Source organism: Sphaerochaeta sp. UBA5849 (assembly GCA_002432715.1).
Lineage (GTDB): Bacteria > Spirochaetota > Spirochaetia > Sphaerochaetales > Sphaerochaetaceae > Sphaerochaeta.
The window spans coordinates 1-57,671 of sequence record DJGJ01000037.1; the positions used below are offsets into that span (position 1 = coordinate 1).

The window sequence follows — 57,671 nt, forward strand, 5'->3', positions numbered from 1 at the left end:
TTCGAGCAAGCACTGCCACCCAATCCCCTGTTCTGCCCCGACCGCGATTTCCGCCATGATTTTTTGAGTTTCATCAAAGCTATTGCAAAAGCTGCAACAACCTTCGTTACAAATCTCACCTTCCCCGAACAACCTCCCCAGTATCTCTATTCACATTGCACGATCACCTACAAGCAGCATCAGTACAGCGGATGCCTTTCGGAAGGCCGGAACAAACTATGTTTCAGTATCGAAGATATGGATGGCCTGCTTACGTATCTGCAATCACTGCCCTTGAGCACGGTGGAGCAATTTCCCCCGGCGTTGCAGGTGCTGTTGCTTACCCACAACTTCACCCTTGCCCTCTTGGAGAAACGAGCCCTCGTTCCCCAGATTTTGTCCATCAAAGCCGACACGTATTGCATCCGATGGATACCAACGATTTTCAATCCTGAGATTCGCTCGATTACGGACAGCATAGCGAAAGTGCTGGGTGGGCAGCCCATGATTTTCCTAGAAAAAACCGCACTTGCAAGAACAGAACAGATACTGCAGTTGGTCTCGCTCTTTGCAACAACCTACATGCGATTGTTGCTGCCGGAAGCAGACACATCCTATAGCGCAGAACATGCAAGCTTTTTCTCCAACACACCCTACCAACCCATGAAATTTTCCCAACGAGGCAACCCTTCAGCCATCAGCAATTGGTTGGGGAGACTGTTCCTTGGATCGGGCTCATACCATCCGGTGATATGCCTTACCGAGCAGAATCATGAGCAGTATTTGTGCGAGATACAAGTACAGCATGAGAGAGCCCTTCCCGTGTCGTTAAGCTCTTTCCTGGCTTCTTCGGAGGAGCCTTCAGCGCTTCTCAGAGATATAAGTCTGCTTGGAACGTACCTACCGGCAGTAGATGAAGCACTCCAAGGTTCCGGTTCCACTCTCGTGCAGGGAGATTCCTTTCTCCAAACCTGGTTTTCCGTTCTCCCGGTCCTTAAAACCTTGGGAGTGATACTCGTCATCCCCAAGACATTGAAAAAAGTACTCACTCCCACTCTTTCGATTCGTATAAGCAGTTCATCGATTGAACAAGTGAAGAGTCTGCTCTCCCTAAAACAATTGCTCAATCTCTCTTGGACGGTTTGTGCCGGCGAGGAGAGCTGTGACACAGAAACCCTCAAGCAGATGATGGAAGCAGGACGAAGATATGTCCGCTTCAGGGACCAATATATCCAACTTGATGAAAAGGAGATGAACAGGATCAGCAAGTCCATGGCAAAACAGCCGAACCTCTCGGCCATCGACCTGCTCAAGGCCCACCTGGCGGGAGAATATGCAGGGCAGCCTGTCATCACCGATGAGTCTGTCCGAACCATGTTCGCATCGTTGCTCCAAGTCGAGCATGCAACAGTCCCGCAAGGCCTCAATGCTGAGCTCAGACCCTATCAGATGAGGGGGTATCAGTGGTTGGTGCACAACCATCGTCTCGGATTGGGATCCATCCTGGCTGATGATATGGGTCTTGGGAAAACAATTCAGGTGATAAGTCTCCTTGTCTACTTGGCACAAGCGGGTATCATCACTGTGAAAAAACCGGCCCTAATCATCGTCCCCGCATCGCTCATCTCCAACTGGTTGCATGAAATCTCTCACTTTGCCCCCATTCTGACATCGTATGTCCATCATGGGGAGGGCCGCAGCGAGCCGGGACAGGCACTCATCCACATCACTACGTATGCAACACTGCGCAGGGATGTAGAAACCTTCTCCAAACGCAGGTTTTCAGTCCTGGTTCTGGATGAGGCTCAGAATATCAAAAACCGCCAGACAAGCCAAACCCAAGCTGTCAGCGCAATCAATAGCGACTGGTCCCTGGCGCTTACGGGCACGCCGGTAGAAAACCGTCTGGATGATTTCTACAGCATTCTTGATGTGGTTATGAAGGGCTACCTCGGCAGCCAATCAAGCTTCAGACAGCAGTTTTCCATCCCGATTGAACGATACCATGACACCACCGCACTACAGACCTTCAGAGCCATCACATCCCCCTTGATGCTTAGACGGATGAAAACCGACAAATCAATCATCAACGACCTGCCGGAAAAACTCGTAACCGACTGTTATGCCAATTTGACACTCGAGCAGAAAATCCTGTACCAACAAATTGTAGAACAGACCCAGCAACGGCTCGAACAGAAGGACGGCATAGCCCAAAAGGGAGCGATATTCGCTCTGTTGACCGCACTCAAGCAGGTCTGCTGCCATCCAGCCCTGTATGTTGAAGAAAGCAGCCATGAAAGCGAAGCTTCAGGCAAGACACAAATCCTGCTAGGTCTGCTCAGGTCCATTCTCTGTCGCTCGGAGAAGGTATTGATTTTCACCCAATATGCCCGGATGGGCTTTCTGCTTCAGGAAATCCTGAAGACCGAATTGAACATCGAAAGCCCTTTCCTCCACGGAGGATCCTCTCTCGCACAACGTAAAGCAATGGTGGATTCATTCCAAAACGACCCGAATACCGTTCTGATGATCCTTTCCATCCGTGCCGGTGGCACCGGGCTCAACCTGACGGCAGCAAGCCATGTAATTCATTACGACTTGTGGTGGAATCCTGCAGTGGAGAACCAAGCAACCGACCGTGCATTCCGTATTGGACAGGACAAGCAGGTGACCGTCCACCGTTTGATCACCGAAGGTACCTTTGAGGAGAAAATCAATGAGATGCTTCAGGATAAGGCAGCCTTGGTGGAAGATGTGGTGGCAAAGGGAGAGACATGGGTGACCGAACTATCGCCATCTGAATTGAAGTCGCTTATCACATTGCGCGAAGACCACGTACAGATATAAGCCGGCTCCCCTGAAGAAGCCGGCATACACGTACAAAAAGAGGACTCAGGGAAGGAAGACCTTCACCTTCTGCTCCGACCGAATCCTGTCACGACCTTCCTGCAAGTCGGACAGTTCTCCGGTAGCCCATGCCTGGACAACCAAGTTGCCCAAGGCGGTGGCTTCCACCGGCCCGGCGTACACCGTAAGGCCGGTCAACGTAGCGGTCCACTGGTCGAGAATCTCGTTCTTGCACCCTCCCCCGATGATGTACAAGGAGGTGAACTTGGTCTTGATGACCTCCTCCAAATCCTTGATCGCCTTCTGGTAGGCACGGGCAAGACCGCGGTAGATCGCCACCATGTACTCGCCTTTTGATGAGGGACGGGCCAGGTTGTGTTCATCACACCAACCATTGATCCGTTCGATCATCAGGTTGTCGTAGGTGTTCGGCTTGAGAAAGCGCCCGTCCGCCGGGTCGATATACCCCTGGTAGCCCTGGCAGAGCAACGTCTGCTCATCAAGGTCCTTCCAGCTGATCGGCTTTCCTTCCTCACGCTCCCAGTGCCTGACACACTCCTGCTGAATCCACATACCCATGATGTTCTTCAAAAACCGAACATTCCCGCTGGCTGCAATCTCATTGGTGAAGCCGCTTTCCAAGGCGGTTCGGTCGGTACGCGGGGCGGCAAGCTCCACTCCCAGAAGCGACCACGTCCCGCTGGAGATGTAAAGCGGTGTCTCGCCCTTGGCAGCCGGAACCGCAGCCACCGCACTTGCCGTGTCGTGGGCGGCGCTGGCGATGACCACCACGCCCTTGGAGGCACCGACTTCGTGAGCTACATCCTCGGTCAAGGGACCGAGAATGGTGCCGCTGTCCACTATCCGGCCAAACAGCGATCGGTCGAACTGCATGTCATCGATGATGTCCCAGGCCCAATCGCCGGTCCTCGGATCATAGAGCTGGGTCGTCGAAGCATGGGTCCGTTCGTTCTTCATGACAGAGCATAACCAATACGCCAGCAGGTCGGGCACCGACAGATAGTGGCGGGCGGCTTTCAGTGCATCAGGCCTGTCCTGCTGCATGGCGGCAAGCTGATACAAGGTGTTGAACGGCTGGAAGGCGATGCCTGTCCGTTCGTAGATGCGCATCCTGCCGCCGAGGCGGGAGGAAACCTTCTCGATCATGCCGTCGGTGCGGCTGTCACGATAGTGATAGCACAACGAAACCAGACCACCGGTCTCATCGGTGAGGACATAGTCGACGCCCCAGGTGTCGATGCCTATGGAGGTGATCTGGTTCGGGTACTGTGCGAAGGCTTTCTTCAACCCCGTCTTGATCTCACTGAACAGACTTTGGAGGTTCCAATAGAACGACCCAAGAATCTGGTCATTGTGGGTCTCAAACCGGTGTACCACCTCAAACTCTTTCAGGTCCCCAACCAGAACCCGACCATTTGAAGCTCCCAAGTCGATGGCAATATGCTTGTTCATCCTCACTCCTTGATGCGTTTGGTGTAATGCTCAAGCAGATAGGCCTCGGCCTCAGCCGACCACAGCCCGTTGTGCTTATCGACCAACTTGGCAAGTTCGGCGAAGACCGGGTTGGTCCTGCCAAGCTCGGCAAGTTCTGAGAGCGCCACCAAGGGGAAGTCCAGATGGGTGTACATCATTTTCTTGCCGCCGGGGATGTTGGGCAGGTTGATCACCGCCTCGGGTACTGCAGAAAGGCCTCCGATATGGGTGACCATGGCCGAGGGATTGATCAAGCCCTTCTCCATCAGCATCAACGATTCGCGCATATCATCGGTATTGCCGCCGCTGGTTCCCACGATGTGGGTGGAGGCATAGTGGACATTGTAAAAATTCAGGCTGGCTGTGAAATCGGTCTTGTTCGGACCTGCAAAGAAGTTCAGGCATCCATCCTTGCCAAGGATGGCGTCAGCCTGCTCGACCAGGGCCCTTACCGGTGCCATCACCAACACATCGTCATAGCCCTTTTTATCGGTAAGCTCCATCAACTTGGCAACCGGATCGCTGTATTCCTTGGTATTGAGATAGATCAGCTCAACTCCATTGGCCTTGGCATCCTCGACGCTGTACAGGCTTGCCGCCCGCTTGAGCCTGGCATCATCGATATCGGTGACCACCAGACGTCCGGGCTTGCGGTATGTGTTGTGCAGGGCATAGTCGATGGCCGAAAGTCCCATGGGACCGACGCCGGCCAGGATGGCAAGGTTGCCGCCTTCCACGATCCCCATCTGGTGGACATAGCTGCCGCCGGTGGTGTGATACATTGCATGGAAGGTGCCCACGACACAACTGACCGGCTCGGCAAGGCTTCCCAAAAAGAAGGCATCCCCGTCATAGGGAAGCAGGCAGTCGAGCTCCATCACCTGCTGAGGGATGATCACATAGGTTGCATCACCTCCGATGTAGCGGAAGGAGTAGCCCGGGGCATCGAGGGTCCCCTTGTAATTGAGAGCCGGCTGGATGGAGAATCGGGAGCCAACCTTGAACTTGGCCTGCCACTTTTTTCCTACTTCTACGATCTCGCCGCAGAACTCATGGCCGAGCATGATTGGATTCTTATCAATATCCTTGGGAATTCTCTTATGGTTGGGTCCCTGCTCGGCGGCCTTGTGGTCGCTCATGCAGATACTGTTCGTAATGACTTTTGCAAGTATCTCATCCTCTGCAATCGGAGGAAGTTCGAACTCTTCGAGCCTGAGATCATTGACTCCATAGAGTCGGATGGCACGTGTTTTCATGTCTGTCTCCTAATTCAGCATGACCTGGCCGCCGGTCACCGGGACCGCCTGGCCTGTCTCGTAGGTCTGTTCGACTATGTAGAGGATCGCCTTCATGACATCGTCGGTCCTGCAACCGCGATTCATCGGGACCTTCGATTCATAGAACCGTCTTACATCCATAACCGTCTTGGCCCCGGGGACCTTGCCGGCATTGAGGTATTGTACAAACAAGCCCTTCTCGGGGTCCGACCAAAGCGGACCGTCAAGGAAATTGCCCGGGCATACGGCATTCACCTTGATGTTGTCCTCGACCAATTCCAGGGCAAAGCTCTGTGTCAGGCCGATGGTGCCGAATTTCGCCCCTGCATACGCTCCGTTCTTGTTCGACCCTTGGAGGCCCGATTTGCTGGAGATGGCGATGATATCGGTGTAGTAGGCTTTGGAAGGAAGGTTCTGCAGAGCCATCTGCTGTGAAGCAAACTTGGTGCAAATGAAAAAGCCTGTATAATCTACGTTGGTGACGAACTGAAAGTCCTTCAGCGGCATCGACTTGACCGATCCTGCCCGAAGCACCCCGGCATTGGAGATGAACAGGTCCAGTCCTCCGGTCTGCCTGGCTACCTCGTCCATCATCTGTGCAACCGATGCCTCATCGGTCACATTCACCGTAATCGGCTTGGCTACCGTGATGCAGGCTTCATAGTTGAGCTCATCGGCGAGCTTCTTCGCCCCTTCTCCGTTCATGTCGGCGATATATACAAAGGCTCCCATCTCTACGAGTGAGCGCACCATGCCCTCGCCGAATCCTTGGGCACCACCGGTCACCAGGGCGATCTTGTCCCGCACCACATCAGCGCGGCTTTGGGAAGGTGCAAGGGTGGGAAGGGCGCTCACACCCTCTGCACGGGCGGCTTCGTCATAGTTGGTGCCCAGTCCGTATTGCAGATCCAGGCCCTCGATGGCGACAACCGCGGGATAGAGTCGGCGTTCTTCTGTATAGGCTGAAAGCAAGCGCTTCCAAAGAGAAGCAGTCTCTTCAACCGAAGAGCCTTCCTTCAGCGAAGGAAGAAGCAACGAAGGCTGCCTGCCGGTTGTTTGGTGCACAAACAGGCCTTTCTGACCATCAAAGGTCAATCCCCTGAGCAGTGGTGCAATTTCATTGGCCGGATTGGATGTAAACGTCGTCATGCCTTCTCCTGGAATTTCTCGATGATCGAGTAGGGGTTGGAACAATCCATCGACCGTCCCAACCGGGCGTAGTGCTCAAGCCTGGTTTGCAGGCTTTTCCCGGCAAGGGGGTTGTCCGGATGAAACAACCCCAGCTTTGCATCGACGCTGCAAAGTTTCTCATGGGCGACCAGAGCCCAGGCAGAGTCGATCAGGTGGCGTGCATTGGGCTCAAGCAGCTCGGGGCAATTCATGCTCTGCCGGCTGGAGTTGATGTCCACACCGCTGATCTCCATCAAGCCCCGCTCTTTGGCAAGGGCCTGCAGGCGCAGCATCTGCTCCGTCGTATTGCGCGGCGGCATATAGGTGACGGCAGGAAAGCCGATATCCACCAGCAAATCCATCAGCTCGACAAGAAAGGAGTCCTCAAACTGCTCGGCCTTCTTGTCGCCGGTCACGCTCTCGGCGATATCCCCAAGGTAAGCATAGGCGGCAATGGCTCCGATGCTGTTGGAAAAATCGACCACCTTGCGTACATCCATGCACTCATCCCTGCCCGGTTGGATGAAGAAACGGGGAAGGAAGTTGCTCTTGTAGATTCCGAGCAGATCATACGCATAGTGGGGATTGCCCTCATCGAGCAGCAGCGACTGCAGCTTGGAAGGAAGACCGAGGCCAAGCGAGGAAGTCAGAAACCGGACCAGCTTCTCCCCTTTGCCGAACATCTGTATGCTCTGGACGGCCATGGCATACAGAATGTGCCGCTCGGTTACCGATCCTCCCTCGCTGTAACGGGAGAGAGGCAGTACATCGCGCTCGAAGTCCAGGTCGAAGCCGTAGCGGCCCACCAGGGCCTGGAGCGCCTCAACCTGTGCCTTGTTGCGCTTGTTGCGGACTTCCTGCAGCGGCTTCAGGAAGGAAGCAACGGCAGGAAGGTGTTGTTTTGCAACTCCATGGATGCACAGATAGACGATACCCTCGCTGTCGGGGTTATTGATTTTCCGATTTGCAAGCGGTGTATCGAGAAAGCTAACCCTCAGTTCAAAACCCACGGTTGTCGCAATACCTAGGGTTCTTCCAGCAGCGAGCATCTCGGCGGCGGCACCGATGCTGTCGTGGTCGATGCTCCCCACAATTCCCAGGCCGGCCTTCCAGGCCGCATATGCGGCCGCCGCCGGCTCATAGGGGCTGAAGGAGTAGGTGGTATGCACGTGGTTGTTCACCTCTTCGGTGACCGTGCGGCCAAGAGCCCCGCGCCGTATCAAAGAGCCGAGCTTCTCGGTGGCAGCCATGCGGACGGCGGTATCACGATTGTTGATATCGCGTTCAAGCTTCTGTATATCCATGGTTCTTCCTTATACTCCCTTCCGGCTCGTCCTAAAGAACTCACCGTCGGTGAAGTTGTGCTTGGGCGTATAGCCGGGAAGCGGAAGAATCTGCTCGTGGATGGCATCCAGGATGCTGGAAGGCTGGGCAAAATAGTACTCTTCCATCTCAGCAGGCGGGGTGATCCAGTTCTTTGAACCTACAACTACTACCGGGGCGTCGAGGTAGTCGAAAGCGAGCCTTGAAAGGTTGCTGGCAACCGTGTGCAGATAACTGCCGCGCTCGGCGCTGTCGGTTACCATGACGCATCGACCGGTCTTCTTGACCGACTCGATGAGCATCTCGTACTTGAGCGGGTTAATCCACCTCAGGTCGATGACCTCGGCCGAAAGACCAAGCTCGGCAAGCTTGTCGGCCGCAGCAATGGCAGTGTACAAGGCGGGTCCAAGAGCCACCAAGGTGACATCCTTCCCTTCGCGCCTGATGGCGGGCTCCCCTTCGGGAATCTCATAGTACCCCTCGGGAACGCCTTCGGCGACGAACATCTCTCCGATTCCGTAAAGCTTCTGGCTCTCAAAGAATACCACCGGGTCGGTTCCGCGCAGTGCGTAGTTGAGCATGCCCTTCACATCATAGGGGGTTGCCGGATACATTGCCTTCAAACCGGGAACGGAAGCGACCATGCTTGTCCACTCCTGGGAGTGCTGGGCACCATACTTGTTGCCAACCGACACGCGCAGCACCAACGGCATCTTCAGCACGCCGGCACTCATGGCCTGCCATTTGGGCATCTGGTTGAAGACCTCATCTCCTGCACAGCCGAGGAAGTCGCAGTACATCAACTCAACGACGGCCCGTCCGCCGGCCATTGCATAGCCGACTCCGCTACCGACAATAGCCGACTCGGCAATCGGGGAGTTGAAGAACCTCGACGGAGGAAGCAGTTCGGTAAGGCCGCGGTAGCATGCAAACGCCCCTCCCCAGTCACGGTGGTCCTCGCCGTAGGCGATCATGGTCGGATCGATGGAGAAACGATGGACCATGGCTTCGAATACCGCATCACGATACTGATACTGGCGGGCGGCAGGATACTCCTTTCCGTTCTCGTCATACGCGTAGCGGTTTCGCTTGGCGATCTGCTGCACCCTCGGATTCTCCTCAAGGCTCTGCAGCAGCACCGGCTTTGCATCATCAAACTTCTCGACACTGCCGTTTGAGAACATCACCGACTCAATAAAGGCTTCATCCACCATCGGGCTGATCTTGGGATCGGCGGTGATCTGCAGCGTCATTCTCATCTTCTCTTCAAGGAGCGTGTCCATCCGATCAAGGTCGGCTTGTTGCACTACACCGTTTTCGATCAGGTAATTGCCGTAGGCCACGATCGGGTCCTGGTTGCGGAACGCCTCGAGCTCCTCCTTGGTCCGGTAGGTCATTGCATCGCTGGGGCTGTGGCCGCTGTAGCGGTAGGTCAGCGTATCCAGGAAGGCGGGACCTTCCCCCTTGAGCAACAGCTCCTTTTTGCGGGCCGTAGCATCGGCTACAGCCAGCGGGTTGAAACCATCGACACGTTCGGTGTGCATGGAGTACTCGTTGATGGCCGCCCCCACCCGTGCGGCCACCTTGTAGCCCATGGTCTCCCCGATCGGCTGCCCACCCATTGCGTAGAGGTTGTCAAAGCAGTTGAGCATGAACGGGGGATAGCCGGGATTCTCCTCCCACAAGGTCTTGTACTGGTCCATGGAGGAGAGAACCAAGCCTTCGTAGACAGGACCGCGGGCGAGCGAGCCGTCGCCGATGTTGGCGATGACAATCCCCTTTTTGCGGTTGATTTTCTTATACAGGGCGGCACCTACGGCGATGGTGCAGGAGCCACCGACGATGGCGTTGTTGGGCATGCTGCCGAAGGGCTTGAAGAAGGTGTGCATCGAGCCGCCCAAGCCTGCGTTGAAGCCCGTCTTCTTGGCATAGATCTCCGCCAAGGCGCCATAGAGCACAAAGTTCTCTGCGGTGTCGCGGACGTCCTTGCCGGGGAAGTGATCGGCGATTACCTGGTAGGTCTGTCCGTTCATGAAGCCTTCCATGATGGAAAGCAGGTCCTTGTCTTCCATCTTGTAGATGGCGGACATGCTCTTGGCCAGAATCTCGCCATGGCTGCGGTGCGAACCGAAAATCTGGTCCTCGGGCTCCAGCACCATAGCCTGGCCGACCGCTGCACTCTCCTGTCCTGCAGAGAGGTGGGCGGGACCCTTGTGGGTATAGCTGATCCCCTGATACACCCCTTCCTTCTTGATGGTGTCGAGCATCGTCTCAAACTTGCGGATGAGGAGCATGTCATAGTAGGCACGGACCAAACGGTCCTTCCCATATAGCTTAAGTTCCTTCTTGAAATCACTCTGGTACTGGTTTACCGGAATGGAAGGTGTCTTGATGATTTGTTTTTCCCTCAGCGTTGCGGGATCAAACGGTAGTGTTTTGGACATAATAACTCCTTATCATTGCATCCCTACAGGGTATGGTCGAGCTGAAAGCAAGCATCCTTGATCAACTCGGACACACTGGGATGGGGAAATACGATCTCTTTGACATCCTGGACACGCAGCTCAGCCTCAATAAGTGCCGAAGCGCCCCAGATAATCTCACTGCTGTAGGGTCCGAGCAGGTGGACTCCGACGATGGCCCCGGTCTGCGCGTGGCAGATGACCTTCACCAACCCTGCACCTTTTTTGCCGTGTTCGGCCAAGAATCTGCCATTGGCACGCATCTGCACCGTCCGGCTCCTTATGGGGATGCCGAGCTTCGCAGCTTCGGCTTCGGTAATGCCGCATCCGGCGGACTCAGGGTTGCCGTAGACAGCCCACGGTATTGCCTGATAGCGCATGCGCATCGTCTTTGAACCGAAGATATTGGAGACGGCCACCTCAGCCATGCGTGAAGCGCTGTGAGCCAACAGCGAACGGCCGTTGACATCGCCGATGGCGTAGACCGTGGCGAGGTTTGTCTGCATCCGGTCATTGACCACCACGCCCTGCCTGCCGATGTCCAGCCCCAGCTTCTCGAGGCCCTGGATGTTGGGCCTGCGACCCACACTCATCAGGACCATGGAGGCTGCAATGGATTTCTTCTCTCCCTTTGCATCGGTGTAAAGTACGGAATCGGGTGTAATCTCCTCGACCTTGCAGCCAAGGTGGAAGTCCACTTCCTTGAGCTCGCGGCGCATCAGCTTGGCGAACTCGCCGTCCATCATCGGAAGGATTTCACTCATCATCTCGATGACGGTGACCTTGGTCCCGATCATGGAGAAGAAGGAGGCGAATTCGATGCCGATCACTCCGCCGCCGATCACCACCAGCGAAGACGGGATCTCCTTGATCTCGAGAATCCCGTCGCTGGTCAATACATGGCCCAGTGTGGAGCCGGGGATGGGAGGAACAAAGGGCGAACTTCCGGTTGCAATGATCAGGTACGAACCCTCATAGACGGTATCGCCTACCTGTACGTGATGGGCATCGAGAAACTGCGCTTCGCCGAATACAGTCTGCACCTTGTTCGATTTCATCAGAAATTCAATGCCGCCCCTCAGCGTCTTGATCGTCTCTTCCTTCCAGGCCATGGCATCCAAGAGGTTGAAGGAGACTTCCTGTGCCTGCACTCCGAACTGCTTGCCGTCCTGGGCGTGGGAATAGAGCTTGGCGCTGTTGAGCAGGCTCTTGGTGGGAATGCAGCCGCGGTTGGTGCATACTCCCCCCAAATGTTCCTTCTCAATGAGGAGAACCTTTTTCTCCAGCGCCCCTGCCCGCTCTGCTGCGACATATCCGCCGGGGCCGCTGCCCACTACAATCAAATCAAAGCTATCCATACAATGCTCCTACAAGGCCAACAAGAGGTCGATCGAGGCGATATTGTCCATCAAGGCCTTGAGGAAGCGTGCCGCATCGGCGCCATCGACAGCTTGATGGTCCATGGTCAGCGACAAGCCGATGTGCTCAACGAAGGCCACATCGCCGTCCTCATCCTCGATAGGCTTGAGGACGATGGTTCCAACTCCCAAAATGGCAACCTCGGGCACATTCAGGACCGGGGTGAACGCCTCGATGCCGAAGGAGCCGACGTTGCTGACGGTGAACGTCGAACCTGTCAGTTCATCAGGCTGGGCGGTACCGGCTTTACACTTGCCGATAAGAGCCTTGGTTCCTTCACTGAGTTGTTTCAGACTCAGAAGTTCGCTGTTGCGCAGTACCGGCACCAACAGGCCCTTGGCCGTATCGGTGGCCACTCCAAGATGGACATGAGCAAAGCGTAGGATCTTGTCACCCAAAAAGTGGGCGTTGAAGGCAGGGAACTGCACAAGGGTGCGGGAGACGGTAAACAACACCAAGTCGTTGATGGTGATCCCTTGCAAGCCGAGTTCCGGCTTGGATGCCTTGAATCCCGCCCTGAGGCGCTTCAGCGCCCGGGCATCGGCGAAGGCATGCAAGGAGAGCTGGCAGGTCGAATGCATCGACTCCATCATTCTTCTTGCCGTTACCTTGCGAACTCCCTTCACCGCAATCTCAGTGACCTCTTCGGACACGGGAGCAGTGACAGCCGGCTCAACAGGCTTTGCCGCCAGGTCGCTTGCGAGCACCCTTCCTCCGATGCCGCTTCCGCTTGCAGGAGCCTCGATGCCCTGCTCAAGGGCCTGCTTCCTGGCAACCGGTGAAAGGGGCTGGCCCTTGGCGGAAAGCACATCACGCTCGATGATCCTTCCCTTCGGGCCGGTAGGCTGGACGGCAGAGAGGGGTATTCCCAAGGAGGCTGACAACTGTCTGGCACGAGGGCTCGCACCTATGGCTTGGCTTGCTGCAACAACAGGGGCCTGCTCTACTACCGATGCAGAGACCTCTGACGCCTTCGCTTCTTGTTGCTTCGGCTCTTCTGCTGCAACCGTCTCGACCTTCTCTCCAGCTTCGCCGATAACGGCGATGGGAACCATGACCGGCACATCGGCACCTTCCTCAAACAAGCGGGCAAGCACCACACCTTCGGCGGTCGATTCAACGTCGATGGTGGATTTATCGGTCTCGGCTGAACACAGCACATCTCCGACGGCTACCTTGTCCCCCAGCTTCACCTTCCATTCCACGATGATGCAGGACTCGACCGAGTTTCCCTGCTTGGGCATCACAACCTGTTGTGCCATCTATGCTTCTCCTCTACTGTGCGATAATAACCTCGACACCCTGCTCTTCGAGCTGGACGATGAGGTCGGTCGGAAATCCACTGTCTGTGACAATGGTATCAATCTCTGTTACCGGCATGATCCGTACGAATCCCCGATTGCCCACCTTCGACGAATCGACGCAGAGCACCCTGCGGGTGGCTTGGGCGCACATACGCTGCACGACCTGGGCATTCTCCACCAAGCTGGTGGTAAGCCCGTGCTCCATGGTGAACCCGTCGGTGCCGAAAAAGGTGGTCGTTACATGGTAATCTTCTATTTGGCTGATGGCAGCCGGACCCACGAGGGCTTCTGCCTGGCTTCGGTATTCACCACCGACAAGGGTGATGAGCAATTGGGCATTCGCCCTGGCATACGGCAACAGGAGGGTTGAATTGGTAACCACCTTGACATTGCGCTTGCCGAAGAGGTAGCGGGGGATCAAGGAGCAGGTGGAACCATTGGTGATCATGATGCAGTCGTTGTCCTTGACCAAGGTGGCTGCAGTTTTGGCAATCAACTCTTTCTGGGTGTTGTTCGAACCATCGCGGAAGGCGGCCTGCGGCGAGGAGGCGGCGACCACCCTTCCATGGGAGCGGACGACCAGACCTTTGGCGTCGAGGTCCCTCAAATCTCCTCGGATGGTAACGGCAGAAACACCCAACTCTTGGCTGAGGCGGGTGACCGGGTACTCCTCTCCACTTTTCAGCAGCTGGAGAATTTGTTCCTCACGGGGGGAAAGGCCTAACATCCAGTTCGCTCCTGCTTTCAATTTACTTTCGTAACGCTTTCGATTCTATTATGCTTTGACGAATAAATCAAGCAGAAATGAAAGGAAAATGCTCAATCCATGTGAAAGACTTCTTCCAATGGTATGGAGACCGGCGATTTGTCAGGGTTTGTCTCCATCAAGTCGGACATATAAGCCCACCACTTCTGGACAATGGGATTTGCACCCAAGCCCTGGGAGCCTGTGTTGCCTTGCACGCGCTGGAAGGCAAAGAGTTTTCCCGTCTCGCGTTCAAGGAAAATCGTGTAGTCATACACTCCGCTTTCGCTGAGCAAAGCCTTCAACTGAGGCCAAATCTCATTGTGACGCTTCTGGTATTCAGCCTCACATCCCTTCTTCAACTGCATGACAAATGCTTTGCGCATGAAATCCTCCTAGTGTTGTGCCTGCAATCTGAGCTTTCGGTTTGCCTTGTACAGGTCCAGCAATCTGGGAAGCAGGACTGCGATGATCAGCAGGCTTCCAATGACGATGGTCATCAGCGTTCCGCTGAACTTGAGCAGCCCCATGCCGAATTTCAGATAGCCGACGAGCAAAGACCCGATGAACACCCCGAAAACAGTGCCCTTTCCTCCGGTGATCGAAACTCCTCCGAGAACCACCAGGGTGATGATCTCCAAATCCCAGCCGGTTGCAATGTTGGAACGGACCGAAAGAATGCGGCTTGCAAGCAGCATGGCTGTCAGGCCGCAGAAGAATCCAGTGATGGTAAAGTTGATGATCCTGGTGAGTTTGACGTTCACCCCGCTGAACCGGGCGGCCTCGGCGCTGTTGCCGATGGCATACAGCCTTCGGCCGTACGTTGTTTTATGCAGGATGAAGGCAAAAAGGAGCATCAGGGCAAGATAGAGTACGAACTCATAGGGAATGATGGTATTGGGAATGAACTCCTGGCCGAAGACGCCGAAGCCCTCGGGGAAACTGGTGCGGGCCTGGTCGCCCAGCAGTCCGATCGAGATACCCCGGTAGATGGACTGGGTTGCCAGGGTGACGGCGATAGCCGGCATATTCAGACCGGTTATCATCAAACCATTGAACAGGCCTGCAAGAGTGCCCACCAAGAGGGAAATCAAGAGCAGCGAAGGAATGGATGCCCCCCCCTGGGCTGCGTTGCCGACTGCATAGGCGCACAGGGCTATGATCGAGGCGATTGAAATGTCTATATCGCCGCACATGATGATGAAAATCATCGGCAGGGCCATGATTGCCTTCTCACTGAACTGGAAGGTCGCGTTCATCAGATTGAACCAATCCAGAAAATAGGGAGTCCGATTCGTGAAGAATACAAACATCAAGGTGAAAATGATTACCAATATCACTTCCCACTTGGTAAAGAACTCGATGAGCCGGCTTTTGATCGACATTTCGTTGATGAGCCGGCTTTTTGCTATATAATCCTTTTTCTCAGCCATAGCCTACCCCCTCCTCTGTGCCAGCAGTTTTGCACTCTTGCGTTGGTCGGACAGGGTATTCAGAGCCAGGGCGACCAAAATGATCAAGCCTTGGACGAAGGTCTGCCAGAAAACCGACAAATACACGACCGGCAGTGCATTGGTAACCACACCCAAGAAGAGGGTCCCCAAAACCACGCCGATGATCCCTCCGGCTCCACCGGAGAAGGTCACACCCCCCAGCACACAGGCGGCAACCGCCTGCATCTCAAAGCCGGTGGCCATCTCGTTGACCGCCGAGGCATACCGGGCGGTCCACAAGGCACCGGCAAGGCCGCAGAGCGTTCCACTGATCAAAAACACGACGACTCTGACACGGTTCTCATTCACTCCTACGAACTTTGCTGCAGTGGGGTTGCCCCCGATGGCGTATACTTCGCGTCCGGTCCGGGTGAAACGGCTGAAATAATAGAAGACTGCTATGACAACAAAGGCAATCCAGAGAAGGTATGAGATGCCTAGGAATGTCGTACGGGGAAATCCGATGTACGCAGGAGACATCTCATGGGCGGTTACCCAGGTGCCCTTGCTGAGCACGAAGGTAAGACCGCGATAGATGTTCACCGTCCCGAGGGTGGTGATGATGGGAGGGATTTTTCCATACGCCACCAATACACCATTGAACAGGCCCATCAACAGCCCGATACCCATGCCTACCAGCAAAAGAACGAAAGGGGGTACCGATGCATAGGATTCGTTGATCATTCCACAGGCCATGCCGGTGAAAGCGATGATGGAACCGACTGAAAGGTCGATACCGTTTGAGAGAATGACCAAAAACTCACCGATGGCAACAATCGAGAGAATGGCCATGTCGTTGAGAATCCTGTTGATGTTCTCACCTGAAAGGAACTGGGGCGAGCGGATGGTTATAGGAACCAAAAGGACCATCAGCAAGAGCATCAGGGTCAACTCCCTGCGCTCAAGCGCCTTTTTCAGCAGTGATGATGGAGCACGTTCAGGCATGGGCGGCCTCCTGGGAAACAGTAGCAATGGCGTAGCGCATGACCGTCTCGGCTGTGCACTTGCGAGCATCAAGCATGGCAGTCTGATAGCCTTCATGCATGACCAGAATCCGGTCGCTCATTCCCATGACCTCCGGCAGTTCACTGGAAATAAGAATGACAGCCACACCTTGGGCGGCCATGTCGCAGATGAACTGATGGACGGCGGCCTTGGTGGCGACATCGATTCCTTTCGTCGGTTCATCGAGAATGAGAATCTTGGGTTTTGTCCCGATCCACTTGGCCAGAACGACCTTCTGCTGGTTCCCCCCCGAGAGGGTCTCTGCATCGACATGGTAGCCGGCCGACTTGATCTCCATCTGGTTCCCATGTTCCAATACATAGGCCCTCTCCTCCTTGGAGCGGGTGATGATGCCTTTGAATGACAGCAGCTTGAGCACCGGCAGGGAGATATTGTGGGTCAGACTCATTTTCAGCACCAGACCCTGCTTCTGACGGTCCTCGGGAACCAAGGCGATGCCCTTGCGCATGCTTTCTTTGGCACCCTTGGGCATAAAGGCCTTGCCTTCGAGATACATGGTGCCTTCACTGGCCTTGTCGATGCCGAATATGGTACGGACAACCTCGCTGCGGCCGGCACCCACCAAGCCAAACAGCCCCAGGATCTCACCCTCGTGGAGCGTAAAGGAGATGTGCTTGAATGCACCGAGCTGGCTCAGCTTCTCTACCTTGAGAATCTCCTTGCCCAGGGCAGGGGTATGTTCGGGATAGAGCTGATCGATCGAGCGGCCGATCATCATATTGATGATTTGGTCCTCGGTGCTCTCAGCAACCTTCCCTTCCCCTATATACTGTCCGTCACGATAGACGGTGAAATAATCACAGATGGTAAAAATCTCATCAAACTTATGAGAGATGAACAAAATGGCTTTGCCGCTCTCCTTGAGGGAGCGGACAATCCTGAACAAGTCTTCGACCTCCCGTCCGGTAAGGGCGCTGGTCGGCTCGTCCATGATGACCAGCTTGGCATCGAGGGAGAGCGCCTTGGTGATCTCAACCATGTGCCGCTTGGCAACGCTGAGGTTCTTGACCAAGGTGTCGGGGTCGATATCCAGCTGCATGCGTCTCAGCAGTGCCTTGGTCTGTTCGGTCATTGCCTTCCAGTCAAGCTTCTTGGTCTTGGGATTACGCAGATGGTGCCCCATGAAAATATTTTCAGTGACACTGAGCTCGGGAAACATCGAGGCTTCCTGATGGATGGCAACAATGCCGGCCTGTTGGGCCTCGATGGCATTCTTGAAGGAAATCTCCTTGCCTTCAAGTACGATGCTCCCATGGGTGGGGATGTACACACCAGTCAGGATTTTCACCAAGGTTGACTTTCCAGCCCCGTTTTCCCCGATCAGGGCATGCACTTCGCCCGAGCGCAGTGTCAGCTTGACATTGTCCAGGGCCCGGATGCCGGGAAATATCTTGGTTAGGTTGGTAACTTCCAACAATGCGTCTGGCATTGTTCCTCCTTATACAAGCAAAAACAGACGGCTCCCACCGATGGAGGCAGGAGCCGAATACAATGATCTAGAAAATTGCTGCGAACTGCTCGATGTTGTCCTTGTTGAATACGTACGGATAACCCATGTAGATGATTCCATCTTTCTCAACTTTCATGGAATCCATGCGGCCGGCGGGAATGGCCTCGCCGACGCTGCCCTTGACGGTTCCGTCAATGAGGCCGTTCAAAATGTAGGTGGAAGTATAGCCGAGGTCGATCGGATTCCACAGAGCCATCTGGCGGCAGGTGCCGTCGAGGATGTAACCCTTCATTTCCGAAGGCAGGCCAAGACCGGTGACTTCCACGATACCGGCTTTACCGGCATCCTTGACAGCCTGTGCAGTAGCAAGCAAACCAACAGTGGTCGGGCAAATGATCGCCTTCAGGTTGGGGTACTTCTGCATCAAGGAGACAGCTTCACGATAGCTCTTGTCCGGGGCGTCGTCACCATAGACAACTTCCACGAGCTTCATGTTGGCATACTTTGCATCCTTGATCTCTTCCTTCATCCAGTTGATCCAGAGATTCTGGTTGGTAGCCTGGGCGGAAGCGGAAAGAACAGCAACATCACCCTTGTAGCCGGTAAGTTCGGCTGCAAGCTGAATCTGCTGACGGCCGATGAGCTCGGCATTGCTCGGAAGCAGGTCGACGATGCGTCCGCCTACGTTGATGCCGGAGTCAAAGCTGATGACCTTGATGCCGGCTGCCATGGCCTTCTTGGTGACGGGAATCAAAGCATCGGCATCGTTCGCGCTGATGGCAATCCCATCGACTCTCTGTGCAATGAGGGTCTCGATGATTTCAATCTGGCCTTCAGCAGTTGCCTGGGGAGGACCCATGTAGGTGGTCTTGATCCCACCAATTTCGGCTGCCGCTTCCTGGCTGCCCTTGAACACTGCGTCAAAGAAACCATTGCCCATGCTCTTTACGAGTATGACAATTTCCTTCTCTGACTTTACTGCCTGTTCCTTGGTTCCCTGGGCGAAAAGACCAGTGACGACCAAGCTGGCAATGAGTACAAACAACAACGCTTTCTTCATACAAACTCTCCTTTTACGAAATCATTCCGACAGAGCCGGAATCTATTTGAACCTGGGCATGCCAAGGCAAACAGCACAATGTGTATAGCATAATGCTATATCCTTATGTATAAGTGTGACAGCTTTTTTGAAATCCGCAATAACTGAATAGTCATTTTTTAGCACTATTTTATCATGCGGTTGGATTGTCGGCGCTTTCTCACGGAATCAAAACGAAAGTGATACGAAAAGGCAAGGTCGGCAAACGAAGGAGTATTGAAGCATCACCCTGTATCACGGCTAAAGAGCCGGGCTCCCAGAAAGCCGACAAAAGTTTGCTGCAACAGGATGCCGATTACCACCGGCAGGGCGGTTTCCGCTCTGAAATAGCTGGTGGCCAGAACCAGGGCGGCACTGATGTTGCGCATCCCACCGGTGAACGTCATGGAGACTACAGAAGCGCGGTCCTCATGCAGCACATACCTGCCAAGTGAGTAAATCAGCACAAAACCCAAGGCGATGACCACCAGGTTCATCAGAATGAGAGGCACATAGACTGCTGAAAAGGTGAGTGTTCCCGACAGCGATGCAACATGCAGGACGATGACCAGCATCATGCACACCTTCGTGACCGGACTGAGGTATGGGCGGGCATTGGTGCAGGCCTCTGAAGCCGCTTGCTTGACCAGCATGCCCAGAAGAGAAGGGATGACTATCATGTACAAGAGAGAGATGATTATGCCTTGGAAATCCAGCTGTACCGACGAGTCGGCCAACAGGCGGATCGTAAGCGGGGTCAAGAGCGGTGAGAGCAGGGTATCGAGCAGGATCAACGCCAAAGCCAGGGCTCCGTCGCCTGCATGGATGGTCGTCCACAAGAACGAGGTGACCGCTATAGGAATCGAGGAGAGCAGGATGAAGCCGGTGACATAGGAAGGTGAAGAGGGAAACGCCAGGGAGGCAAGAGCCTTGACTATCAGGGGAAGAAGCACATGCGCACACACAAGCACCATGCCGATTGTCCGTCCACGCCTGAGAGCCTTCGCCACCTGGGAGAAACTGATCTGCAGGGCACCGATGAACGTAATGCATGCAAAGAAAAAGGTCCCCCACCCCTTGTAAGCGGCGATACGGGAGCCCAAGGCCAAGCCCACCACCACCCCGATTGGTGTGATGACGGGCATCGCCTTGTCACTCAGCGCATTGAAGGTGCTCAGCTTCATTTATGGTGCAGATACCTTGGAACGATACTTCTCGACTTCCCAGTTGCGAATGAAGTCGATCATCGGCTCATCCATGAAAAGCGGCCCGCCGAAGCTCTCGGTATAGACGCTGATCGCTACGCTGTCCCTGAAGAGGGGCATCGGCTTCGGGCCAAGGGAGAAAACTCCCAGATCCTGCACGCAGACAATCTTCGCCCGCCCTGAGTGCTGCGCCTCGAATTCTTCGAAAGCCTTCGCTACATCTTCGTCCTTTCCGACCCACAGCGGCTTGAAGCCTGCATAGACGATATGGTCGGGGGTGAAGGAGGATGCAACTGCGGCAAAAGAAATCTCATCAACAAGCAAGCGCGCATACTCCTTGTTCATGGCAAAGAGAACCTCCTCGTCGGTATAGCGCTGCAAAACCGACCTGACTGCCTCAACCTTGGCCTCGTCGGCTTTGAGAGCAGTGAAATCAGGCTTCCTTATAAGAGCCGATTCGATGCGTTTCATCACCTGCTCATACTGCAGGGAAATCTCCTCAAGACTTGCACCACCGACAAAGATGCCATGGTTCTGCAAGAAAATCAGGGAGCACACCGCCCCTGTCTGCTTTGTATGGACGGTCATCCGCTGTCGTACAGTCTGGGCAAGAATGAAACCGGGCTTCACCAGATCGATCCAAAGAGCGTCGGGAAAAAGCCTGGCCACTGTCTGCCTGCCCTCTTGGGCGCACGTCAAGCCATTGACAATGGCTGGATGCAGATGCACCACGTAGGTAAACGGCAGCAAGGCATGCAGCAGAGCCTCGACCGACGGGCGTGCGCTCTCCCCTTCCAGCCGGCAGGCCATCATGTCTCTGAGGACTTCATCCTCCCGCGTATCGTCGTCCTGACTGTACTGCTTGTTCCAGATGCCTTCCATCTTGGCGAGGTCCATGCGTACAAAGCCCTCTTCACCGATGGTTCCCAAGGCGTGGCCGCTTGCCTTTACATACAGGATGCCGCCCTCCTTATAGGAGGTGTTCCCGCCTCCGAGCAGGACAAACGAAGCATCCGACCCATACCGGCGCGAATGTTCGATCAATGTTGCAAGGCTCATGCGCGCTCCTTCAGCACACTCTCTTCGTAGTCGCTGATGATGCCGATCAGCTTGCTCTCCAGCGGTGCATTGAAACGGGTGCAAAACTCATTCCAAACCGCTCCGAAAGGCAGTACATTCTGCAGCTCCAGCAGAGCCATGGTAGCATAGCCGTTGCCCGATTCCTCATACTCGATCAGCTGGTCGATCGGCTGAAGCAGGGCGAAGAGCAGGGCCTTGCGCATTGCTCGGACGCCGGTGACCCATGCACCGATGCGATTGATCGAAGCATCGAAAAAGTCCAGGCCGATGTGTGCTGTTTCGAGCTTGCCGCTGCGAACCAGCTCCTCGGCGACCATTTTCACCTTGTCATTGAACAACACGACGTGGTCGCTGTCCCAATGCATCGGCCTGCTTACATGCAGCAGCACCTCGTCATCGAAAAGCAGGATGGAGGAGAGCTTGTCCGAAATATCCTCTTCGGTATGGAAGTGGCCCATGTCGATGCAGAGCATCTTGTTGTTGCGGGCGGCATAGTTCATGTAGAACTCGTGCGATCCAACCACGAAAGCTTCACTGCCGATGCCGAAAAGCTTGGTCTCCAAGGCATCACGCATATACTCTGCCGGATACTCGGTCTGGAAAATCTCATCCAGGCTCTCCTTGAGAATCGAGCGGTACCCGAACTTGTCCACGGTAAGATTCTTCGCCCCGTCGGGCACCCAGGTGTCAAGAATGCAGGGAGATCCCATCTGCTCCCCGATCCAAGCGGCGATTCTTCTGCAACGCTTTGCATGTTCGATCCAGAACCGGCGGATTCGCTCATCCTTGCTGGCAAGGGTGTACCCGTCGTCGGCCATCGGATGGCTGAAGAAGGTGCCATTGAAGTCGAAGGCGACCCCCACCTTCCTGCCCCACTCGACCCAGCCCTGGAAATGGGCTTCCTCAATCTGATCCCGGTCGATGAAGGTCGAACCGAATTCACCATAGCTCGCATGCAGGTTCACGCGGTGGGTTCCCGGTACGAGGGAGAGTACCTTCTCCAAGTCGGAACGCAGCTGTTCGATGGTTTTCGCCTTGCCGGGATATTTTCCGGTAGCTTGAATGCCTCCGCCGCCCAGCTCGGCGTCAGGCTTCTCAAAGCCCCCTACATCGTCACCCTGCCAGCAGTGAATCGAGATGGGAATCTTGGCAAGTTGATCCAATACTTCATCAGTATTCACGCCATACTCGGCGTATACGGTTTTGGCTACTTCATACTCTGACATGACAGGCCTCCTCAAGCGCAGTACACTACCTAGGTATAGTGTGACATTTTTCTCAAGATTTACCTTGACAGAATAGTCAATTTCTAGCACGATTTTATCATGTCGAGTTTCACCCTGTCTGAATCCATGTTCTTCCGGGAAAACCGCCTGCCCATCAAGGTGCTGCTAAGGGATCCGGAAATCCCTTTCTCCTTGCACAGTCACGATTTCTATGAGCTTGTCGTAGTGGTTTCAGGCAAAGGCACCCATCTTTTGGCCAACGACAGCCGCCATTTGCAGGAAGGCATGGTGTTCTTCATCAAGCCCGGAACCGCCCATGGCTATGCGGACATCAACAATCTGGTGCTCTACAATGTGCTGATCGGGCGCAAAGCCATGAGTGGACACTTCAGCGACCTCAGCGAGGTCTCGGGTTTCCAGGAAGTCTTTCTCCAGAATAGCGGAGAAATTCCCCTGGTAAGAATGAACTGCCACCAACTGGCAGAAATCATCGCCCTTGTCAGTGCAATAAAAGAAGAGTCTGAAAAGCAGGATTACGGAAACGGTGCTTCTGCGATGGCCTACTCAAAGCTGTTGCAGCTGCTCATCCTGGTCAGCCGTTTCCACACCTCCCGCAAGGGAGGGGTGTTCCAGCCCGACCAGCGTTTGGAGCAGGTCATCGCATTCATGGAACAGAACATCGACAGAAGTCTTTCACTGGAGGAGTTGGTCGCCCATTCAAACATGAGCGCAAGCACGCTCAACCGACAATTCAAGCTCTCCACCGGATGGTCGCCGGTAGACTTTCACATCCACCGGCGCATCGCGTTTGCTTCCACACTGCTGCTCACCACCAACCTCAGCATTGAGCGCATCAGTGAAAAAACAGGCTTTTCCGATGCCAATTACTTTGCCAGGCAGTTCAGGAACCACATGCAGATGAGCCCGAGGCAGTACAAACAGCTGTGGACCTCCCCAAGACCCTGATCAGACTACCACCCCTTTCTTGAGGATGATGTTGGCGTACAGCGCCGACTCACCGGTAGCCACGACCGCATAGGCCTTGCGGCTGCGTTCATAGAAGGCAAAGCGCTCCAAGTGCCCAAAGCCTTTGAAGCCAGGATCGCCTTCTTTGGCTATCGCTTCATAGGAAGCCCAGATCGGGGTCTCCACGGCGTCACCTGCGACTTTTTCCATCAGAAATGCATTTGGGGCATAGCTGTCCAAGGGAAAAAGTTGAAGAATGGCCTTGAGAATCTCCTCAACGCCATGACCGTCGAGCCGCACAACACGGGAATTCATCGAAGCCGCCGGGAAATTGCCGTCCCCGATGACCAGCTCATCACCATGGCCCATCTCCATGAGGATTTTCAAAAGCTCGGGGCTCAGGATGGAAGGAATAGTTTTCAGCATTGGGTGCTCCTGTACAATTTGGATTGCAATTGCCACAATCGTGTGCGATACTACACATGATGTAAACGATTACATTCCTATCATATACCAAGGGGGACAATATGGCAAATATATCTGGAATGAAAAATGTGGGACCTGAAAGACGGTACGCTTCCGCACTTCCAAAAATCGGAATCAGACCGGTTATCGACGGAAGACAGAGAGGAGTCCGCGAATCGCTTGAGGTTCAGACCATGAACATGGCGAAGGCGGCTGCAAAGCTGATCAGCGACAACGTATTCCACGGAACCGGAGAACCCGTCGAATGCGTCATCGCCGACAGCACCATCGGCCGCGTTCGGGAAAGTGCCGATTGCGCGGAGAAGTTTGCCAAGGAGGGAGTTGCAATAACCTTGACCGTCACCCCCTGCTGGTGCTATGGAACCGAGACGTTCGACATCGACCCGATGACGATCAAGGCTGTCTGGGGTTTCAACGGCACCGAGCGCCCTGGCGCCGTATACCTTGCTGCAGTCCTTGCAGCCCATACCCAGAAAGGCCTTCCCGCCTTCGGCATCTACGGTCGCAATGTACAGGACAACAGCGATACATCGATCCCCGATGATGTCTCGGAGAAAATTTTGCGCTTCGCCCGTGCAGCGCTCGCAGTGGCAACCATGAGAGGCAAGAGCTACTTGTCCATCGGCGGCATGGCAATGGGCATCGCCGGTTCCATCGTCGACCACGACCTGCTGCAGAACTACTTGGGAATGAGAACCGAAGCCATCGACATGTGCGAAATTGAAAGACGCATCGCCGAAGAGATTTATGATCCTGAAGAGTATGCGAGAGCCATTGCATGGGTTCGTGAAAACTGCATCCAGGCTGAGGACACCGTCAATACCCCTGAATTCCGCAGAAGCGAAGAGCAGCTGAAGAAGGATTGGGAGTACTGCACCAAAATGACCATGATCGGTCGCGACCTCATGATCGGCAACAAGAAGCTCGAGAAGCTGGGATTCAAGGAAGAGGCTCTCGGCCACAACGCCCTGCTTGCAGGCTTCCAAGGCCAGCGACAGTGGACCGACCACTGGCCGAACGGCGACTTCATGGAAACCATGCTCACCACCAGCTTCGACTGGAACGGAATTCGCGAGCCGTACATCATGGCCACCGAGAACGACCACCTCAACGGCATCAGCATGCTTTTCTGCAAGCTGTTGACCAACCGTGCGGCAATCTTCAGTGATGTGCGCACCTACTGGAGCCCCGAAGCCGTAGAGCGGGTGACCGGCTGGAAGCCCGAAGGCTTGGCCAAGGATGGATTCATCCACCTCATCAACAGCGGGGCCACCACCTTGGACGCTGCAGGACAGATGAAGAACCAGAAGGGCGAAAGCGAGATGAAGCACTACTGGGACATCACCGAGGAGGATGTAAAAAAGACCCTCGAAAATACCCGTTTCAGTGTTGCCAACTGCGGCTACTTCCGCGGTGGTGGTTTCAGCTCCACCTTCCTCAGCGAAGGCGGCATGCCCCTTACCATGGTTCGTGTCAATCTGGTAAAGGGAGTCGGCCCGGTTCTGCAACTTGCTGAAGGCTGGACTTGCGATGTTCCCGAGCATGTGTTCGACACCATCAACAAGCGAACCGACCAAACCTGGCCGACCACCTGGTTCGTACCCAGGACGGATGGCAAGGAAGGTCCGTTCAAGGACGTGTATTCGGTGATGGCGAACTGGGGAGCCAACCATGGCGCACTCAGCTACGGCCACTTCGGAGCCGATCTGATCACCCTCTGCTCGATGCTGCGCATTCCCGTATGCATGCACAACGTGAGCGAGGACCAGATATTCCGCCCCAGCGCCTGGTCGATGCTCGGCATGGACAAGGAGGGAGCAGACTTCCGCGCCTGCGCAACCTTCGGCCCCTTGTACGGCAAATATTAATTGAAGCGACGCTTTGGAATACAGGGTTGGCGATCACTGCCAACCCTGTTTTTTGAGCAACAATCAAAATGCACCCCTTTCGGCTGTACAAGAGAGAAAACCAGGGTTATGCTACACAGCTGGAGAATTGTATGGAACCACTACGTACCGCCTGGGAAGACGACCTCAAGCGTCAAGGAAAAACCGAACAACAGATTGCCGCTGAAGTGCAGGCACAGCAGGCCAGCGCCTCGCAATTGGAAGCACACCTTGGGCGCGACGAAGCTGTACTTGTCTCCCTGTATCGCAGGGGAGCCAGGTTTGAGTTGATAAGCCAAAGAACGAGTCCAGCCCTTCATGCCAAAGTCTTTCTGCTGCTGATCATCCAATTTGCCATCAGTCGCATTCCTGCCCTCTTCGGCCTTTTTAATTCCGATGCATTCTTTCCCTATTTCCTTTTGAACCTCTCGTTTCTGGTCTTCCCCTTCATAGCAGTCTACCTCTCCGGCAGCTGGAACAAACAGCTTATCCGGTACCTAGGCATGCTTGCACTGCTGTGTGTCATCGTGAATGCCCAGCAGGCGAACAAGGCAGTCGTAGAGGAAACAACCTTCATCCTCAGTACCCTGCATCTGCCGCTTTTCGGCATCCTCAGCCTCGCAATCTTCCAAAAACAGGAGACCTACACCCAAAAGCTTGGCAGCCACCTGCGCCTTGTCGGTGAGGTCGGCCTGCTCACCTTCCTGCTCTGCTGCGCCTGTTTTGTGGTGATGCTGCTTGCCGTCACCCTCTTTGAGGCGGTAGGCATCCGCATCGAGGACACAGTTGCCACCTTCCTGGTCACATCCATCCTGCCGCTGCTTCCGTTGCTTGCCGTGCACCTCATCACCTTGCAGGGAACGAAGCTTGGCCAGCTGACCCGTCTGCTCGCATCCCTGTTTTTACCGGTTTTCACCGTGATGATGCTCATTTTTCTCGCAGCTCTCGCCCTGGAAGGCATCGAAATCAAACAAGACCGCACGCTCCTATTGGCCATCGACCTTCTTTTGGCCTTGCTGCTGTTGATGATTCTCTATGCAACCGACCTGTTGGAAACACAGCAGCGTTCCCGCTTCTGGCGGATCATGGTGCTGATGGCATCTTCTACTGCACTGGTTCTGGACAGTGTCGCCCTCATTGCCATCGGGACACGCCTGCTTGCCTACGGCTTGAGTGCGAACCGTCTTGCCGTACTGGCGGAGAACATCCTGCTCTTCGCCAATCTTTTGGCTCTGGTGCTTGCGCTGTTGCTGCGCCGGCCGACAGCAAGAATCCAAGCGGCATTTCTTTCCATCTATGCCGCATGGTTTCTCTGCGTCACCCTGCTTTTTCCCTTGATGTTCTAAAGATTGAGGATTTCCTGCCACACGCGCTCATCGATGGGGATACCCTCTCTGAGGTTTTCCTCTTTGATTTTTCTGCGCATCTGGCCGGGAAAGCGAACCGAAACACCCGCATCCGCTACCTCGGATTTCTGAATATCCTCAAGGCTTGCATGAATCTCCGCCTCAATTCGATCCCGGTCGGGAAGCGAGGAGAGAGAGATGGCCATGAAGAGCTGGCTTACCGAAGTCTCCTTGCCCATCAGGCCCAATTGCCGGGTGGTATTGCCTCCGCTGAGGACGCTGACAATGAGGTCGAGGGCGAGGGCGAGGCTGGTCCCTTTCCAGAAGCCGATGGGAAGCGGCCGCTTCGAAGCAAGGATCTTCCCGGCATCGGTGGTAAGGTTCCCCTCGCTGTCATATCCGCCAGGAACCGGCAGGCTTCTGCCTTCACGCGCATAGGTCTCCAGCTTGCCGTAGCTGAACAGACTCATCGCAGCGTCTACAAGGACGGGACCATCCTTGCACGGGATGCAGAGTACCAAGGGATTGTTGCCGACCTTTGCATCAACGCCGCCCCAGGCGGGCATCAGCGGCAGGGTATTGGTCCAGAGCATGCCGATGCAGTCAGCCTCGGCGGCCATGAGGCCATAGGTGCCGGGGCGCATCCAATGATTCGTATGGGCCAAGGCGACACAGCCGATGGTGTACTGTTTTGCAAGCTCGATCGCACGCTTGGTCGAAGCGTAGGCATTGAGGTTGCCCACCCCTTGTTTGCCGTCCCACCGCTCGAGGGCGCCGAAGGAGGCCGTCAACTCAGGCTTTGCCCTTACATCGATCAAGCCGTCGTCGATCATCCTGACCATGAACGCGAATCGATTGGCACCATGGGTGTATACGCCTTCCGCCGAAGTCTCTGCGACCAGATGCGAACAGAGCTTCGCATCCTCTTCATGCATGCCGCGACTCTGTAACACCTGCTCGAACTGATGCACCAGTGTCTCAAACGGAACTCTCAACATAGGACTTCTCCCTCCCATACAACAATATCCCGTACATCCCGAAGGTAGACTACACAACCTTTGACAGGGCATTGGTAAATTTTAGCCATCGCCTGCATATACGTCTCCACCTGGAAGCGATACACCGTTTCATCACGGAACCGATCCGTCTTGAAGTCGACCACCAGATAGTGGTCCTCCCGCTTGACCAGCAGGTCCACCGAACCTTCAGCTGCAACCGCCCTTCCCTCATGCTCGACCAGCGAGAAGAATCCCACCTCGCAGGAAACCGGATAGGGTTCGACTTCGCGCTTGTACCACGGGCTTGCAACAAAGCCATCACAGAGAGACAGGGCATCGGCGATCACCTGCTTGGCCGCCGCTCCCTCCAAGGATGGAGGAAGCAGGGCTGCAGGGTCGACTTCCCGGCCCAGAACCCGTTGTTCGCACAACCTGTGGACAAACGTACCGAAATCTGCCGCCAATGATTCCTCGAGAAAGGAGTCACAAGCGAGGGAAGGCAGAGCCTTGGCCTCTTTTGCATACACCATCTCATGCAGGGCAGTCACCGCATAACGAATCGGTCTGAGTTCATAGGGTCTCTGCTTCACATCATACCAAGAGGAAGCAGACTCAATGCGTTCACGAAAGGCCTGCTCCGGCTCCTCGAGCTGGTCGTAGAGCAAGGACTCGGGTATGGAGGGGATGGCCTGTACGGTGACAATGCCCTGCTGCAGGAAGGGGGCGTCGCAATCGACTCCCAATGCCTGGGTGAGCATCAAGAGCAAGGTAGAAGCCCCTCCATCCTCTGCCGGTGTACGGTTCTGCCTGGTAAAACATCCACTGAATACCACATGCGTCCGGGCCCTGGTCAAGGCTACATACAACAGCCGCTTCAGTTCGGCACGATTGAGTTGTGCTTCCGTCCCCTTATCCAGCAACTGTCCTGCATGGCGGGCCGTCGCCTCCTTCGTTTCACTGACATGGTACGGAGTTGCAAGGTAGTGAGGTATGGAAACTCCTTGGTAGGTCGAAATCAAATCCACATCGGCCTTCCCCTTTGAACCGGTATTGGCCACCACCACAATTGGGAATTCCAAGCCTTTGGACTTGTGGATGGAGAGTATCTGCACCCCCTCTTCCTGTTCCTTCAGTATTTCAAGGTCGTTGATCTTCTCGTTCTGGGCAAGATTGTTTCGCAAAAAGTCAACAAATTGGCTCAGGCTCTTTCCTTGCTGCTGCTGTAGCTGGGCAAGCCGGTGCAGGAACATATAGTGTTCAGTATACACTTGGTAGGAGGGTTTTGCCACCAAACTGAGGTAGTACCCGCTTTCGTACCAAAGTATGGAAAGCAAGGAGCTCAGGCTCGCATGTGCACTTGCCTGTTTCAGGTTCTGATACACATCACGAACAGCATCCAAGCGGTCCCGGTCCTCGGCTTCGATCGCTTCCGAGGCCTCAAACAATTCAGTATCGGAGAGCTGTGTCATTGCATAATCGCTGAGATTGCAGAAAGGGGACCGCAGGACGGTCATATAGGCATGCCGGTCATCGGGATACAGCAGCAGCTGCAGCATCGAATACAGGTCGTTGGCCGGGGCTTCGAGCATCAGCGAACGGGCTGCCTGCACGGTGTATGGGATGGAGAACCTGCGCAGGGCTTTCTCAAAACTCAGCTGGCTGCTGGTGGTTCGCAACAGCAGGGCGATATCACTGCTCATCGGTCTGCGAAGCCCCTCCTGTGAAGGAATGAGATACGAGTCGGTATTGAGCATCTCATCGATCAAGGATGCGACGGCAAAGGCTTCAGCATCCGCATCACCGGCATCCTCCTCATCCTCATCGGAGTTTTCCTCGTACGGCTTGACCAGTATGGTGCACCTGCTCTGTACCCCCGGCGATGCACTGCGATACCCCAAGGGGGAGAAATCAGCTTCATACGCCTCCCCGTTGTTCTGCATCACCAAAGGAAAGAGCGTATTGAACCACTGGATCAAGGCCGGTTCGCTGCGGTAGTTGGTGGCAAGTTGGATATAGCGGCCGCCATTGGCCGTCAGTTCACTGCTCAAGCGCTTGAACACGCTCACATCGGAACCGCGGAACCGGTAGATCGACTGTTTCTCATCCCCGACGAAAAAGAGCTTGTCGGTCTTGAGGTCCCGAGCAAGGGGGATGCCGTCCCCTTCCCGATCCAGCTGTTCGGAAAGCAGGTAGAGCAACTCTTTCTGCTGCTCATTGTTGTCCTGGAACTCGTCGATCATAATATATTTGTAGGCTTGCTTGTAGTATCGGCGCAGGCTCTTGTTGTTGGCAAGAATGTCCACCGCAAGTGAAGCGACATCGGCGAATGTCAGCACCCCGCTTTGGCGTTTCTGCCGCTGAACGGACGCAATGAACTCCTCTATGAAGCAAAGGACCGCTTCAAGCTGTGAGGAACCCAGCTGAATGGACAGGGCGATGCAAAGCTGTTTCCTCAGCTGGTTCAGCTCATCGATCGTCTCCTTGATATACAGCAGCTGCTCGGCCTTTCCATTGCCGGGCTTGCGGAAATACCCCAGGTTCGAGCACAGGATGCGATGCGTCTCCTCAAGGCTGTCAGCAGAGTGGAGGGCCGATGTGAACAGCAATGCAGATTCCTTGGCCGTTTGCACGGTCTTGGAATTATCGGTAAGGTTCGCATAGCTGTCCAAGAGGACGGTAAACCGCGCCCGGCATTGCTCGTACACCGACTGCACCGCAGAGAGAATACGCTCTTTGGCACCTGAAACAAGCTGTTTGGGAAGGCAGTATGCATTGCCGGCAAGCGTGACCAGCACCTCATCGACCAGGATGTCGGGGTTGTACAACCCGCTGAGGATCCTGGCTCCTTCCGACTGAGGCCATGCATCAAGCAATTCTGTGGCACACCGTCTGGTGTTTTTCAGGGTTTGCTCGTCATCGATGACAAAATCCTGGGCTATGCCGTACCTGATGGAGTCGCTTCGCACAATCTGGCTGCAAAAACTGTCGAGGGTGGAAATCGAAGCTTCATTGAACATCGCAAGCTGGCGCTCAATGTCACGATCGTGCCTGAAGGAGAGCAAGTGGTGGTGAATTCTCTGCTGCATCTCCCTGGCCGCCTTGCGGGTGAACGTGAGCGTAAGAATCTGATTGACATCGGCCTTGCCTTGCAGGACAAGGCGAAGAAAGCGGTAACTGAGTACGGTGGTTTTCCCTGAGCCGGCCCCGGCGCTCACCACGCAGTTCTGATCACAATACACGGCCTCAAGTTGATGCTCATCCAGCCTTGCCTCGTTCTGCACCAAAAAGTCTTCGAACTTGCTCATCGGGTTGCAAACCTCCTTCGGCAGAGGGAGCGATAGTCACAACCACTGCAGTGTTTCTTGGAGGGAGTGGCCATGAAATGGCCCGCTTCAACCGATTCGGCAAGTGAACTCAGGCGCTCTGACAGCAGTTCATCGCCAAAAAGGGCCTCTTCACTGTTCTCGTCGGTCCAAAGGCATCGGTACCGGCCCTCTTTTACGCTGTAATACGCTGCAACCGACGTATGCGCATCCAGCACCTGCTCGACCAGGTTGCGATACAGCGGCAGCTGATAGGATTCCAGAGGCGTCTTCAGCTTCGTCATAGGAGCCTCTCCTTTCTTATAGTCGATGACGACGTACCGCTTTCCATCTGGAGGATTGAGGCAGATGATGCGGTCGATGCGGCCATGCAGATACAAATCTCCCATCTCGTACGCCAGTTCCTGCTCGAAGAGTATCGAACGGGTGTGGCTGAACAGCTTTGCCTCCTGCCCGAGTATGGCTGCGACCGCCTCCCGGTACGAAGCAATGATCCAACTGCGGATCGAGGGGGTGGGCCCCTCGCTGCCGTACAGCTCGGTGAGCACGTCATCGAACAAGGTGGATAGCCGCTCTCGATAGTGTCCAAGCAAGGCTGGATTGAAGTCGACGATCTCCGAGAAGAATCGTTGATAGACCAGATGCAGCAGGTTGCCGATCATCAGGTGGTCCACGCGCTCCACGTCGTACTCTTCTTTGGTGACCTTATACAGGTAATGGGCAAGAAACGCATAGGGGCACCTGTCAAAGAGATCAATCTTCGTGGGAGACAACTCAAGCATTGCTCTCCCACTACGCTCCTCTTTGAGCTGCGACACCAACTTCCTGGGAATCGGATGGCGGGTATAATCGTCTTTGCGCAGGCGAAGGGAGGTCCTCCGAGCCTGGAGGAAAAACCTCCTCTGGCTCGGCAGGACTGCTGCCGTACCCTCCCGTCTCTCCTTGTACAGCTGCAGTTCCTCCAGGTAGGGATCTTCACAGAGGTTTGGGCTATGGCTGTGATAAAGCAGCGCATCCTCCTCCAGAAACATGGATGGCGGCAACAAGTGGCCTTCGTAGCGCATGCTGTGGCAACTCAGCGTCACCGATCCATCCCCCATGCAGGCACAGAGCAAGGTTGCCTTGGTGGTATCGACCTCCCGCCGCAAGGCTTCATGAATATGGGCGGGAAGGAAGGCCAGCGGCCGCTCGACGGTGGCCGCCGCCTCACCGTCAAGCCCCAAGAAAAAGAAGTGGTCGGCGATCAGGGGGGCTGCCTGGGGCCAGGCATAGACGGCGATGCCCTCTTTGTGCTGTTGGGGGACGTAGGGCTTTGTCTGAAGATAGGAGAGCAGATAGGAGAAGAGATTTGGATACGTGGACAGGGAGCACTTCTCCATTGCGACCTTGATATGGTCGATGGCATCGAGACAGAAGGAGTATACGTCCTCATCCTCGGTCCCCCTCCACTGCTCGGCTCTGAAATAGGTGTCCTGGAAGTGATTGAGTTTTCGCCGGAGCATTTCAATGTCGCTTGCTGTCACAATATCAACAATGCTTTGTTTCAAGGAGCGATACCAGAAGCACAACTCTGAGTCTTTCAGCATCTCTGTGAACTGATCTTTCGCCTTAAGCGAACCATGGACGATTGACTTGTCCACCGCACGCGCGAGGAAGCGGTGATGCAGGCCCCGGTCCTTATACGGAATGTCGGGATCGAGCAAAAGGGATTTCAAGCTTTCCAGGCTGAACTGGTCGTCGTACACCTCTTGAAGACCGCTCAAGAACCTGCCGCTGGGATACTGGAGAGCCTGCCTGCCTTCCCGGATGACCAGCGGGATATCGTACAAGGCCGCTTCTTCTTCGAGCACGGGCAGCAGGATTTGCGGGGCGGCACAACCGATGACAATCGAGTGTGCAGGAACCTGACGACCGAGCAGGCTGCGAATCCTACGCAGGGTCGTTCGTATCTCCATCACATGATTGCCGAAAACCTCCATGGTGGCAAGGTCTGTCGCCGGTGTCGGCTGCATACTCAGCCACGAGGGAGCGCCCAGCGAAGCATACAGGGCTTCCGAACCGCTGATCGTGTCGGAGAAAAGGATGCAATAGCGCTTTGAGGCATCCCAATCATTCGGCAAGGAGGGCTCGGCATACCGCGGCTCAAACAGCGCGTGCTCGGCCAGAAACTGCCGGTACTGCTGGTAGAGCAGAATCAGGTCCCGCTGCATGCCCTGCTCGAGCAGGCTTAGCACTTCTTCATCACAGGCCTGTTTCAACGAGGGAAGAATCGAAGCAATATAGCTGAGAAAACGATTGCGTGCCTCTGGATAGCGGGGGTTCATCAGGCTGGTCAGTGGCAGACCCTGCTCAAGCACCTGGTGCACGAACAGGCTCCTGACCAGTGAATTCGAAGGCGCAAGGTGTGCTTCATGCTGAAGGAACATTGCTCGAAATGTATCGAAGGAGATGGCACGGCCTGAAAGAATCGCCTGGTTTTTACTGTGCAAGGCATAGTCGACCAGATACGAGCGGGCTGCCACTTCGGTGGGAAATACACACACAAACCCTTCATCAAATGCTTGTTGCACATAGGAACGTTTACTGCTCACCATGCATTGCAGTATATCATGATTGTGTGTAGGATGAGCCTGTGTGATGGAAAAAGCGGTGAAAAATCAACAAAATTGCGACGACACTTCTCATACCTATGAACCAAGGCCTCTCGCGTTTGCTCTATCGATGGTACTTTCCGTACTTGCCTGGCTGCTGCTGGGACCTTCGCTTGCCCGCTTGACCGAACCGCTGCGCATCCCCTACCTCACGGCCAATGCCCCGTTTATTGCAATGGCGGGAGGCTTTCTTGCAGCACGACAGCTCCTGCTCAAACAGCCGCTGATGCGTCTTGTCACCGACCACCACGCTTTCCAGACATCACTGTTTACCAAGTCATTTCTCATCTATTTTGCCTCTGCCACCCTCTTTCTCATCGTCGACCTGCAGAGCAATCCCCAGTTCTACCAACCGATGGCCGGCTCGTCGATATCGAACTACCTCTTGCTGCTGCCCTTGGTTCTCCTCTTCACGCCCCTGCAGACCAGCATCGAGGAATTGGTATTCCGCATGCTCCCGGTGAGAACCATCAACGCTAACCGTTTGGACACCAAGTCGATCATGCAGATCGTCACCAGCCTGATTTCTGCACTGGTGTTTGCACTCCCCCACCTCGGGAACCGTGAGGTGGCAATCGCCTCAAACCGCCTGGTGGTCATCCTCTACTATGCACTCTTCGGCTTTGTGGTCACCTATTTGTGCATGAAACACAAAGGGTTTGAAACCGCACTGGCGATCCATGCGGCGAACAACCTCTTCATCGCCTTGGTCTGCAACCACCCATCCTCCTCCCTGCCCAGCCTTCCGCTGCTGCAGACGAGCAGGCCGATCGGTACGGTATACGACCTCGGACAGCTGTGCATCAGCCTTGCCTTGGTAGCTTTACTGACACGAAATCACAAAGAAAGCTGACAAACAAGGTCTCCTGTGGTACGGCACAATCCATGGATATCATACCAAAGGAGTCGGTTATGCGCAGCAAATCCACCATAGGTTTCTTCATCGTCCTCATACTGGGCGACTCCCTTTTCGCAGGCAATCCTGGAAGACCTCGAGCTGACAGGCAAGTTGTATGCCCACACCGACACCTCCGATTTCTCTGCAGAACAGGATTGGACGTACGGCAAGGGAACAAGAAAGAGCCTTGGATCTCTCTCCTTCGAAACCTGGCCGGTGGATACCTTCGGGGTGGTTGATGCCTCAACAAATCCTATACCCTGCTTCCCACCTCCCCGGCCGGGTATTCACTGAACAAGCACCTCAGGGGCATGCTGCACAGAGCCCTTTCGACGATTCTGGAAGCCTTATGGCTGCCGGCATCCCTTCTTGCAACAAAGGCCACCGCAGTGCGATGGCCTCTGAATACAATGCAATACTACTCTTACAGAACGCGGAAAGCGTCACGACCAGCATACTTGGCGGTATCACCGAGGTAGTCCTCGATGCGCAGCAGCTGATTGTACTTTGCAAGACGGTCGGAACGGCTCATGGATCCAGTCTTGATCTCACCGGTCTCAAGAGCGACCACGAGGTCGGCAATGAAGTTGTCCTCGGTCTCACCGGAGCGGTGGGATACAACAGAAGTATACCCGTTGCGCTTTGCAAGGTCGATGGCTTCGAAAGTCTCGGTGAGGGTTCCGATCTGGTTCACCTTGATCAGGATGGAGTTGGCTACACCCTTTTCCAGACCCATCTTCAGTCTCTCGACGTTGGTTACGAACAAGTCGTCACCGACGAGCTGGACGCGGTCGCCGATGCGATCGGTGAGCATCTTCCAGCCTTCCCAGTCGTCCTCGGCCATGCCGTCCTCGAGAGAGATGATCGGGTAGCGGTTGCACCAATCTTCCCACAGGTCAACCATCTGGGCACTGGTCAGCTTCTCACCGGTAGTCCACTTGAGGGTGTAGGTCTTGGTCTTCTCGTCATAGAGCTCGGAAGCGGCGGGGTCCAGGGCGATCATGAAGTCACCATCGCGGCCGGTGGTGTACCCTGCCTTCTTGATGGCTTCCATGATGACCTCGAGAGCCTCTTCGTTGGACTGCAGGTCGGGAGCGAAACCACCCTCGTCACCTACAGAGGTGTTGTATTTCTTCGCCTTCAAGACAGCCTTGAGATTGTGGAACACCTCGGCGGTCCATCTCAGGCCTTCGCGAAGGGAGGGAGCTCCGATCGGCATGACCATGAACTCCTGGAAGTCAACCTTGTTGTCGCTGTGTGCGCCGCCGTTGAGGATGTTGGCCATCGGAACGGGAAGGACGCAGGCGTGGTAGGCTCCAAGGTACTTGTACAACGGCAGGCCGAGGTAGTCGGCGGCTGCACGTGCAACAGCCATGGAAACACCCAGGATTGCGTTGGCGCCAAGCTTTGCCTTGTTGGGGGTACCGTCAAGAGCAATCATGGCACGGTCGATGGCGACCTGATCCAGAGCATCCATGCCTTCGAGTTCGGGGGCGATGATGTTGTTGACATTGTCGACAGCCTTCAGAACGCCCTTACCCAAATAGCGGCTCTTGTCCCCATCACGGAGCTCAACTGCTTCGTGAACACCGGTGGATGCTCCGGAGGGAACCGCTGCACGGCCCATGGAACCATCCTCAAGAATGACATCTACTTCTACGGTGGGGTTACCACGTGAGTCAAGGATCTCCCTGGCTTCGATAAATTCAATAATGCTCATGAATACACTCCTAGTTTCGTAATTGAAATCACACAAAATATATTCGTATCTTTTAGCGCTAATGTCAAGGTAAGCGACTTTCCTGGATTGCCGGTTCCAGCAAAGCTTTTCACAGGCGGTCCGATATATTTCGCATGTCTTGGACAACAAAATTGCTGTACGGCCCTTGATCGACTCCATTGAAAAAGCAATTGAAAGCCGCTCTTCAAACCCTGAAGGGAATGAACCGGTCCATACCTGCAAAGTCAGGCAGCATCGCTATTACAGAATATTTAGCAAGCAATTCGCACTCTTTTATAGTGTACTCGACGGCGTCATGGAACTCTGCAGATTCTTCTGGTCAAGAAGTGACTATTCGAAGCTCCTCTAGCCAGATGGGAAAACTGACGGTATGATACAAGCCATGGAATCTGCAGTCTACCACATGCCCGATCTCACCGAAGACCTGCTTGGCTCGATCATTTTCGCCATGGAAGACCAGGTCAGCGACTATTACCTCGACCTCAAGGACGGAAACCTGATCAGCGAGGAAGAGATGCGTTATCTCGACGAGGATGAGGAACATGAAGAGCCGCTGGATGAGAACCGCTTCATCCCCATTCCCGATTGGGAGCCCTCGGACGGATTCCACCTGATGGAGATGTTCGCCAACCGGGTGCGCAATCCTCTGTACCGTGAACGTCTGCTCTCCTGCTTGAACAGCGGCAAAGGAGTCTTCCGAAAATTCAAGGATGCCCTGTCCGAACTCCCGGTTCTGGAGAGGAAGTGGTTCTCTTTCAAGGACGAACAACTCAAGCGGGTGGTCATCACCTGGTACCGGGAGCAGGAAGGTGCACTCGGACTGCTCAATCTCAAGGAAGAGGTTGAGGACCTGACCGAGGAAATTCTGCTTGAGGACTTCACCTTCGAGACGCATGAAGGGTATCCCACCAGCGAGATGGACAGCTTCGTACAGCTCATCCTCGAGGAGATGGAAAACGGCAGGGAGCAGGATGCAATCGCGAGCCTGCTGCTTGGCCGCAGGTTCGAGAATGAGATGCCCGAGCATTATCAGCTAGCCCGCAGCCAGGACGGAAGCCTTGCCGCCCTGCTTGCCTACATCCCCCTCACCGATGCGTTGGTCGAAGTACCCTTCTTCGCCGTAAAGCAGGAGTGCCGCGGCTTGGGACTCTTCAGGCTGCTGTTCGACTCGTTCAGCCGGCAGATGGCACGCTTTCATTACCGGACCATCATCGTCAATCTTGCAGGCTCATCGGTCTCCCTCGAACGGCTCTTTGCACCCTTCTTTGCCCAGACTGCTTCCAAGCAGATGATTCTTTCGACCAACAATTGGAACAACAACCACCCCAGCAGCGAAGAAGCCTTTCTCTGAGGGATTACAAATGATGGGCCTCTTAGGATACACTGAAGCATCCTGGAGGAACTACAACTATGCGCATCACCATCTGTGAAGACAAACACGACATGGGCTATCAAGCTGCAAAGCTCGGCATTTCCCTTATCAAGGAAGCCATCGAGAAAAAAGGCCGTGCGGTTATCGTGGTCGCCACAGGACTCAGCCAATTCTCCCTGTATGCACACCTGGGCGAGGCGGATGTCGATTGGAGCAAGGTTGAAGCATTCGGGATGAATGAGTATGTGAATCTGCCCGACACCCATCCATCAAGCTTTCGCTACTACCTGAAGACTCGATTTGTAAAAAAGGTGCAGAACCTTGGAGCGTTCCATGCAGTAAACGGCGATGCAGAGGACTTGGATGCAGAAATTGCACGCCTCAACACCCTGATCAGGGAGCAGGATGTCGATGTTGCCTTTTTGGGCATCGGTGAGAACGGACACATAGGCTTCAACGACCCACCTGCCAACTTTGAAACCAACGATCCCTACATCGTCGTCGATCTGGAGGAGCGATGCCGCCGCCAGCAAGTCAGCGAGGGTTGGTTTCCCAAACTCGACGACGTCCCACTGCAAGCCGTTACGATGTCGGTTCGCCAGATTCTCAAGGCCAAGAACCTCATCTGCTCGGTGCCCGACCAGCGCAAGGCCCGGGCGGTGGCGATGTGTCTGTATGATCAAATCTCCGTCTATGCCCCCTGTACGGTGCTTCGAACCAAAAAAGAGTGCACCCTGCTCCTGGATAAAACCTCCTCCATGCTGGTGATGGGAGACCGGCGATAGGACATCCCTGCAAATCGCAGGGGAAAATGCCTGTCCTCTTGCAACTAATATATTAGTATGCTAGAGTATTAGCATAACCCTGATTTGGAGGCACTCACCATGATCCACATGTCACTTCGTTGGTTCGGCTCAAAGCACGATACCGTTTCTTTGGAAAAAATCAGACAGATTCCCGGCGTAGAGGGAGTAATCACCACCCTGTACGATATTCCTGCCGGCCAGCTCTGGCCGCTTCAGCGCATCCAGGCGCTCAAAGCCGAAGTCGAGGCCTCAGGCCTGAAGGTGCTTGGCATCGAAAGTGTCAATATCCACGACTCCATCAAGATCGGCAGTCCCGACCGCGAACAGTACATCGCAAACTACATCGAGACGCTGGAAAATTTGGGCAAAGAGGGCATCACCACTGTTTGCTACAACTTCATGCCGGTCTTCGACTGGACCCGCACCGACCTGTTCAAGAAGCGCGCAGACGGCTCGACCGTCCTTGCCTACGACCAGAAAGTAGTCGATGCAATCGATCCCGAGGTCTTCTTCAACCAGACCAACTCAAGCGCGCAGGGCTTCAAGATGCCCGGTTGGGAACCCGAGCGCCTTGCAAAGGTGAAGGATCTGTTCGAGGCATACAAGGATGTCACCGAGGAGAAGCTGTTCGACAACCTGGTCTACTTCCTCAAGGCCATCCAGCCGACCTGTGAAAAGTGGGGCATCAAGATGGCAATCCACCCCGACGATCCGGCATGGCCTGTATTCGGACTGCCGCGCATCATCACCAGCAAGGAGAAGATCCTGAAGGTCATGAAGGCTGTGGATGCCCCGTTCAACGGACTCACCTTCTGTGCAGGCTCCTTCGGCACCAATCCGAAGAACGATTTGCCGGGCATCATCCGCGCCCTTCCAGGCCGGATTCACTTCGCACACATCCGCAACCTCCACCACTTCGAGAGCGGCGTATTCGAAGAAGCGGCCCACCTGTCCAGCGACGGTTCGTTCGATCTGTATGAAATCGTAAAGGCCTTGCACGAAACCGGCTTCGAAGGACCCGCCCGCCCCGATCACGGAAGAATGATCTGGGGAGAGGTGGCAATGCCCGGATACGGCTTGTACGATCGTGCTTTGGGAGCTTCCTACATCCTCGGCTTGTATGAAGCCATCCAGAAAAACGAGCAGAGGAAGTAAGATGACGACGATAGTTCGAGTTACCGCATCGGAAGAGATCTACCAGACCCTCCGTTCGGAAATCTTATCCCTTCGGTTCAAACCTGGCGAGGAACTGAATCTGCAGCTGCTTTCAACGCAGCTGCAAGTCAGCCGCTCTCCCGTTCGTGATGCATTGATGCGCCTCTCCGGCGATAATCTGGTCGACATCTTCCCCCAGAAGGGAACCAGGGTCTCCCTGATCAACCTCAAGCAGGTGGAAGAGGAACGCTTTTTACGCAAGAGCTTGGAAGAAAGCGCCGTGAAAAAGTTCATCTACCAGGGAAGGAGCGAGCATTTTAGTGCAATGGAAAAGGCAATCGAGAGCCAGATTGAGGCGATGAAGAACAATGACTTCATCACCTTCCTGGAAGAGGATGATCGATTCCATTCCACCATCTTCTCTGCCATCGGATTGCAGCGGATCTGGTCGATCATCAAAGCACAGGGCGGCAACCATCACCGCATCCGTCTCCTCTCCTTCTATGAAAAGAATGCCCTTTCCAATATTATCGAACAGCACCAGAACATGGTTGAAGCCCTCAAGTCCAAGCAGTTGGATGTGATGCTCAGCCTCGAGGACAAGCACTTGTCCAAGCTTTTGCAGGAGACTGAAAGCATGGTCGGGCGCTATCCCTCGTATTTCAAGCATGAGAACAGTTACAGCGGCCTGCAGCTACGGGTTGTCAACCACTAGGAGTCACAGATGAAACTTACCGATACAGGATTGCAAGAAAGAAGCAAATGGGAAGCAAAGGGGTATATCCTCCCCTCCTTTGACCGCGGTGCCATGCAGCACAATACGAAGGAGAATCCAATTTGGGTTCACTTCGGTGCCGGCAACATCTTCAGGGTGTTTCCGGCTGCTCTGCAGCAGCAGCTGCTCAACAGGGGTCTGAGCAAGGCGGGCATCATCGTCGGAGAAGGCTTCGATTACCAGATCATCGACAAGGTATACGCCAAGCACGACAATCTCACGCTCATGGTGACACTCAAGAGCGACGGCTCGATCGACAAGGAAGTCATTGCATCGGTGGCCTACGCCTACAAGTGCGATCCCCGGTTTGAGCAAGAGTGGAAGTTCTTCACCGAAACCTTCACCAAGCCCAGCCTGCAGATGGTGAGCTTCACCATCACCGAGAAAGGTTACTCGCTGAAGGGCGGCAACGGGGAATATTATCCCCAGATCGTCGAGGATTTGGCAAACGGCCCTGCAAAGCCGACCATGTTCCTCTCCAAGCTCACCGCCTTGGTCTACAAGCGGTATCAGGCGAAGGCCGGCAAGCTTGCCTTGGTGAGCATGGACAACTGCTCGCACAACGGCCAAAAGCTCTACGAAGCAGTAATCGACATCGCCCGCACCTGGGAGCAGAAAGGCCTGGTTGAAAAGGGCTTCTGTGCATATCTGGACAACGATGTAGCCTTCCCCTGGTCGATGATCGACAAAATCACCCCGCGTCCCGATGCAAAGGTCGAGGCGATGCTCAAGGCCGACGGCTTTGAGGATACCAACCTTGTTGTCACCGACAAGAACACCTATACCGCATCCTTCGTCAACGCCGAGCAATCACAGTATTTGGTGATCGAGGACCTGTTCCCCAATGGAAGACCTCCCCTCCAGGAGGCAGGCGTCTACTTCACCGACCGTGACACCGTCAACAAGGTGGAGCGGATGAAGGTGACGACCTGTTTGAATCCATTGCACACCGCCCTTGCAATTTATGGCTGCCTCTTGGGCCACACCCTGATCAGCGAGGAGATGCAGGACGTCGAGCTCAAGAAGCTGGTGGAAGGCATCGGCTACACCGAAGGAATGCCTGTGGTTGTCGATCCCAAGATTCTCAACCCCAAGGATTTCATCAGCGAGGTTTTGGAAAAGCGTTTCCCCAACCCGTTCATGCCCGACACCCCGCAGCGCATCGCAACCGATACTTCCCAGAAGCTTGCCATCCGATTCGGGGAGACTATCAAGGCGTATGTTGCCGATCCGAAGCTTGACGTGAAGAACCTGAAACTCATCCCGCTGGTATTCGCCGGCTGGCTGCGCTACCTGATGGCCATCGACGATGAGCTGAACAGCTTCACTCCCAGTCCCGATCCAAGACTGCAAGAGGCACAGGCCTATGTGAAGGACATCAAGATCGGGGACAAGCCGAGTATGGACCAGCTGAAGGGGCTGCTCTCCGATGCTACGATTTTCGGTGTAGATTTGCTGGAGGTTGGACTTGCCGACCTGGTTCTTTCCTACTTCACCAGTCTCATAGAAGGCAAGGGTGCAGTACGCAGGACCTTGCAACGATACGTCCATTGATGAATACTTCCCTTCAGGGGAGGATGTATGACTGATATCAATCACAAGCGCCTCGTCCTCGAGGCGCTCTATCTTGTTGGAGGGACTGCTCTGGCTGGCTTTGCCATCGCCGTCTTCATTACCCCGGCCAAAATCGCCAGCGGAGGCGTCAACGGGGTGGCGACCATCATCTACCACCTCACAGGCTGGGATACCGGGTTTGTCATGCTTTGCATCAGCGTACCGCTTTTTCTGGTCGGCATGTCAATCTTTGGCAAGACCTACGGGGTGAGAAGCCTTGCAGGAACGTTGTTTCTCAGCATCTGGGTCAGCCTCTTCGGCCAGCTTACCGATTATAATGGATTTCTTCCCTATATCGACCGAATGGACACACTGCTTTCGGCCATATTCGGAGGAGTATTGCTGGGAAGCGGAATCGGCATCGTCATGCGCTCGGGAGCCAATACCGGCGGGACTGACATCCTTGCCCAGATTCTCGCGCGCTTCACTCCCCTGCCGCTGGGAACCGCACTGTTTTTGTGCGATGCCTCGGTGATCGTGTTTGGTGCGATGGTGTTCGGCCTTGAACGGGCGCTCTTTGCCGTCATCACCCTCTACCTCTCAGGTCAGATGGTCAACTTTGTCGTCATGAACCTCGGCACCAAGTACGCCAAGACCGCCTACATCGTCAGCGAGCACCACGAAGCCATCGGAAAGCGCATCATCACCGAACTTCACCATGGAGGAACGTTGATCAGCGGAGTGGGCATATTCACCGGACGTGAGAGGACCATACTGCTTGCAGTGGTGCACAATCAGCAGATCAACCACCTCACCCAGATCGTCCATCAGGAGGACCCCAAGGCATTCATGTTCGTACATGAGACATACCAAGCACTCGGTGAAGGATTCGTCCCGATGCAGAACCTGATCAAGTTAGAAGAAAAGCGGAGCAAGCAAAACAGTCCAAATCGCTGACAAGCTGATGGAAATAGAACTCATGGCGCCCTCGATCTCACCGATTTCGAGGGCTTTGCTTGTGCCCAAGGCATGGCTGCACGATCCGATGCCCACCCCGTGGGCAACCGGGTCCTTGATATGAAACAGCTTGGGAAGCACCGGTGCAAGCAGGTTTCCCGCAAGACCGGTGATGATCGTCGAGGCGATGGTCAGAGCCGGAATGCCGCCGAACTGCTCGGTAAGCGCGATAGCCACCGGGGTGGTCACCGATTTGGAAAGCAGGCTGGCGAGGATGGTTCGGTCCAGGCCCAGAAGGTAGCAGCTGCCTCGGATGGTGGCCAGGGCGGCAAGCGAGCCTGCAAGCGTACCCAGCAGGACTGGAAAAAAATTGCTCATCAGGGTCTTGCGCTGACGATAAATGGTCAGTGCCAGCACTGCGGTTACCGGAGAGAGGAACATGAGGATGAACGAGGAACCCTCCTCATACGCCTCCACGGGGATATCGAACACAGCCAGAGTGCCGACGACCAGCAGCATGGCGATGATCAGGGGATTGGCCAACGGAGTTTTCAGCTTTCGATTCACCCACATGCCGATTCTGAAGGCGACGATCGAAAGGGATATCCCGAACAAAGGGGAGCTGAGAATCTCAAGCATGCCTCCTCCTTTGCAGCGCCTTTTGTGCACGGCTTACGAGCACCACAGTCCAGCTCGCAGCGGCGAAACAGGTGATGACACTGACGATATTGACGACCAGCAACTGCCACCAGATGCTGTTGATGATATCCATGTAGCGGATGATGCTCACCCCGGGAGGGATGAAGAAGAAGGTCATGTTGCACAGCATGAAATCCGCGCTCTCCCCCAGCGATTGCTCCTTCATAAGGTTGGTTGAGAGCAGAAGGAGAATCAGCAGCATGCTTACGACGCTGCCGGGAAACGCAAACGGAAGGAGCGAGGAAATCAAGTCTCCCACCAAACAAAGGCCAAAGATGATTGCAAGCTGGGTGAGGTATTTCATGAGCCTCTACATTACCCTATTGGAAGGCTTTCTGGGAAGGGGTACCATGGGATGAGGAGGCAGCACATGAACAGCATTATCGAAAGCCTGCTGAGCAGGCGCAGCGTTCGTACTTTTACCGACAAGCAGATCAGCGATGAGGATCTGGATTTGATTGTACAGGCAGCGATTCTTGCACCGAATGGAAGAAACCAGGAACCCTGGCACTTCACCGCATTGCAGGATCCAGGCAAACTGAAAATGCTCGACGAACTGGTGGTTGGAAAAGGCGACAGCTTCTTCTACAACGCCCCCACCCTGATCCTTGTCTCCATCCAGGAAGGCAATGCCTACGAGAAGGAAGACACCGCATGCGCCCTGACCAACATGATGCAGGCCGCCCATGCCCTTGGACTTGGTTCGGTCTGGTGCAACCGCATCAACGGCAATCATGAGCTCGATACGAAGCTGACTCAATTCGGCATTCCCCAAGGCTACCGCGTGACCGGCACCCTGGCTGTAGGGCATCCCAAGGGAGACTACCCCGCAAAGAGAATACCCAAGCAAGGGACGATTACCATCGTCCGTTCGTAACCTCTCTCCAAGTATTTGGTTCCTTTGCTGAGGACGGCAGGTTTTCATACCTTCGGAGCCCGGGTATACTCAGGTTTTTCAGGAGAAGCATCGATGGCAAAACAGAAAAAGACAAACCGGCTGCAGAAACAAGCAGGAAAGGCGAAGAAGCGCGGCAAGCGGCTGCTCATACTGCTTGCCATCCTCATCGTCCTATGGATCCTCACCTTGGTCTTTGCGCCGGTGGCCCAACCATCATCCGCCTATGTCCAGGATTTGGAGCTCCCCCTGTATCAGAAGGGGGAACTGGTGGTGCGCCATCCAGGCTACACCCTTCTCTACGATGAAGAGCATGAACAAGCACGTTGGGTGGCCTACCACCTGAGCCGCGAGGAACTGTACGGCAGCCAAGAAAGGGGCGATGACTTCAGGGCCGACCCCTCCATTCCCACCGGATCGGCTGCCTTGGACGATTACCGCAGCAGCGGCTACGACCGCGGCCACCTCATCCCGGCAGCCGACCTTTCCTGGTCACAGGAGGCAATGAGTGCTTCCTTCTTCCTGAGCAACATGAGCCCGCAGGCAGGTACATTCAACCGCGGCATCTGGAGCAAGCTGGAAGCAACGGTACGCAATTTTGCCGACACGGAAGGGGCTGTGTATGTAGTCACCGGACCTGTCCTTACCGACGGCCCGTACAAGACGATAGGAAAGAACCAGGTTTCAGTTCCCAACGCCTACTACAAGGTGGTTCTGGATTATCAGGAGCCGGAGTATAAAGCCATCGGCTTTTTGCTTCCCAACGAGGGTTCCAAAAAGGATCTGCAAGCGTTTGCCGTGAGTGTCGACGAGGTGGAGGAAGTCACCGGCATCGACTTTTTCCACCGCTTGAAAGACAGAGAAGAAGATGTTCTTGAAGCCTCATACGATGTTTCTCTGTGGGACTTCTCCACCTTCAGCGCAAGTGCAAAGGACCGCGAGGCCTTCCAGGAAGGCAACCTGCCTGCAAAGACAGGTGAAAAACCATCAGGAATCTACTCTATTGCCAAGGGAACGCTGTCCACCATCTTATCTGTAGTGAAGAAAGAGAGCGTGAACATCATCGAGCTCTTCATCCCCAAGGCTACGCTGAGGGAAGCTGCTCCCTTCCTCTACTGAATCGATGCAAAGAGAGGAGCGAAACTGCTGGCCTTTCGGTAGAATACTGCAGGGCGAAGCAACGGCGCTTCAAGAGTGTGTCTCCCTCCCCGGTACTCGACCTTGGTAAACAGGTGCACCCAATCATCATCGGGAAGCAGCACCTCACGCCTCACTGCTCCTTGTTCAAGGATGGGAGCCACAAAGAGGTCCCGCCCCAAAAGATAGGAGTCCTTCACACTCAAAAAAGGCTCAAGTTCGTAGTGCAGGAATATCGGCCTGACCACCGGGATGCCCTCTTGTGCATTCTCGGCGACCAGATGCATCAGATACGGCTTGAGCTGCACATGCACATCGGTCATGTAGGCTATTGCATCGATGGTCTGTTGGTCGCTGTCGAACTGCCAGTTGTCCTTGGGTCGGTTTCCCTCGTGCGTGCGCATCAAGGGGGTGAAGGCAGCCTGTTCCGCCCACCTGATCAAGAGCTCCTTGCTGCGTTTCATACCATACAAGGTGGTGTACCCTCCGATATCGCTGTGATTGAGCCCCATGCCGCTCATCGCCAGGGAGAGGGTTGCCGTGAGGACGGAAGGAAGACCGTCGTCCTCCGACCAATCCACATTCTGGTCCCCCGCCCACATCATCCGGCACGATTTGAGGCTCTGGGCGCAACCGGCGCGCATGAAGAAGAAAATATCGTCCTGCTTGCCGGCCTCCTCAATGGCTTCCTTGTTGATCTCGGCCCAGTAGCCCGGCCACCTGTTGTGCTCGAGCATCGCCGGCTTTCCTCCGGCGAGCACGACATCCGTGGGCAGGTACTCCCCAAAATCGGCCATCCAGCCGGACAGGCCGAAATCAATGAGTTCTTTCTTGATCACCTGCTTGTACCAGGTTACTGCCTCACTCTTGGTGAAGTCGACGATGGCCGCATCGAACTCGCCAAAATCCACCAGATACACCGAGCCGTCCCCTCGCTTTCCCAACAAGTCAAGTCGCGCGGCTTCTTCGTAGAGCGGATGATCGACAAGCACGTAGGGATTGATGTATCCCAACACCCGCACCCCGCGCTGTCGCAGTCGTACTATCTCGGCATCCAGACCGGGATAGAGGTTCTGGTCCCACTGCCAGTTCCATCGCAGGCGCTTGCCGAAACTGGTGTACTTCTCCCCTTCCCAGTCCTGGATCCACAAGCCTGCCACCTTCATTCCGGACTCTTGCACACGCTCAAGCTTCTGAAGACAGGTGCTGGTTCCACCCTGCATGCCCAAGATGATACCGTCGTACACCCACTCTGGAAGGGTTTGCTGCCTCCCAAGGAAACGGGAGACATCCTTTACCACTTCCAGCAAGCTCGGTTTGCCGGAAAGAACAATGCTGGCAGGAACGTCCCAGAACTGCAGTTCATGGTATGACGGATTGGAGAAATCGAAATCCGCATACCCATAGGTATCGGCATGCACAAAGTAGCGCCTGCTTGAGACGAAGGTGGGCTGGGGGTAGAAGGTGGTGTGGTAGTCGCCGCCGGCACGGTCCAGACGGTCGGCGATTTGTGTGATTTCAGTCTCCTTGTTCCTGCCCACTCCCTGTTCCTGGGTCCACAGGGGGTATTTTTTCCCCCTGAGGTTGAAGTGGGAGAACTGCTCCCCGCACCCCCATACACACTCGAGCGGGTCGGCATACAGGCGGATGAAGAGTCGGTTGTAGGGCTCTGGAAGGGGTGAGAAACACAGGTGAAGCCTCCCGTCCCGCTCACTCAACTCGAGGCTGAACGTCTTTCCCTCTGCGCTGAAGGTGAGATTGGAAACACCCCTGCCTTCGCTGTACGACTCGCCGAGCAGATAGGAAACAAGCGGCAAGGTCTCATCAATTTCATCACTGATGAAAAAGTTGCCCCGGTACATGTCCACGCTCTCCTTGCCGTGCTTGAGCATAATCATTGGAGAACTTTCGCTGTGTTCGAGAATCTTGAGCTGATTGTAAAAAACCGAGAGTTTGCCGTTTTGTCTGGAAAAGCTGATCATGCCTACCCCTTCACCCCGCCGGCGGTCAAGCCGCCGATGATCTTGTCATGGAGGAACACATATCCGACGATGCTGGGAATAATGGTGATGATCACCGCTGCATACATGCTTGCATAGTCGGTGATGAATTGGCTGGTGAAAAACTTGATGCCAAGCTGGATGGTCCTCGACTCGATCGAGGAGGTAAGCAGCATCGCCATCAGAAACTCATTCCAGCTGTAGATGAAGCAGAAGGTTGCCGCAGTGACAAGACCGGAACGGGAGAGCGGGAGAATAATGACCGAGAACCGCTTGAAAAAGCCGCAGCCGTCGATGACACTCGCCTCTTCCAGCTCCCGGGGGATCGACTTCATGAAGGCGGTGACCAGAAAGATCGAAACAGGAATATTCACTGCCGTATAGACAAGCACCAGTGCAAGCAAGGTGTTGTACAGCCCGCTCTTGGTGATGAGAGAGAAGTAGGGAACCATGAAGGAGATGACGGGAACAAGGACCCCGGCAGTAAACAAGGTGTACAGCACATCCCGCCCCCGAAATCGTTCACGGGCGAGGATGAAGGAGGCCATGGCGGTGACGGCGCTGTTGAGGATGACGCTGCTTGCAGCCACCACTGCGGAGTTGAGCAACAGTCTGGGCAGGCTTGCCATGGCAAGGGCCTTCGTATAGTTGACCCATTGCATTTTCTCCGGCCAGCCGAAGGGGTTGGTCTGCAACTCCAGGTTCGTCCTCAGGGAGCTGACCAGCAGCCAGAGAAGGGGCAGCAGGGCCACGGCAAGCAGGGAGAGCAGCAAGATCCATTTGAGGAAATTGGCGATGATCTGAGCGGGTGTATAGGTGTGCTTCATCGTCTTCTCCTACTGTGCCATTTCGCTCATCGGGTCCGAAGAACCGAAGATCTTGCGAAGAACGGTGATCACCACCGTTCCCATGAGTATGAGGAACACGCCTGCAGTACTTGCCTCGCTGTACCGCAAGGCATCCATTTTCAGGTAGAGGTCGATGCCCATGGTGGTGGTCGCATATGCAGGACCGCCTCCGGTCATCAAGAAGGTCGATTCAAAGTGGCGCATGCCGTAGGCCATTGCAAGGGTCATCGTGGTGATGAGGCTGCCGCGCAGCATGGGAAGGGTGATACTCAACTCCTGCTGGAAGGTGGAGGCCCCGTCGATCTCGGCCGCCTCATACAGGGAACGGGGAATGTTCATAGCCGATGCCAGCAGAATGATCATAAAGTAACCGATATAGATGACCGTCTGGAAGATGACCGCGAAGAGAGCGGTATCGGGGTTGCCCAACCAGTTGCGCTTCTCAGCGCCGAACAAGGCGCCCAGAATTGCATTCAAGGGCCCCTCTACGTTGTAAATGGCGACCCAGACCATCGCCAGTGCGACGGTGGAAATGACATTGGGAAGGTAGTAGATGGTTCTCAGTGAGCGCCAGAAACGAGGTTTGCGCACCAGGATCATGGCTATCAAACAGGCAAGCGGAACTTGGATGAACCCTTGGGAAAGCGCCCACACAACGTTGTTTCCCAAGGCTTTCCGAAAGGTGGGGTCTCCAAGGAGCTTGGCATAGTTGGCCAGGCCGTTGAATTTCATCGACCCGATCCCTCTCCAACTGGTGAAACTCGTGTAGATGGTGAAGAGAAACGGATAGATGAAAAAGAAAAAGAAGAGAACGGAGACCGGAAGCAAAAACAGAACTCTTGCTGTCCAGACCCGACTACGGTGTGTACCAACTGCTTGCATGCGATGCTCCTGATTACAAATCCATGCTGCCGTCAGGACGACGGCAGCACACCAATTTTCTAGCGTTCAATTTTGCGGTCGACCAAGGCGCAGAACTCTTCTGCACTGATGCGTCCGAGGGCAAGGGCCCCGAGTTGCTGGGCAAACTCAAGCGTCGCTTCGGATCCAAGGGCGGCTTCGAGGTCGAAAGCTGTGGTCTTGGCAGCAGCAGCAGCTACATCATAGAATTGCTTCTGCAGAGGCTTCGTGGGGCGGTAGTCGGTCTTGATGGCGAACATTGCACCACTGGTCTCGGCAAGCTTGGAGATGGAGGGAGCGCTGGTCAAGAACTTCAGGAAGTCGACAATAGCCGCTTCACGAGCCTTATCCTTGGAGGAGGCTGCACAGATGTTGGCCTGCAGGCGGCTGATCATGAAATCCTTGGTCGAACCGGCGGGGGGAAGGCCCGCAATCTTGATGGAGTTGAAGAACGGGGTTGCTGCAAGGTCTGCACGACCGGCATACCAAGGCCCGTTGGAGAAGACTGCAGTACGGCCGGCGAGGAAGTGGCCGCCGCTGCCGCCGGCACCCAAGCCGACTGCATCGCTGGTGGAGTATTCGGTGATCATGCGCTTGGTCAGCTTGGCTGCTTCGACGAAGGCTGGATCGGTGAAGCTTTTTTCCCATACATTGGTTCCACCCAATGACACGGCGAAATGGCTGAACCAGATCATGGAAGTCCAAGCATTGGTGTCACCGGTCATCTGGCTGGTCGGGGTGATGCCGGCAGCCTTCAGCTTGTCAAATGCAGCAAACATTCCCTCAAGGGTGGTCGGAAGCTCGGTGATACCGACTTTTTTGAATGCATCCATGTTGTACCAGATGGGCAGGATTGCAGTCTCCATCGGCAGGGACTTGAGCATGCCGTCAACGGTCGATTGCTCGAGTGAGCCGGCATCGAAGGTCTGTTTCCAAGAAGGGTCCATCACCTTTGCGAAATCCATGAGCAGGTTGCTCTGATAGAAGGTCGCTGTGGTCGGATTGAACTTGATCGTAAAGATGTCCGCCGGAGCCTGTCCTGCAGCAAGGCTGGTTCGCACTTTCTGCTCGTAGGCGTTGTAGTCGGGCTGCGGTTCAATCACCACCTTGATCTTTCCTGCATTCTTGGCGTTGTACTCAGCCACCAAGGCTTCAACGGCAGGGGCCTTGCTGTCGTTTCCGACCCAAATGCTCGCCCAGCGCAGTTCAATCTCTTTGGCCGGCGCACTCTCGACTTGTCCCTGGGCAACAAGCGGGAAGACCAGGCAAAGCATCAGCAGAAGAGCAAGTAATCTTGATTTTTTCAACATAGTTATCTCCTTTGTATCCTATTTTCGCCTTACAGGCAAAAAGTTTGTATAGTAATGTGTCGAAAACAAATACGTTGCTACTGGATTACCTGCCATCCCTTGATTTTGGCAACGAATTCCAAGGGGCGGATGTAGGAGCCGTACACCACCGACGAGTGGTGGGCGAGTCCGTTGTCCAGCACCAGGTTCAACACCTCCCTGACCGGCCGATCGAATACCACCTTCATATACGTACCCTTGAGCAGCTTCTCCATGGGTATGGCTTTCGCCTTCTGCAGGAACATCCTGTATCCACCTCGGGCCGAATCAATGCGAAGTACCGAGAGCTCTCCACTCTTGAGTACAAAATCAGCGGTCACACCCTTGCCACCGGCAAAATAGGTGTCAAGACTTCGGTTGCAGACACCATCCCAGAGGTTGCAGGGGGCCACCCCGCAATGCCAGAAGAGAGCGAAATCCTGTTCGAAATCCACTTGCGAGAAGTCGAAGAGGAAGGGGGTTTCAGCACCAAGGGCCTTGTGGGCGATCATGGAAAGAGCGCCGTCGATGTCCCCTTCGCAGGCCAGGATGAGGCCTTCCGATTGCAGCAACGACATCGCGGCACAGGGAGAAACCCCGAAATCGCGGGCGAACTCCGGCCAACAGCGGATTGCCAGGGCACTGAGTCCGTTTGCATGGTAGAAGGCATCAAGTTTTGCAGAGAGCTGAGACACCTTGTCCAGCTGGTATTCGGACAGGGTGGAGACATCGAAGGTCGCCTCAAGCTGCTTGCGCCGCTGTGCAACCTCCTCGGCATGCACCTCATAGTTGTGCACATCGGAGAGCTCATAATGATCGACCAAGGCGCCTGTCTGTCCGAAAAGCAGGTTGTCCTGCACCCCGACATTGAAAAACCCATCAGCGCGATACCCGATGATGCCGATCTTCGCGCCCTTCATCGCCTTGATCACCCTCAGGGCGTCGATCCAATCCTCGTCAACCGCATGTTGGATGATGACTGAATAATCGTTAAAACCACTCTTGTAGAGGTTGGATGCATTGAGATTCACTCCGCATACCGAATTGAGCCGAATCTTTCCCCCGTTGTACGGCAGTTCGGGCAGGCCCCACAGGAGGACAGGAACCGAAAGCTCACGCTTGAGCATCAGAATCAGATGTCCGAGATGGAATGTCCCGGAAATGCAGATCAAGCCATCCACATGCTCGCCTGCCAACTTGGCGGCAGCAGCCATGCCGTCTTCCTGGCTGATCACCAGCTCATCGACAAAGCACCACTGGACCGCCTCGATCTTCTTGAGATCCTGACGGATCTTGGAATAAAGCTCCCCTGCCGCCTCATAGTCATAGGTTTTTCTTGCAAGGCATACTACTGCTATCTTTACGGGATGTTTCACGCTTGACTCCTTATGGATGGAAAAGGGGAAGGCCAAGCTTCACCCTATATAGTTACTTTCCATAAGTAAGTAAATACTACAATAGTTGTTTCGTCAATGAAAACTTTCGTTTTTCAGCGGAAATACTCTTGGAGCACCAAATCGCTCGCCCCCTTTTGGGCAAGCAACGGGTCATAGGCGGTAGCGAAAATCTGCGGGGTTTCCGAGCAGAATGCATCAGGTTCGCTCAGCAGGTGTTCAACGTGTTCACGCAAGGCCTGGGCGATGGTTTCACAACACCCTACAAACAGGAAGGATTTCGGAGCCAGCAGACGGGTGAGAACCTTCATTGCGATGACCAGGTACCCGGCAGCCCGTTCGATGGTCCGCTTTGCCACCCCATCACCGTTTTGGAGTTTCTCTTCAAGCCCTTCGAACAGAGCGAGCCTGAGCTCTACGGAATTCGGGTCCAGGTCCTGCAGATACGCCTGCAGGCAGCCGCGGCTGCCGCAACTGCATCGGGGCCCGTCACTGTCAATCGGGATGTGGCCGCACTCGATCGTCTGGTTCTGGCTGTTTATGTAAATCTCATCGTCATGCACGAAGGCACCATTCACGCCGGTCCTGAGCAGGAAGGTGAACATGCTGCCCTGGTGGTCGAATCCGCCGTAGCGGTACTCGCTGAAAGCAAGGGCGCTGCAGTTGTTGTGGATCATTACCGCAAGTCCGAGCCGCCTCGAAAGCTCATCGACCAAGGCAATATCCTTCATACCCTCGATACGGGGATAGTAGCGCACCCGCTTGCGGGCGAGGTCGACCTGGCCGGGGGCTGCCACCCCCACCCCGATGATCTTCTGCTTGGGAATGGAGAGTTCGTCCAGTATCCGATGAATCTCGTCTACGATGAGGTCGATGACCTGGCCCGCCTGCACAGATTCGGAAAGCGGGTGCATTACCGAATATATGCGTTCCCCTTGGAAGTCGAAGACGCCAAGGGAGAGAAAGGCGGTCCAAAATTCAAGACCGATGGTATACCGGGCATGCTTGGATACCACATACAGAACCGGTCTCCTTCCCTTCTTTGCCACGATCTCCTCTGCATTGCCCTGGGCGGGGACAATCAAGCCTTCTTCTTCCAAGGAGGTGAAGATGCGAAAAATGGTCGGAGCTTTCAACCCGGTTTTTTGCACCACCTCCGATTGGCTGATGCCCGCATCCCTGGAAGCATGGATGAGGGAGAGCACCATATTCTGATTATGGACTCGTAGATCTGATGCCCTCAGTGGATTTCCTTGCATTGCACCCTCCCTTGTGCGACCAGTCTAATCCCATCGATGAAAAAAATCCACAAGAAGTGGCTTTACAAGCAAGAAGGAATGCAATATATTTACTTTCACTAAGTAACTAAAAGAGAGGTACCTTCATGCTCACCTCGCAACAACTGCGGCAACTGTCGGATTTTGCCAAGGAAATCCGCAAGAAAACCCTGTATACGATTGGAAATCTCGGTGTCGGACACATCGGAGGCGCTCTTTCAATCGCAGACCTGCTGGCTCTGCTGTACGGAAAGGTCATGCGTGTGGACGCGGCCAATCCCCATTGGGAAGACCGGGACCTGCTGGTCTTATCCAAAGGACATGCAGGACCGGCGTTGTACGCAACGCTGGCGCTCAAGGGATTCTTCCCCCTTGCAGAGCTGGATACACTCAACCAGGGAGGAACCAACCTTCCCAGCCACTGCGACCGGACCAAGACAGCGGGAATCGACATGACCACAGGCTCTCTCGGCCAGGGCCTGTCAGCCGCCTGCGGTCTTGCCTATGCAGGGAAAATCGATAAAAAGGACCGCTATGTCTATGCCGTCATCGGCGACGGGGAGAGTCAGGAAGGACAAAACTGGGAGGCTGCCTTTTTTGCCGCCCATTACAAGCTTGCACACCTCATCGCCTTCACCGACTACAACAAAATGCAGATCGACGGCCTTACCGATGACATCATGAGCCTCGGCGACATCGAAATGAAATGGAAGAGCTTCGGTTGGTTCACCCAGCGCGTTGACGGCCATGATCTTGCAGCGATGGATGCAGCCATCCAGAAGGCAAAAGAGCAATCGGATAAACCTGCGATGATCATCTTGGATACCATCAAGGGAAAGGGAGCCTCCTTCTGCGAAAACAAGGTGACCAACCACAATATGAACTTCGATCTGCAAACCGCCAAAGCGGCGATTGCCGAGCTGGGATGAGGAGGAGATGATGGAAACCAAAGAGATGCGCGCAGTCTACTGCGATACCCTTATCGAGCTTGCACAAGCAGATGACCGGATCATGGTGGTCGAAGCTGATTTGATGCGGGCAAGCGGGACCATGGCTTTCAAGCAGATGTTCCCTGAACGCGCTGTCGACGTCGGTGTCGCCGAGGCGAACCTCGTCGGAGTGAGCGCCGGTCTGAGCGCAGCAGGGAAGATTCCCTTCGCAGCCACCTTCGGCTGTTTTGCCTCCAGACGGGTATTCGACCAGTTCTTCATCTCGGCCAACTATGCAAAATTGAACGTGAAGCTGGTGGGAACCGACCCCGGCATCAGCGCCGCCTTCAACGGGGGAACGCACATGCCCTTTGAGGATATCGGCCTGATGCGCATGATTCCGGGCCTGTACATCATCGAGCCGTCCGACCCGGTGAGCCTGAAGGCATTGGTCAAAGCGTGTGCCGCCCACCAAGGGTGCACCTACATGCGCCTCCACCGCAAAGCAGTCCCTGCCCTGTATGAAGCAGGTGAATCCTTCACCTTGGGCAAGGGCAAGGTGCTCAGCGACGGGCGGGATGTCACCATCATCGCCCTCGGAGCCATCATGGTTGGTGAAGCGATCAAGGCACGAGAGCTTCTCAAGCAGGAAGGCCTGGATGCAGCGGTTATCGACATGCACACCGTCAAGCCCTTGGATGAGGAGCTCGTCCTCTCCTATGCAAAGAAAACCGGCTGCATCGTAACGGCCGAGAATCATCAGACAGCAGGAGGCTTGGGCTCTGCAGTTGCAAACTTGCTTTCACAAACCCATCCCACACCGATGGCGATGGTGGGCATCCACGATGAATTCGGCCAGGTTGGTACGCAATCTTGGCTGGCTGAGCACTACCGTCTCACTGCACAAGAAATCACACGCAAGGCTCTGGCATTGGTACAGAGCGCAAGGAGGAATGCATGACCATAGCAATAGCAAGCGATCTCAGCGGGTTTCCCCTCAAGAAGGAGTTGGCTGAACATCTGAAAGAAAGCGGATACACCGTCCTCGATTTCGGCATCGAGAGCGAGAACGCACCACAACCCTATTTCATTCAGGCTCCCAAGGTGGCAAAGGCGATCCAGGAGGGAAAGGCCGAGAAAGGAATCCTGATCTGCGGCACCGGCCAGGGAATGGCCATCGTGGCAAACAAGCACAAAGGCATCTATGCATGCGTGGTGGATGACATTTTCAGTGCAGAACGGGCCAAGATCGTGAACAATGCAAACGTCATCACCCTCGGAGGCTGGATCACCGCACCCTTTGTCGGCAAGCAAATCGTCGATGCATGGCTTGCCATGGGCTTCACCCAGAAGATGGAGTTCAAGAAGGACTTCTTGACCAATGCCTTCGCACAGGTGCAGGCCATCGAAGAGGAGAATCTCAAATGATCGAAAGCTTGGCAAGCTCGGTTCATATCCTCAGCTTTGCCAATCTGAGTGGGAAAACCCTTGCACAGATTCTCCAGTTTTCGGCAAACAAGGAAGACGGGCTCACCGTCTGCGCAGTCATCGACGGCGCCCCGATTCCTGGCAAGGACACCCTGCTGGAGGAATTGGCCGGCTGTGCCCAAGTCAGGATCTTCAATGAGATCCAGCCGAATCCCCGTTCCGTGGATATCATGCGCATGTATGAGGATCCGCGGTTTGCATCGTGCGATGTCGTACTGGGCATCGGCGGTGGCAGCACCCTCGACTCGGCCAAGGCGCTTGCCATGCTCGCCGCCAACGGGGGAAGCCTTGATGAGTACCTCACAAACAAACCGAAGCGGCACATCACCGAACGTTCAAAGCCGCTGGTCCTGATCCCCACCACCGCCGGCACCGGCTCGGAAGTCACCAAGGTGGGGGTCTACACCGCCGAAACCGGAAGGAAGTACACCCTTGGCTCTCCTCTGATGACCGCCCATGCCGCAGTTTTGGTCGCATCCCTGCTCGATACTGTTCCACCTTCACTTTGTGCAGCCACCGGCCTGGATGCCCTGGACCATGCCTTGGAGTCAATCTGGAACAAGAACAGCACTCCCATCACCAGAACGATAGCCCGCCAAGCCGCCATCGATATCCTGGAAACACTTCCAAAGCTGTATAAGGCTATCAAGGGGCAGAGCCCGGAAAGACGGGAACTCTCCCAGGCAATGCTTACGGCATCCACAAAAGCCGGAATCGCCTTCAACATCACCGGGACTGCCGCCGGCCATGCCATCTCCTTTGTCCTCAGTGAGGATTGGCATGTTCCCCATGGCCTTGCATGCGCCTTCACGTTGCTGGAAATCTTCGACCGGGCGGCGCAGGATGAGACGAATCGAACAGAGCTGGCCAGGATCGGCAAGCATTTCCACCCCGCCCTCAGCACCGGGCAAGCCATTGCCGCTCTGAGAGGCGACATCGCCACTTTGATGCAGGATCTTGGTATTCCAACCAGGTTCGCCGACATCGGCGTCGAGCTCAGAGACCCCTCGGTCTTTGACCGCTGCCTCGACGATCCAAAGCTGCTCAACCAGAAACCATCGCTTTCCAGAGAGGACCTTCACCGAATCATCGAGGCAAAGCGGTGAGTGCGGTTCTTGCAAGCGGCGTGGTCGTCCTGATCACCCATGCCCTGGAAGCTGTGACCGGGTTCGGATGCGCAGTCCTTGCCATGCCGTTTGTCAGCGCCCTGCTCGGGGTGAAGACTGCGGTGAAAGTCATTACCATCCTCGCATGGTTGCTGGCCTTGTATCTGGCTGTACGGAA

General features: G+C 54.9%; 47 protein-coding genes (1 of these 47 running past the window's edge). 18 read left to right on the forward strand and 29 right to left on the reverse strand.

Going from position 1 to position 57,671, the window contains the following annotated elements:
* Positions 1–2,826 (forward strand): DEAD/DEAH box helicase (locus B3K89_RS06235; RefSeq protein ID WP_345907194.1); only part of this gene is annotated, 2,826 nt, incomplete at its 5' end.
* 45 nt (positions 2,827–2,871) lie between these two features.
* Here the strand turns inward: B3K89_RS06235 and B3K89_RS06240 are convergent.
* The 16 genes from B3K89_RS06240 to B3K89_RS06315 form a co-directional block, all read right to left on the reverse strand.
* Positions 2,872–4,299, reverse strand: a complete 1,428-nt coding sequence (locus B3K89_RS06240; protein WP_293891803.1) for a rhamnulokinase — start codon at positions 4,297–4,299, stop codon at positions 2,872–2,874.
* Positions 4,300–4,301: 2 nt separating this feature from the next.
* The gene (locus tag B3K89_RS06245; protein ID WP_293891800.1) at positions 4,302–5,576 is read right to left on the reverse strand and encodes a zinc-binding dehydrogenase; all 1,275 of its coding nucleotides are present in this window, start codon (positions 5,574–5,576) and stop codon (positions 4,302–4,304) included.
* Between the two features lie 9 nt (positions 5,577–5,585).
* A complete protein-coding gene (locus B3K89_RS06250; protein ID WP_293891797.1) occupies positions 5,586–6,746 on the reverse strand; it encodes an SDR family NAD(P)-dependent oxidoreductase in 1,161 nt (386 codons plus the stop codon).
* Entirely contained in the window at positions 6,743–8,071 is a 1,329-nt protein-coding gene (locus tag B3K89_RS06255; RefSeq protein ID WP_293891794.1) for a PHP domain-containing protein, read from the reverse strand. Before B3K89_RS06255 ends, B3K89_RS06250 begins: the two co-directional genes overlap by 4 nt.
* Positions 8,072–8,080: 9 nt before the next feature.
* Entirely contained in the window at positions 8,081–10,534 is a 2,454-nt protein-coding gene (locus B3K89_RS06260) for an alpha-ketoacid dehydrogenase subunit alpha/beta (protein WP_293891791.1), read from the reverse strand.
* Between the two features lie 23 nt (positions 10,535–10,557).
* Positions 10,558–11,910: a dihydrolipoyl dehydrogenase gene (lpdA, locus tag B3K89_RS06265; protein ID WP_345907195.1), complete on the reverse strand. Its 1,353-nt coding sequence runs from the start codon at positions 11,908–11,910 to the stop codon at positions 10,558–10,560.
* 9 nt (positions 11,911–11,919) lie between these two features.
* Positions 11,920–13,233 carry a dihydrolipoamide acetyltransferase family protein gene (locus B3K89_RS06270; protein WP_293891785.1) on the reverse strand — a complete coding sequence of 438 codons (1,314 nt, stop codon included), beginning with the start codon at positions 13,231–13,233 and terminating at the stop codon, positions 11,920–11,922.
* A 13-nt stretch (positions 13,234–13,246) separates the two neighbouring features.
* The gene (locus B3K89_RS06275; protein WP_293891782.1) at positions 13,247–14,002 is read right to left on the reverse strand and encodes a DeoR/GlpR family DNA-binding transcription regulator; all 756 of its coding nucleotides are present in this window, start codon (positions 14,000–14,002) and stop codon (positions 13,247–13,249) included.
* A 92-nt stretch (positions 14,003–14,094) separates the two neighbouring features.
* Positions 14,095–14,406, reverse strand: coding sequence for an L-rhamnose mutarotase (rhaM, locus tag B3K89_RS06280; protein ID WP_293891779.1), 312 nt, complete (start codon positions 14,404–14,406; stop codon positions 14,095–14,097).
* 9 nt (positions 14,407–14,415) lie between these two features.
* Entirely contained in the window at positions 14,416–15,453 is a 1,038-nt protein-coding gene (locus B3K89_RS06285; protein WP_293891776.1) for an ABC transporter permease, read from the reverse strand.
* Positions 15,454–15,456: 3 nt separating this feature from the next.
* Positions 15,457–16,458: an ABC transporter permease gene (locus B3K89_RS06290; RefSeq protein ID WP_293891773.1), complete on the reverse strand. Its 1,002-nt coding sequence runs from the start codon at positions 16,456–16,458 to the stop codon at positions 15,457–15,459.
* The gene (locus B3K89_RS06295) at positions 16,451–17,968 is read right to left on the reverse strand and encodes a sugar ABC transporter ATP-binding protein (RefSeq protein ID WP_293891770.1); all 1,518 of its coding nucleotides are present in this window, start codon (positions 17,966–17,968) and stop codon (positions 16,451–16,453) included. Before B3K89_RS06295 ends, B3K89_RS06290 begins: the two co-directional genes overlap by 8 nt.
* Before the next feature lie 67 nt (positions 17,969–18,035).
* Entirely contained in the window at positions 18,036–19,049 is a 1,014-nt protein-coding gene (gene rhaS / locus B3K89_RS06300) for a rhamnose ABC transporter substrate-binding protein (protein WP_293891767.1), read from the reverse strand.
* Positions 19,050–19,312: 263 nt separating this feature from the next.
* Positions 19,313–20,251 carry a bile acid:sodium symporter family protein gene (locus B3K89_RS06305; protein ID WP_293891764.1) on the reverse strand — a complete coding sequence of 313 codons (939 nt, stop codon included), beginning with the start codon at positions 20,249–20,251 and terminating at the stop codon, positions 19,313–19,315.
* Positions 20,252–21,331, reverse strand: a complete 1,080-nt coding sequence (locus B3K89_RS06310; RefSeq protein WP_345907196.1) for a class II aldolase/adducin family protein — start codon at positions 21,329–21,331, stop codon at positions 20,252–20,254. It lies immediately after the preceding gene.
* Positions 21,328–22,578, reverse strand: coding sequence for an L-rhamnose isomerase (locus B3K89_RS06315; protein WP_293891758.1), 1,251 nt, complete (start codon positions 22,576–22,578; stop codon positions 21,328–21,330). Before B3K89_RS06315 ends, B3K89_RS06310 begins: the two co-directional genes overlap by 4 nt.
* Positions 22,579–22,677: 99 nt before the next feature.
* Here B3K89_RS06315 and B3K89_RS06320 point away from each other — a divergent pair, with 99 nt between their 5' ends.
* Positions 22,678–23,544, forward strand: coding sequence for an AraC family transcriptional regulator (locus tag B3K89_RS06320; protein WP_293891755.1), 867 nt, complete (start codon positions 22,678–22,680; stop codon positions 23,542–23,544).
* Here B3K89_RS06320 and fucU read toward each other — a convergent pair whose 3' ends face one another.
* Positions 23,545–23,970, reverse strand: a complete 426-nt coding sequence (gene fucU / locus B3K89_RS06325) for an L-fucose mutarotase (protein WP_293891752.1) — start codon at positions 23,968–23,970, stop codon at positions 23,545–23,547.
* A gap of 101 nt (positions 23,971–24,071) precedes the next feature.
* On the opposite strand from fucU, the gene B3K89_RS06330 reads away from it, so the two are divergent.
* On the forward strand, positions 24,072–25,898 hold the full coding sequence (locus B3K89_RS06330) for an L-fucose isomerase (protein WP_293891749.1): 1,827 nt from the start codon (positions 24,072–24,074) through the stop codon (positions 25,896–25,898).
* Positions 25,899–26,029: 131 nt separating this feature from the next.
* Positions 26,030–27,262: a hypothetical protein gene (locus B3K89_RS06335; protein WP_293891746.1), complete on the forward strand. Its 1,233-nt coding sequence runs from the start codon at positions 26,030–26,032 to the stop codon at positions 27,260–27,262.
* Here B3K89_RS06335 and yiaK read toward each other — a convergent pair.
* The 3 genes from yiaK to B3K89_RS06350 are packed head-to-tail and all read right to left on the reverse strand — an operon-like array spanning position 27,259 to position 34,177.
* On the reverse strand, positions 27,259–28,260 hold the full coding sequence (gene yiaK / locus B3K89_RS06340; protein ID WP_293891743.1) for a 3-dehydro-L-gulonate 2-dehydrogenase: 1,002 nt from the start codon (positions 28,258–28,260) through the stop codon (positions 27,259–27,261). The two genes, B3K89_RS06335 and yiaK, sit on opposite strands and share 4 nt — an antisense overlap.
* Complete coding sequence (locus tag B3K89_RS06345) at positions 28,254–31,565, reverse strand: UvrD-helicase domain-containing protein (protein ID WP_293891740.1); 3,312 nt, start codon at positions 31,563–31,565, stop codon at positions 28,254–28,256. The genes yiaK and B3K89_RS06345 overlap by 7 nt, the downstream gene beginning before the upstream one ends.
* A complete protein-coding gene (locus tag B3K89_RS06350; protein ID WP_293891737.1) occupies positions 31,562–34,177 on the reverse strand; it encodes a PD-(D/E)XK nuclease family protein in 2,616 nt (871 codons plus the stop codon). Before B3K89_RS06350 ends, B3K89_RS06345 begins: the two co-directional genes overlap by 4 nt.
* 127 nt (positions 34,178–34,304) lie before the next feature.
* Here B3K89_RS06350 and B3K89_RS06355 point away from each other — a divergent pair, with 127 nt between their 5' ends.
* Entirely contained in the window at positions 34,305–35,087 is a 783-nt protein-coding gene (locus tag B3K89_RS06355) for a CPBP family intramembrane glutamic endopeptidase (RefSeq protein ID WP_293891734.1), read from the forward strand.
* A 469-nt stretch (positions 35,088–35,556) separates the two neighbouring features.
* On the opposite strand, the gene eno is transcribed toward B3K89_RS06355, so the two are convergent.
* A complete protein-coding gene (gene eno, locus B3K89_RS06360; protein WP_293891731.1) occupies positions 35,557–36,852 on the reverse strand; it encodes a phosphopyruvate hydratase in 1,296 nt (431 codons plus the stop codon).
* A gap of 403 nt (positions 36,853–37,255) precedes the next feature.
* On the opposite strand from eno, the gene B3K89_RS06365 reads away from it, so the two are divergent.
* The 6 genes from B3K89_RS06365 to B3K89_RS06390 all read left to right on the forward strand — a co-directional run bounded on the left by B3K89_RS06365 (position 37,256) and on the right by B3K89_RS06390 (position 43,492).
* Positions 37,256–38,224: a UPF0158 family protein gene (locus tag B3K89_RS06365; RefSeq protein ID WP_293891728.1), complete on the forward strand. Its 969-nt coding sequence runs from the start codon at positions 37,256–37,258 to the stop codon at positions 38,222–38,224.
* 59 nt (positions 38,225–38,283) lie between these two features.
* The gene (locus B3K89_RS06370; protein WP_293891725.1) at positions 38,284–39,030 is read left to right on the forward strand and encodes a glucosamine-6-phosphate deaminase; all 747 of its coding nucleotides are present in this window, start codon (positions 38,284–38,286) and stop codon (positions 39,028–39,030) included.
* Positions 39,031–39,132: 102 nt separating this feature from the next.
* A complete protein-coding gene (gene uxuA, locus B3K89_RS06375) occupies positions 39,133–40,206 on the forward strand; it encodes a mannonate dehydratase (RefSeq protein ID WP_293891890.1) in 1,074 nt (357 codons plus the stop codon).
* Position 40,207: 1 nt separating this feature from the next.
* A complete protein-coding gene (locus B3K89_RS06380) occupies positions 40,208–40,921 on the forward strand; it encodes a GntR family transcriptional regulator (protein WP_293891722.1) in 714 nt (237 codons plus the stop codon).
* A gap of 9 nt (positions 40,922–40,930) precedes the next feature.
* Positions 40,931–42,535, forward strand: a complete 1,605-nt coding sequence (locus B3K89_RS06385) for a mannitol dehydrogenase family protein (RefSeq protein WP_293891719.1) — start codon at positions 40,931–40,933, stop codon at positions 42,533–42,535.
* Between the two features lie 27 nt (positions 42,536–42,562).
* Positions 42,563–43,492: a YitT family protein gene (locus tag B3K89_RS06390; protein WP_293909824.1), complete on the forward strand. Its 930-nt coding sequence runs from the start codon at positions 42,563–42,565 to the stop codon at positions 43,490–43,492.
* Here B3K89_RS06390 and B3K89_RS06395 read toward each other — a convergent pair.
* Complete coding sequence (locus B3K89_RS06395) at positions 43,451–44,131, reverse strand: LrgB family protein (protein ID WP_293891713.1); 681 nt, start codon at positions 44,129–44,131, stop codon at positions 43,451–43,453. The two genes, B3K89_RS06390 and B3K89_RS06395, sit on opposite strands and share 42 nt — an antisense overlap.
* Positions 44,124–44,495: a CidA/LrgA family protein gene (locus tag B3K89_RS06400; protein WP_293891710.1), complete on the reverse strand. Its 372-nt coding sequence runs from the start codon at positions 44,493–44,495 to the stop codon at positions 44,124–44,126. Before B3K89_RS06400 ends, B3K89_RS06395 begins: the two co-directional genes overlap by 8 nt.
* Before the next feature lie 66 nt (positions 44,496–44,561).
* Here B3K89_RS06400 and B3K89_RS06405 point away from each other — a divergent pair, with 66 nt between their 5' ends.
* A complete protein-coding gene (locus tag B3K89_RS06405; protein ID WP_298503502.1) occupies positions 44,562–45,068 on the forward strand; it encodes a nitroreductase family protein in 507 nt (168 codons plus the stop codon).
* 93 nt (positions 45,069–45,161) lie between these two features.
* Positions 45,162–46,205, forward strand: coding sequence for a DNA/RNA non-specific endonuclease (locus tag B3K89_RS06410; RefSeq protein WP_293891704.1), 1,044 nt, complete (start codon positions 45,162–45,164; stop codon positions 46,203–46,205).
* Here the strand turns inward: B3K89_RS06410 and B3K89_RS06415 are convergent.
* From B3K89_RS06415 to B3K89_RS06440, 6 genes are all read right to left on the reverse strand, one after another.
* A complete protein-coding gene (locus B3K89_RS06415) occupies positions 46,199–48,205 on the reverse strand; it encodes an alpha-glucosidase (protein ID WP_293891701.1) in 2,007 nt (668 codons plus the stop codon). The two genes, B3K89_RS06410 and B3K89_RS06415, sit on opposite strands and share 7 nt — an antisense overlap.
* 2 nt (positions 48,206–48,207) lie before the next feature.
* The gene (locus B3K89_RS06420) at positions 48,208–49,050 is read right to left on the reverse strand and encodes a carbohydrate ABC transporter permease (protein ID WP_293891698.1); all 843 of its coding nucleotides are present in this window, start codon (positions 49,048–49,050) and stop codon (positions 48,208–48,210) included.
* 9 nt (positions 49,051–49,059) lie between these two features.
* Positions 49,060–49,953 (reverse strand): sugar ABC transporter permease, encoded by an 894-nt coding sequence (locus tag B3K89_RS06425; RefSeq protein WP_345907197.1) that lies wholly within the window; start codon positions 49,951–49,953, stop codon positions 49,060–49,062.
* Between the two features lie 59 nt (positions 49,954–50,012).
* A complete protein-coding gene (locus B3K89_RS06430) occupies positions 50,013–51,281 on the reverse strand; it encodes an ABC transporter substrate-binding protein (RefSeq protein WP_293891692.1) in 1,269 nt (422 codons plus the stop codon).
* A gap of 77 nt (positions 51,282–51,358) precedes the next feature.
* Complete coding sequence (locus B3K89_RS06435) at positions 51,359–52,675, reverse strand: L-fucose/L-arabinose isomerase family protein (RefSeq protein ID WP_293891689.1); 1,317 nt, start codon at positions 52,673–52,675, stop codon at positions 51,359–51,361.
* Positions 52,676–52,788: 113 nt separating this feature from the next.
* Positions 52,789–53,952: an ROK family transcriptional regulator gene (locus B3K89_RS06440; RefSeq protein WP_293891686.1), complete on the reverse strand. Its 1,164-nt coding sequence runs from the start codon at positions 53,950–53,952 to the stop codon at positions 52,789–52,791.
* A gap of 125 nt (positions 53,953–54,077) precedes the next feature.
* Between B3K89_RS06440 and B3K89_RS06445 the strand changes: the two genes are divergently transcribed.
* The 5 genes in view from B3K89_RS06445 to B3K89_RS06465 are tightly spaced (at most 10 nt apart) and all read left to right on the forward strand, a layout consistent with a single transcriptional unit that may run on beyond the window.
* Positions 54,078–54,899 (forward strand): transketolase, encoded by an 822-nt coding sequence (locus B3K89_RS06445; protein ID WP_293891683.1) that lies wholly within the window; start codon positions 54,078–54,080, stop codon positions 54,897–54,899.
* A 10-nt stretch (positions 54,900–54,909) separates the two neighbouring features.
* Positions 54,910–55,860, forward strand: a complete 951-nt coding sequence (locus tag B3K89_RS06450; RefSeq protein WP_293891680.1) for a transketolase family protein — start codon at positions 54,910–54,912, stop codon at positions 55,858–55,860.
* Positions 55,857–56,327 (forward strand): RpiB/LacA/LacB family sugar-phosphate isomerase, encoded by a 471-nt coding sequence (locus B3K89_RS06455; RefSeq protein ID WP_293891677.1) that lies wholly within the window; start codon positions 55,857–55,859, stop codon positions 56,325–56,327. The genes B3K89_RS06450 and B3K89_RS06455 overlap by 4 nt, the downstream gene beginning before the upstream one ends.
* A complete protein-coding gene (locus B3K89_RS06460; RefSeq protein WP_293891674.1) occupies positions 56,324–57,493 on the forward strand; it encodes an iron-containing alcohol dehydrogenase in 1,170 nt (389 codons plus the stop codon). The genes B3K89_RS06455 and B3K89_RS06460 overlap by 4 nt, the downstream gene beginning before the upstream one ends.
* Positions 57,490–57,671, forward strand: partial view of a sulfite exporter TauE/SafE family protein gene (locus B3K89_RS06465; protein ID WP_293891671.1) — the start only. The gene runs 562 nt beyond the window's last position; only the first 182 of its 744 coding nucleotides appear in the window; it begins with the start codon at positions 57,490–57,492; its stop codon lies beyond the right edge, outside the window. The genes B3K89_RS06460 and B3K89_RS06465 overlap by 4 nt, the downstream gene beginning before the upstream one ends.

What these genes read in the sequence shown, in the direction of transcription:
- B3K89_RS06240 (WP_293891803.1), bottom strand. Translation starts at nt 4,299, where the DNA reads ATGAACAAGCATATTGCCATCGACTTGGGAGCTTCAAATGGTCGGGTT.
- B3K89_RS06245 (WP_293891800.1), bottom strand. Translation starts at nt 5,576, where the DNA reads ATGAAAACACGTGCCATCCGACTCTATGGAGTCAATGATCTCAGGCTC.
- B3K89_RS06250 (WP_293891797.1), bottom strand. Translation starts at nt 6,746, where the DNA reads ATGACGACGTTTACATCCAATCCGGCCAATGAAATTGCACCACTGCTC.
- B3K89_RS06255 (WP_293891794.1), bottom strand. Translation starts at nt 8,071, where the DNA reads ATGGATATACAGAAGCTTGAACGCGATATCAACAATCGTGATACCGCC.
- B3K89_RS06260 (WP_293891791.1), bottom strand. Translation starts at nt 10,534, where the DNA reads ATGTCCAAAACACTACCGTTTGATCCCGCAACGCTGAGGGAAAAACAA.
- lpdA (WP_345907195.1), bottom strand. Translation starts at nt 11,910, where the DNA reads ATGGATAGCTTTGATTTGATTGTAGTGGGCAGCGGCCCCGGCGGATAT.
- B3K89_RS06270 (WP_293891785.1), bottom strand. Translation starts at nt 13,233, where the DNA reads ATGGCACAACAGGTTGTGATGCCCAAGCAGGGAAACTCGGTCGAGTCC.
- B3K89_RS06275 (WP_293891782.1), bottom strand. Translation starts at nt 14,002, where the DNA reads ATGTTAGGCCTTTCCCCCCGTGAGGAACAAATTCTCCAGCTGCTGAAA.
- rhaM (WP_293891779.1), bottom strand. Translation starts at nt 14,406, where the DNA reads ATGCGCAAAGCATTTGTCATGCAGTTGAAGAAGGGATGTGAGGCTGAA.
- B3K89_RS06285 (WP_293891776.1), bottom strand. Translation starts at nt 15,453, where the DNA reads ATGGCTGAGAAAAAGGATTATATAGCAAAAAGCCGGCTCATCAACGAA.
- B3K89_RS06290 (WP_293891773.1), bottom strand. Translation starts at nt 16,458, where the DNA reads ATGCCTGAACGTGCTCCATCATCACTGCTGAAAAAGGCGCTTGAGCGC.
- B3K89_RS06295 (WP_293891770.1), bottom strand. Translation starts at nt 17,968, where the DNA reads ATGCCAGACGCATTGTTGGAAGTTACCAACCTAACCAAGATATTTCCC.
- rhaS (WP_293891767.1), bottom strand. Translation starts at nt 19,049, where the DNA reads ATGAAGAAAGCGTTGTTGTTTGTACTCATTGCCAGCTTGGTCGTCACT.
- B3K89_RS06305 (WP_293891764.1), bottom strand. Translation starts at nt 20,251, where the DNA reads ATGAAGCTGAGCACCTTCAATGCGCTGAGTGACAAGGCGATGCCCGTC.
- B3K89_RS06310 (WP_345907196.1), bottom strand. Translation starts at nt 21,331, where the DNA reads ATGAGCCTTGCAACATTGATCGAACATTCGCGCCGGTATGGGTCGGAT.
- B3K89_RS06315 (WP_293891758.1), bottom strand. Translation starts at nt 22,578, where the DNA reads ATGTCAGAGTATGAAGTAGCCAAAACCGTATACGCCGAGTATGGCGTG.
- B3K89_RS06320 (WP_293891755.1), top strand. Translation starts at nt 22,678, where the DNA reads ATGTCGAGTTTCACCCTGTCTGAATCCATGTTCTTCCGGGAAAACCGC.
- fucU (WP_293891752.1), bottom strand. Translation starts at nt 23,970, where the DNA reads ATGCTGAAAACTATTCCTTCCATCCTGAGCCCCGAGCTTTTGAAAATC.
- B3K89_RS06330 (WP_293891749.1), top strand. Translation starts at nt 24,072, where the DNA reads ATGGCAAATATATCTGGAATGAAAAATGTGGGACCTGAAAGACGGTAC.
- B3K89_RS06335 (WP_293891746.1), top strand. Translation starts at nt 26,030, where the DNA reads ATGGAACCACTACGTACCGCCTGGGAAGACGACCTCAAGCGTCAAGGA.
- yiaK (WP_293891743.1), bottom strand. Translation starts at nt 28,260, where the DNA reads ATGTTGAGAGTTCCGTTTGAGACACTGGTGCATCAGTTCGAGCAGGTG.
- B3K89_RS06345 (WP_293891740.1), bottom strand. Translation starts at nt 31,565, where the DNA reads ATGAGCAAGTTCGAAGACTTTTTGGTGCAGAACGAGGCAAGGCTGGAT.
- B3K89_RS06350 (WP_293891737.1), bottom strand. Translation starts at nt 34,177, where the DNA reads ATGGTGAGCAGTAAACGTTCCTATGTGCAACAAGCATTTGATGAAGGG.
- B3K89_RS06355 (WP_293891734.1), top strand. Translation starts at nt 34,305, where the DNA reads ATGGTACTTTCCGTACTTGCCTGGCTGCTGCTGGGACCTTCGCTTGCC.
- eno (WP_293891731.1), bottom strand. Translation starts at nt 36,852, where the DNA reads ATGAGCATTATTGAATTTATCGAAGCCAGGGAGATCCTTGACTCACGT.
- B3K89_RS06365 (WP_293891728.1), top strand. Translation starts at nt 37,256, where the DNA reads ATGGAATCTGCAGTCTACCACATGCCCGATCTCACCGAAGACCTGCTT.
- B3K89_RS06370 (WP_293891725.1), top strand. Translation starts at nt 38,284, where the DNA reads ATGCGCATCACCATCTGTGAAGACAAACACGACATGGGCTATCAAGCT.
- B3K89_RS06380 (WP_293891722.1), top strand. Translation starts at nt 40,208, where the DNA reads ATGACGACGATAGTTCGAGTTACCGCATCGGAAGAGATCTACCAGACC.
- B3K89_RS06385 (WP_293891719.1), top strand. Translation starts at nt 40,931, where the DNA reads ATGAAACTTACCGATACAGGATTGCAAGAAAGAAGCAAATGGGAAGCA.
- B3K89_RS06390 (WP_293909824.1), top strand. Translation starts at nt 42,563, where the DNA reads ATGACTGATATCAATCACAAGCGCCTCGTCCTCGAGGCGCTCTATCTT.
- B3K89_RS06395 (WP_293891713.1), bottom strand. Translation starts at nt 44,131, where the DNA reads ATGCTTGAGATTCTCAGCTCCCCTTTGTTCGGGATATCCCTTTCGATC.
- B3K89_RS06400 (WP_293891710.1), bottom strand. Translation starts at nt 44,495, where the DNA reads ATGAAATACCTCACCCAGCTTGCAATCATCTTTGGCCTTTGTTTGGTG.
- B3K89_RS06405 (WP_298503502.1), top strand. Translation starts at nt 44,562, where the DNA reads ATGAACAGCATTATCGAAAGCCTGCTGAGCAGGCGCAGCGTTCGTACT.
- B3K89_RS06410 (WP_293891704.1), top strand. Translation starts at nt 45,162, where the DNA reads ATGGCAAAACAGAAAAAGACAAACCGGCTGCAGAAACAAGCAGGAAAG.
- B3K89_RS06415 (WP_293891701.1), bottom strand. Translation starts at nt 48,205, where the DNA reads ATGATCAGCTTTTCCAGACAAAACGGCAAACTCTCGGTTTTTTACAAT.
- B3K89_RS06420 (WP_293891698.1), bottom strand. Translation starts at nt 49,050, where the DNA reads ATGAAGCACACCTATACACCCGCTCAGATCATCGCCAATTTCCTCAAA.
- B3K89_RS06425 (WP_345907197.1), bottom strand. Translation starts at nt 49,953, where the DNA reads ATGCAAGCAGTTGGTACACACCGTAGTCGGGTCTGGACAGCAAGAGTT.
- B3K89_RS06430 (WP_293891692.1), bottom strand. Translation starts at nt 51,281, where the DNA reads ATGTTGAAAAAATCAAGATTACTTGCTCTTCTGCTGATGCTTTGCCTG.
- B3K89_RS06440 (WP_293891686.1), bottom strand. Translation starts at nt 53,952, where the DNA reads ATGCAAGGAAATCCACTGAGGGCATCAGATCTACGAGTCCATAATCAG.
- B3K89_RS06445 (WP_293891683.1), top strand. Translation starts at nt 54,078, where the DNA reads ATGCTCACCTCGCAACAACTGCGGCAACTGTCGGATTTTGCCAAGGAA.
- B3K89_RS06450 (WP_293891680.1), top strand. Translation starts at nt 54,910, where the DNA reads ATGGAAACCAAAGAGATGCGCGCAGTCTACTGCGATACCCTTATCGAG.
- B3K89_RS06455 (WP_293891677.1), top strand. Translation starts at nt 55,857, where the DNA reads ATGACCATAGCAATAGCAAGCGATCTCAGCGGGTTTCCCCTCAAGAAG.
- B3K89_RS06460 (WP_293891674.1), top strand. Translation starts at nt 56,324, where the DNA reads ATGATCGAAAGCTTGGCAAGCTCGGTTCATATCCTCAGCTTTGCCAAT.